Source organism: Parerythrobacter lutipelagi (genome assembly GCF_005434975.1).
Classification (GTDB): Bacteria; Pseudomonadota; Alphaproteobacteria; order Sphingomonadales; family Sphingomonadaceae; genus Parerythrobacter_A; species Parerythrobacter_A lutipelagi.
In genome coordinates this window covers 622967-679292 of sequence record NZ_SKCJ01000002.1, presented here as the reverse complement: position 1 = coordinate 679292, position 56326 = coordinate 622967, and the positions used below count along the sequence as shown (strand labels likewise).

The window sequence follows — 56326 nt, the reverse complement described above, 5'->3', positions numbered from 1 at the left end:
CTGCGCAAAATCGGCTGCGATGACCAGCTTCTCGGCATCCCATTGAGGAACGGCCTGCTCGCTCATCGGAACAAGGAAGCTCTTGCCGTCCGATTGCTCGATCTCGATGATGTCGCCAGCGCCAAAATTCAGCACATTGCCAACTGTGCCGACAGCGTCACCCGCGTCGGTAAAGACAGCAAGGCCGATCAGATCGGCATGGTAGTATTCGCCATCTTGCAGCGGCGGCAGATCATCGCGGGAGACCGACAGCGTTGTTCCGCGCAGCTTCTCTGCCGCACCGCGGTCGTTCACATCCGCAAAGCGCGCGATTGCGCCGCCTTTGTTGTCGCTGCGGATTTTCTTGAGCGTTAAAGTCCGGCCCCCGCCGCTATTGGCATCACCGACGATGAAGGACTTGTGCGATTTAAGCGCTTCCACGCCTTCACCGAACAATTTCAGGCGGACTTCGCCCGTCACGCCATGCGCACCGGAGATGGCAGCGAGCGTGACGGGCTTGTCTTGCATGGGAAAGGCTTACGCGCCCTTCTCTTCTTCCTTGCCGGCGGTGTCGTCCGCCTGCTCGTTCACCGGGCCGCCTTCGGCAACTTCTTCAGCGATCGCGGTCTTGTCTTCAGCGGTATCGCCATCAGTCGTCTCGACCGCGTCCGCGACAGCTTCTGCGGTCTCGTCCGATTTGACCGAACCGGTCGCGTCGTTCTCGGTTGCTTCGGCGGCGGTTGCTTCTGCAGCAGGTGCTTCGGCTGCGGCCTTGGCTTCTTCTTCGGCAGCCTTGGCAGCTTCTGCTGCTTCGGTTTCCTTGGCTGCTTTCTCTTCAGCGCGTTCCTTGGCCGCTTCGCCCGGCTCACCCTTCTTCGGGTTGTTGCGCGGCGCACGCTCGAGAATGCCAGCGGCATCGAGGAAACGCAGGACGCGGTCCGATGGCTTGGCACCGACGCTCAGCCAATGGCGTGCGCGGTCTTCGTTGAGCTTTACGCGCTCGCCGGAGTCTTTCGGGAGCATCGGGTTGTAGGTGCCGATCTGCTCGAGATATTTGCCGTCACGCGGGCTGCGCGAGTCCGACACGACGATGCGGTAGTAAGGACGCTTCTTTGCGCCACCGCGCGAAAGACGAATTGCAACTGACATGTGATATTACCTTTCCAAATCAAACTTCTGAATTCGAATTACTTTTTACCCGGGAGACCCGGCAGGCCCGGCGGCAGTCCGCCGCCTCCCATTCCGCCCGGACCGCCCAGCCCGGGCATGGCAGCATTCATACCGCCCTGCCCGAACAGGGCGCCAAGGCCCTTGAGCCCGCCCATCTTCTTGATCTGTTTCATCGCGCGGCCCATTTCCTGGTGCATCTTGAGCACCTTGTTGACTTCCTGAACCGAAGTGCCGGAGCCGGCCGCAACGCGTTTCTTGCGCTTGGCATTCATCAGGTCGGGGCGGGCGCGCTCTTTTTCCGTCATCGAGCCGATGATCGCATCCATGTGAACCAGCACCTTGTCGTCCATGTTGGACGCAGCCATAGCCGCCTTGGCTTTCTTCATGCCGGGCAGCATCCCCGCGAGCATGCCGAGACCGCCCATGTTCTGCATCTGCTTGAGCTGAGTGCGCAAATCGTTGAGGTCGAACAGACCCTTGGCCATGCGCTTGGCCATGGCCTCGGCCTCTTCCTCCTTAATCGTTTCAGCGGCCCTTTCGACCAGTGAGACGACATCGCCCATGCCGAGGATGCGGTCAGCAACCCGGCGGGGATGGAAAGCTTCGATGGCGTCGAGCTTCTCGCCCGTACCGGCAAACTTGATCGGCTTGCCGGTGACATGCCGCATCGACAGCGCCGCACCGCCGCGCGCGTCGCCGTCCATCCGGGTCAGGACGACACCGGTCAGCGGGACTTCTTCGGTAAAGCTCTTGGCGACGTTGACCGCGTCCTGACCGGTCAGGCTGTCGACCACCAGCAGCACTTCGGTCGGCGCGGAAACGCCCGCGACCGCCTTCATTTCGGCCATCAGCGCTTCGTCGACATGCAGGCGGCCCGCGGTGTCGAGCAGCAGCACGTCGGCGGCCTGCAGTTTGGCGCTTTCCATTGCACGCCGGGCAATGTCGACCGGCTGCTGGCCTTCGATGATCGGCAGAGTCGCGACATCGACCTGGGTGCCGAGAACAGCCAGCTGTTCCTGCGCCGCGGGGCGATTGACGTCGAGCGACGCCATCACCGACTTCTTGCCGTATTTTTCCTTCAGCAGCTTGCCGAGCTTGGCCGTCGTGGTCGTCTTGCCCGAGCCCTGCAGGCCGACCATCATGATCACGACCGGCGGCTTTGCCTCGAGCGTCAGCCCTTCGGTTTCCTCGCCGCCGAGCATTTCCACCAGTTCGTCGGAGACGATCTTGATGACTTGCTGGCCCGGCGTGACCGACTTCAGGACATCGGCGCCGATCGCTTTTTCAGTGACCGCATCGATGAAGCGGCGCACCACCGGCAGCGCGACATCGGCTTCGAGCAGCGCGATCCGCACTTCGCGCATCGCATCGCGCACGTCCTGTTCGGACAGCGCGCCGCGACCGCGCAGCTTGTCGAAGACGCCACCAAGGCGATCTGACAGGCTGTCGAACATACGCGTCTACTCCTCTGTTGCCCTTCCCGGTTCGGGCCCCCGATATGGGTCCCGAGACGGGCCAGGCAACGCCAAATGCCAAAAACGCCGGCGGACGAAAACTCGTCGGCCAGCGCGCGATCCATTGGACCGGCTTTGTAATTCAATTGCCATCTTGCCGGGTCTTGCAGCCTGCTCTGGCCGGAAGACGGAAAAATGGTGGAGCCTAGCGGGATCGAACCGCTGACCTCAACACTGCCAGTGTTGCGCTCTCCCAGCTGAGCTAAGGCCCCGAAACCGTATTTTGATCTCGCCCGAAAGCGAGAGGTGCGCCTTTATGACCCGCCGAACTGCTTTGCAAGAGTGTTTCTGGGTTTCGGTTTGTTTGTATATTTGTTTTGCCTCAGGCGCCGGCGTTCGCATCCGCTCACTTGGCGTTCCTCGCTCTCGCGACCTGACGGCCGCTTCGCTGCGGACGCGCGGTCGCGCGGTCGCGCTTGCACTCGCCTGCGGCTCGCGGAACAGCGCTGATCCGGTTCACTGGCCGTGAACCGCAAGGGCAACCGCCCGTCCGAGCTTATGCGAGGAAGCCAAGCGAGCCGGACGGCTCGCGCCCGGCGCTTGAGGCTCCAAACAGATGCTACTTCAGCTCTCGGCCTTGTCGTCGTCGTCGCCCTTGCCGCTGGTTTCGACGCCAAGATCGCTGTCATCACCGAGGTCGACATCGGCGTCAGGCCGGTTTTCTTCCTCATCGACATCGCTCAGATCATCATCATCGTCAGCGAGATCGGAATCGGCCTTGCCGTCCTTCTTCTTCTCTTCGTCTTCAAACGGGATCGGCTGCTTCGCCTTGAGCACGGGCTCCGGCGTCCATTCCTCGCCGCATTCGATGCAGGCAACCGGATCTTCCTTGCCCAGGTCGTAGAAGCGAGTGCCGCATTTCGGGCACGTACGCTTGGTGCCCCATTCTGGCTTGACCATTACTGTTCCTCAGATGCTGCCCACCAATTTGCTTGGTGGAGCGAAAATTTCTCTAGCTTGATGGGATCCGATCACTCGGGAATCAAGAGCGGCGCGCGCCTTGCCATAGGCCACCCCCGCTGTCAAAAGCCGCGACGAAAATCGCGCGCCTTTCTTGAAAGATAAAACTTGGCCGATCAGCCGCAACCCTGCCGCTTCATGCCCTCGGGCCCGCTTACCGGCCGCATTCGCGTGCCCGGAGACAAGTCGATCAGCCACCGCTCGCTGATGCTCGGCGCACTGGCCGTGGGCGAGACACGCGTGACCGGACTGCTCGAAGGCGAAGACGTGCTGGCGACCGCTGCAGCCATGCGGGCTATGGGCGCATCAATCGATCGTGAGGCAGATGGCGTCTGGTCGATCCACGGCGTGGGTGTGGGCGGGCTGCTCCAGCCGCAAGGCGCGCTCGACATGGGCAATAGCGGAACGTCGACCCGATTGCTGATGGGGTTGATCGCGAGCCACGGCATCAGCGCAGGCTTTACCGGTGATGCCAGCCTGTCGAAACGCCCGATGGGCCGGGTGATCGAACCGCTCTCGCAGATGGGCGCAAGCTTCGAAGCTTCGCCGGGCGGCACCCTGCCCTTGCTCATGCGCGGCTGCCTGCCCGCTGTACCGATCGAGTACCGCCTGCCGGTCGCAAGTGCGCAGGTCAAAAGCGCGGTGCTGCTCGCGGGGCTGAACACGCCCGGAGTGACCACAGTGATCGAGCCGGTGCCGACACGCGACCACTCCGAGCGCATGCTGCGCGGCTTCGGTGCGGAGCTTTCAGTCGAAGAACGCGGCGGCGAGCGGATCATCAAGATGCGCGGCGAGGCGGAGTTGCAGCCGCAGACGCTTGAAGTGCCCGGCGATCCCTCCTCCGCCGCATTCTTTATCGTCGCGGCAACACTGATCGAAGGCAGCGATCTGGTTATCGAGAACGTCGGCCTCAACCCGACCCGCGCCGGCCTGATTGAAGTGCTTCGCCAGATGGGCGCGAACATCGAAGAGCAGAACACCCGCGAAGTCGGCGGCGAACCGGTTGCAGACCTGCGCGTGCGCCACGCTCCGTTGGCCGGGATCGAAGTCGATCCGGCGATCGCGCCAAGCATGATCGACGAATTTCCCGTGCTGTTCGTTGCCGCGGCACTGGCGCAAGGAACGACGGTCACCACGGGCCTCGAGGAATTGCGCGTCAAGGAAAGCGACCGGATTTCCGCGATGGCCGCAGCGCTCGCTCTTGCCGGAGCAAGCGTCGAGGAAACCGAAGACGGGCTGATCATCCACGGAACGGGTGGCGAGCCACTGACAGGCACCGCCCATGATACAAAGGTCGTCACCCACCTCGATCACCGCATCGCTATGAGCATGGCGATTGCGGGGCTGGCAAGCCGCGCCGGAGTTGCCGTGGACAGCACCGCACCGATTGCGACCAGCTTTCCAACGTTCTCGGCATTGCTTGAAACCGCTCGCCGCGACTAGAAGGCCGGCAAGCTTCCAAATCACGAGGGCCTTCGATGATCTTCCGCAATTTACTCGCTCCGGCCTTCCTGGCCCTCGCCGCCTGCACCAGCGCCGTCCAGGCCGCGACCTACACCATGTTTCGCGATCCCAATTGCGGTTGCTGCGAGCATTGGGCCAAGCATGTCCGGACCGAACTGGAAACCGAAGTCACCCAGCAAGTGACGGCGGACATGGCCGCTGTCAAAACGGACCGCGGCGTGCCGCGCCAGCTGTGGAGTTGCCACACCATGGTCGTCGACGGTTACGTGATCGAGGGCCACGTCCCTGCCGCTGACGTGGCGAGACTGCTGGAAGAACGCCCCGCAGGGGTCAGGGGCCTCGCCGTGCCGGGAATGCCGGTCGGCTCGCCGGGCATGGAAATGGGCGACCGCAAGCAGCCCTACCAGGTGATCGCATTCGGCGATGCCGGCATGACCGTCTTCGCGTCCTACAACTGATCCGGCGAGAGATATGCCTGCCGAACTCGATATCTATTCCGTCATCGGTTTCGTCGGCACGGCCTGCATCATCGGGGCGTATTTCTATCTGACTGCGGTGGAGAAGCCGAACCCGCTGATCCTGCACGGCACCAATCTCACCGGCGCTGCACTGCTTACCGTTTCCCTGATCGTCCACACCAACTGGCCAAGCCTCGTACTGGAAGGGTTCTGGGCCGCTATCGCAATCTGGGGGCTGTGGAAGGCCTTCAAGGCAAGAGACGCGAGAACATGATTCGCCGAAGGGCCTTGGCATTTGTCATCCTGCTGATTGCTGCTGCGTCCTCTTCGCTTTTCTGGAACGCTGGAAAATTCGAGCCCGTTTCAATGCTGATCAATCTGACAATTGCTACCGCCGGAATGATATTGCTGCATTTCAAATGGCGGCGAGCAGAGCGCAAGTTGCTCGCTTCAAGACAGACGAAGGACGTCTTTTCATGATCATCGCCGTCGACGGCCCTACCGCTTCAGGCAAGGGCACCATTTCCAAGGCGCTGGCCGCGCATTTCGGCTTGCCGCACCTCGACACCGGGCTGCTCTATCGCGCGGTGGGGCGGCAGGTTGCGCTGAATGGTGGCGATCCCGACGATACCGTGGATGCGCTGGCGGCGACTGCTTTCCCCGACGAGAGATTGGCTGACCAAGAACTGCGAACAGAACAAACCGGCGGCTTTGCCAGTCGCGTTTCCGTCCACCCGGCGGTGCGGCACGCGCTGTTCGAGCGCCAGCGCGCCTTTGCCGAGCAGCCCGGCGGCGCGGTTCTTGACGGGCGCGATATCGGCACTGTGATCGCGCCCGAGGCCGATGTGAAGCTGTTCGTCACCGCCAGCGTCCAGTCGCGCGCAATGCGCCGCTGGCTCGAAATGCAGGACCGTGAGCTCGACCTCGAATTGCGCGAGATCGAAGCCGACATCGCCGCCCGCGACAAGCGCGATATCGAACGCAAGGACGCGCCGCTAAGAGCCGCGCCCGATGCCTTCGTCCTCGACACCAGCGATCTCGGCAAGGAAGCCGCGATCGCGGCAGCCATAGAAGCGGTCGAACAGGCGAAGGGCCGCTGAACCGCAAAAGCGCTGTCCTACACGTCCGCTATCTGCATCACGGCAGGGATGAACAAATCCGGGCTGATCGATGCCAGCGCAACACCGCGCCGCCGAAAGGTCACACCGCGTTTCCATCATACCGGGCCGAAGCCGCAGGAATCCTTGCCTGAGCCGAAAGGTCACGGGTTCGCAAACGCGCATCCGTGTTCCACTTCAGGGGAGCAACGCCCCACCCCATTTTCCTTGCTTTCACCACCGCTTTGGCCTAGGCGCGCGCCCGTTCACGCAATCTTCCGGATTGAAGAACTCCTGCGGCGGCATACGGCCTCGCGGGAAATTCGGCCTCTTGCCCCGTTGGGCCGAGCAATAGTGCTCGGAGACGGAGAAAGACCCCGGGAAAACCGGCGGCCGGTAGCAAAACGAATGGGAAACCAACACTGATGGCATCTACAGCCAATCCTACGCGCGACGAATTCGAAGCGCTTCTCAACGAACAACTCGGCGGTGCGGAAGACGGCGGCTTTGAAGGCCGCGTCGTCAAAGGCACTGTCACCGCAATCGAAAACGGCAAGGCCGTTGTCGATGTAGGCCTCAAGAGCGAAGGCCGCATCGACCTCAAGGAATTCATGCGCGGCGAAGACGACCACGATCTCTCTGTCGGCAGCGAAGTCGAAGTCTATGTCGACCGCGTCGAAAACGCAGACGGCGAAGCCATGCTCAGCCGTGACCGCGCTCGCCGCGAAGCTGCGTGGGACAAGCTGGAAAGCGAATTTGGCGAGAGCGCCCGCGTCGAAGGCCGTATCTTCGGCCGCGTCAAAGGCGGCTTCACAGTCGACCTCGACGGAGCTGTGGCCTTCCTGCCCGGTTCGCAGGTCGATATCCGCCCCGTGCGCGACATCACCCCGCTGATGGACGTTCCGCAGCCGTTCCAGATCCTCAAGATGGACCGTCGCCGTGGCAACATCGTTGTCTCGCGTCGTTCGATCCTCGAAGAAACGCGCGCTGAACAGCGCAGCGAACTGATCGACGGCCTGGCTGAAGGTCAGGTAACCGAAGGCGTGGTCAAGAACATCACCGATTACGGTGCATTCGTCGACCTCGGCGGGATCGACGGTCTGCTGCATGTCACCGACATGAGCTACAAGCGCGTCAACCACCCGAGCGAAGTGATCGAAATCGGGCAGACCGTGACCGTCCAGATCATCCGCATCAATGCTGAAACACAGCGCATCAGCCTTGGCATGAAGCAGCTGGAAAGCGATCCGTGGGATGGCGTCGGCGCGAAATACCCGATCGGTGCGAAGCTGACCGGCACTGTCACCAACATCACCGAATACGGCGCGTTCGTTGAACTGGAAGCGGGCATCGAAGGCCTGGTTCACGTCTCCGAAATGAGCTGGACGAAGAAGAACGTCCACCCGGGCAAGATCGTTTCGACTTCGCAGGAAGTCGAAGTGATGGTGCTCGAAGTCGACAGCGAAAAGCGCCGCATTTCGCTTGGCCTCAAGCAGGCTCAGCGCAATCCGTGGGAAGAGTTCGCCGAGAAGCATCCGGTCGGCTCGCAGGTCCAGGGCGAAGTCAAGAACGCCACCGAATTCGGCCTGTTCATCGGTCTCGACGGCGACGTCGACGGGATGGTCCACATGTCGGATATCGCGTGGGGCCTGTCGGGCGAAGACGCGCTCGCCCTGCACCGCAAGGGTGAAGAAGTTTCGGCTATCGTGCTCGATGTCGACACCGACAAGGAGCGCATCAGCCTCGGCATGAAGCAGCTCGAAAAGGGTGCTCCATCGGCAGAAGGCGCGGCCGGCAGCGGCCTCAAGCGCGGCGATGTCGTGACCGTGACTGTTCTCGAAGTCCGCGATGGCGGCCTCGAAGTGCAGGTTGGCGACGATGGTGCGACCGGCTTCATCAAGCGTTCGGACCTCGGCCGCGACCGCGACGAACAGCGTCCCGACCGCTTCCAGGCCGGCGCCAAGGTCGATGCGATGGTCACCGGTTTCGACCGCTCGAAAAAGCCCAACTTCTCGATCAAGGCGCGTCAGATCGCTGAAGAGAAGGAAGCTGTGCAGCAGTTCGGTTCGTCCGACAGCGGCGCATCGCTCGGCGACATTCTCGGCGAAGCGCTCAAGAAGGGCGAATAAGCCCGCCGCTTCTTTGCGAAGCTATCAGGAAGGCCCGCTCTCCACCACGGAGAGCGGGCCTTTCCTACTTGTAGGGGACACTGTAGTGTCGCCCCATGCTCGAAGTTCATCAGTTCCCCTGCCTGTCCGACAATTACGGATTCCTCCTCCACGATAGCGAGAGCGGCGAGACAGCCGTGATCGATACGCCCGAGGCGGCGAAGATCCTCGCCGAAGCGAGGGCCAAGGGCTGGAACATCAGCCATATCTGGAACACACACTGGCATCCGGATCATGCGGGCGGAAACAGCGAGATCAGGCAAGCGACAGGATGCAAAGTCATCGCACCGGCCGAAGTCGAGAAGCTCGACAAGCCCGACCGGGTGGTTGCGCACGGCGATACGGTCGCGATCGGAAAACACACGGCGCAGGTGATCGACGTATCCGGCCACACCAATGGGCATATCGCCTATTATCTGCCCGAAGCAGGCATAGCCTTTGTCGGAGACAGCGTGTTTGCGCTCGGGTGTGGCAGGATGTTCGAAGGCGAGCCCGAGCAGTTCTGGAACAGTCTCCAGCGGATCAAGGCGCTCCCCGCCGATACGACGCTCTACTGCGCGCATGAATACACCCAGGCAAACGCAAAGTTCGCTCTCCACGCCGACCCGGATAACACAGCGCTTCAGGCCTATTGCGCTGAGATCGACACCAAACGTGCCCGCGGTGAGCCGACCGTACCGACCGAGCTTGGCCGCGAGCTTGCAACCAATCCCTTCCTCCGCGCCGACGATGCCGCCTTGCAGGCAAAATGGGGCGGCGATGCCCCGCATGAGACCTTTGCCGCCCTGCGCGCCGGCAAGGACAATTTCTGACCACAATGAAAGCGCTGCGTGTCGAGCAATTATCGGACGATCTTTCGGGCGTTGCCCTGGTCGATCTGCCTGACCCTGAACGGCAAGCAGGCGAAGTTCTGGTCCGGGTTCATGCGGCCTCGCTCAACTATCCCGATCTGTTGATGACGCAGGGCAAATACCAGTTCAAGCCGGAGGTGCCTTTCACGCTGGGGCTGGAGCTTGCCGGTGAAGTGCTGGAGGCTGATCCCGCCAGCGAATTGAAGGCGGGCGACCGGGTCATGGGCGGTGCGAAGACCGGCGGGATGGCGGGTCTGGCTGTATTGCCGGCAAAGCACCTGCGTCCGATCCCGCCCGGCCTCGACTATGCACAGGCCGCGGCGATGGGAGCGGCTTACAGCACGGCATACACCGCGCTGGTCGAAATCGGCAGGTTGCAGGCCGGTCAATGGGTGCTGGTGCATGGTGCCAGCGGCGGTGTCGGGCTGGCCGCGTGCGATCTTGCCAAGGCGTTGGGCGCGCATGTCATCGCTGCATCGCACAGAGAGGACAAGCTGGCACGGATTGCCGAAGCGTGTGATCCGCATGCGCTGATCGTCAATCAGGGGCGGTTTCGAGAACAGGTCAGCGCCATTACCGATGGCCATCTGTGCGATATCGTGTTCGACCCTGTGGGCGGCGATGTGTTCGACGAAAGCACCCGCTGTGTGACCTTCGGCGGGCAGTTGCAGGTGATCGGTTTTGTCTCGGGCCGCATCCCCGAGATCGCCGTCAATATTCCCCTCATCAAAGGGTTCTCCGTTGTCGGTATTCGCGCGGGTGAATATGCGCGCCGCTTCCCGGAACGCGGCAGGGCCATTTCAGCTTCTATCGATGCCTTGGTTAGCGAGCGGCGGCTCAAACCGACCATCGACCGCAGGCTGCCGCTCTCCTGCTGGCGCGAGGCATTCGAAGCGATGCAGCGCGGCGAGATTGTCGGGAAGCTCGTGCTTGAACCGTAAGCCGGAATCGAAAAGGGCGACCCTCGGGCCGCCCTTCGATAACCAGCTCATTCAAACTGTCAGATGTTCGCGATCACTTCGTCGGCGAGCTTGTGATCGGCAGAAGCATCGTGCTTCTCGGCAATCAGCTTGCGCGAAGCCAATGCGGCGGCATCAGCGGCGCGGGCACGCACCTGTTTCACTGCATCGCGCTCGGCGGAAGCGATCTTGCTCTCGGCCATCACCTTGCGGCGTTCGACCATTGCAGCGCTGTCGGCTTCAGCCTTCTCGACGATGGCATCGGCTTCGCGCCGAGCGTTTTCCATCATCGCTTCAGCGTCTTTCTCGGCACCGGCAATCTTTTGCTGGTATTCGTTCCGCAGCGCTTCGGCATCGGCGCGCAGCGCCTTGGCCTCGTCAAGCTGCGCACGGATCGCCGCAATCCTGGAATCGAGCCCACCGGCGAGCATGCCGGGGACTTTCTTCCAAATCATGATGGCGATCAGCACCAGCATGGCGACCGAAACGACCTGATAGGGCGCAAGGCCGAACAGTTCCGGTTCGATATGCTTGCCGGCGCCGCTATCGACCTCGACGACGGCTTCCGCCGCGTCCGTGGTGAAGACTTCGGGTGCTCCGTTAGCCATTGGCCATTGCCTCTTTCACAGCAGACTTCGCAACCGGTTTGGTCACTGTCACACCGGCGAGCCGCTGGACGATATCCTGCGCGGCATCGACAGCCACATCCTCGACCTCGGCCAGCGCCGATTTGAACGCTTCCTCGATCTCGGCCTCGGCCTTGGCAAGCTTGGTATCGAGACGCTTCTGCGCGGCGGAGATCTTTTTCTCCGACTTGGCAGCGGCCTCGGTCTTGGCTTGCGCGATCAACGCCTGTGCGTTCGCCCGGTTTTCGTTTTCACGCACCCGCCAGGCTTCCTCTTCTTCGTCCGCCTTGGCACGCGCGGCTTCGGCGGCAGCCAGATCGTCAGCGATCTGCTTGTCCCGCTGGGCAACGGTGTCCATGACTTTGGGAACCATCCCGCGGCCGACAACGAAAAAGGTCAGGCCGAAGAACACCAGCAACCAGAATATCTGGCTCTGATAGGTTTCCAGCAACTGGGCTATCTGGGGCATTGCATTACGTCCCGGGGTAAATGCGCAAAATCAGCGGGCCGACCGATCAGGGCCGGCCCGTAGATCGAATGTTCGATCAGGCGACGAAGATCAGGATCATCGCGACGACGAACGCCAGCAGGCCGAGAAGTTCGGCAGCGGCGAAGCCGATGAACAGGCGGCCCTGCTGGCCGTCTGCTGCGCCTGGATTGCGCAGAGCGGATTCGAGGAACGATCCGAAAACGTTGCCCACGCCGATGGCGGCCATGCCGGCACCGATGGCAGCGAGACCCGCACCGACGAGCTTTGCAGCTTCTACTTCCATTTGAAACTCCTTTGGGTTGATTACTTAAATTCGGTTGATTGGTAACTCAGTGAAGGTGTTCAGCGTCGTTGATATAGAGCGAAGTCAACAGCGCGAAAACGTAAGCCTGAATGCCCGCGACGAGGATTTCCAGCGCGCAGATGCCGATCATCAGCAGGAAGCTGGGAAGACCGACAACACCGCCCCAGAGCGGGCCTGCGTTGGTCCCGTCGATCACAAAGCTCGACAGCACTTCCAGCAGCACGTGACCGGCCATCATGGCGACGAACAGTCGCAGCGCCAGGCTGAACGGGCGGATCATGAAGCTGATGAATTCGATCAGCGCGATCGGGACGATCATCGCCACTGGTGTGCCATGCGGCACGAACAGCGTGAAAAACTTGAAACCGTGCTTCCAGAAACCGACGACCAGAACGATCGAAAAGCTCAGCAAGGCAAGCACGCCGGTCACGGTAAAGTGACTGGTGAAAGTAAACGGGTGAATGCCGACAACGCCGAGCGGCAACAGGCCCAGCAGGTTGGCGAACAGAATGAACATGAACAGCGAGAACACGTAGGGGACGTATTTGCGCCCTTCCTTGCCGATGTTCGCTTCGAGCATGTCGTCAATGAAGCCGGTAAAGCTCTCGACCGCCATCTGCCAGCGCCCGGGCACCAGTTCCCGCTTCATCCCGCCGAGGACAAACAGGAACAGCACGATCGTGGTGATCATCATCCACGCCGCGCTATTGGTGAAGGAAATGTCGATTCCAGCCATCTCCCACTCAGCCAAAGGCTTAATGGTGAACTGGTACATCGGATCGACTTTCGCCGGTTCGGCTGCCACGTCGGCTGACACGTCGGTTACGTCCCTAAACTCTCGAACTGCCTGCCGCCTCAACCCTCTTCAGGTGGGTCTTCGGGGCGGGTGTTCGCCGTACGAAAAATGTTCCTGAAGGCTACGACTATTCCGAGGAACAGACCAACCAACAGACCCCAGGGCAATGTGCCGGCGAAGTGGTCAACCACCCAGCCAATCAACACACCACCGAGAATCCCGCCGAGCAAATCCGCCAGAACCCGGTTGCCGCTGCGATAATTCGCATCGGAACCGGAAACCTGCGGCCGGTTGCGCTGATCTTCACGCTCGCGTGCGGCTTTTAACCGCGCTTCGAGCGCGTCGATACGCGCATCCTCGGCAATGGGTTCCCGTGCGGGCTTCTCGTCGCTCATGCCAACCTCCGATAAAGGAAAAACGGCACAGGCTCAAAGGTGCCCGCCGAGGGCGCCGACCCCTTAGGCGGGGGGCATTTGCGAGTCAACCGCAGCGGGGTGTTGAAGGGTTGCTTTTATTGCACTGCATCATGCGCCATGCCCAAGGGATCACCCGCATGTGCAGTGCCGCACAGCGCCTTGCCCTTACGGACAGCGCGGATCGCGATCGGGCGGAGCGCTCGTGCGGGTCTTCCACGCACCGTCCGGGGCCTGATATTTTTCACCCGGCACGGTCTTGGCGATCGCCTGACAGCCCGCTGTAAAAGCATATTCCTCGATCGTGGAATTCGTCGCCTGAGCACGATCGGCGTAAACTGCCCGGCGTTTGATGTTGATGTCGGTAACCAGCCGCTGCAAACTTGGGTTGGCAGCTCCGACAACGCCGAGATACCCGTCCATTTTCTCACCCACCTGGCCAGCAGCGCGGGCAGCGGCATAGGCCGGGTCCCGCTGGGCAAAAGCGGCGGTGGAGAGCCCCCCGATAGCCAGCGCGGCAGCCGTAAAGGCCAAGGTGGTCTTTCTTGCAATCGCGTTCCGCATCACGGTCTCCTCATACAGGCGGACATCAGAAAATATCCGCGTTATCTTCAATCGTATTGCCCGCATCTTCCGCGAGCCGGTAAATCACTTCCTGGCGGATGTTGATATTCAGCTCGATAACGATCGGCTCGGTCGGGGCGTTGACATTGATGCACCCGGCGAGCGCGAGCGGGCCCAAAGCCCCAACCGCCCATTTTCCGCTGCTCGTCATGCTCAGAATGCCCCTTCCAAATCGTCCGGTTCTTCTCGCAGCATGGTGCACAGCGGTCAATTTCTCACTCTTTATCACATGATCTCGCTTTCCCGGCGCTGAATGGCCGGTTCTTCTGGTGGCAAGCCGAGGATTTCAGGCACGGTCTCAGCCTCTTCCTCCTGCTCGCGCTTTTCCACGTCTTCCTGAGTGGTTGTTTCTCGCAGCCGCACTCCATCGTCGCTCAGGAGTCCCAACTCGCGGGGATCCTTGACGAAGGCCGGGTCGTACATCGCTCTGAGCGTGCCGATCAGCTTGTAGAACGGCGCATTGATGTTGATGTTGAACTGGATCGGCACGTCTTCCAGTTGCCGGGTGAAGAAGTTGCGATCCGCTTCGGCCCCCTGCTTCACCCCGTCGAGGCGAATTTTGGACAGGATGTCACCAGTCAATGGCCCATCGATCTCGATATCCATTTGCCTGTAATCGAGGCTGCGCAGCATCTGGAAAGCGTAGTCCGCCATCGGCGACAAATCTTCATAAGTCAGCTCTCCGATATACGAGAGATTTCCCCCTGGGGGACGCGAGGTGAGAGTCCCGCCTTCTATTCTGCCATTACCCAATTCATCGAACACCAGCGGCAAGGACCCGTCGAAAATGCCCGTTGCCGCAATGTTACCCAGTTCGAGCGTCTGAACGAAGATGGCCGAGTCGAGGCCTTCGACCTCCAGCACGTAGCGCCGCACCTCCGAAGCACCAAGGTTCAGGTCCACCGGTCGCAGGGAAAGCGTGCCGCCCATAAACGGCCAGCTTCCGCCAGTAACGCCGAGAAACTGACCGTCCCGCAAAGAAAAGCTGATCGTCCCGTCATTGACTTCGATGCCAGGATTGATCGAATCCACGGCGAGCGTCTGATTAGGCGCAGTTGTCAGGCTGAGCAGATCGCTGAATTCGATTGTGCCACGAGCGCCGCGCACCGGTCCGAAAACTGCAGCAAGGTCAAGACCATCGGAAGAAAACCGGCCTGAGCTGGTGACTTCATTCGCGTTCCAGTCGATCTGCCCTGTGCCGGTCACCACTCCCTCGACATTGGCGACGACACCCAACGCGAGATCGGTCAGTTGATCGGGCTGGAGCGTATCGTCGAACCGCAGGCCATCGACCGTCAGTCGCGCGCCGCCGGTCGCGCTCGACAGATTGTGCCGTATTTGCGTGGCGGTCACGATGCGATCGCTGCCGGGGTGGCGCAATTCCGCATTGGCGGTGATGACGTTGTCAGCCAGCTGAAGCGTAGCACTGCGGGTGGTGAGCGGGCTGAACCGTGCAGGCTGCTGACGGTCAAGCAGACGGAAGCTACCGTCCGAAATTGCCAGAACGCCTGCGCGGTAGGTCCATTGCCCGGAGGTTTCGGCCAGATCGAGCGGGATTGCCGCCAACTCGATCCGCGTATCCTCGAATGAACCAGACACCGATCCGTCGGTATCGAACCGCGCTTCCACCCCTGACAGTTTGAACCGGCTTGCACTTCCGGTCGGCCCCAGTGCGACATCGATATCGCGCGCCACTGCAACCCCGGGATAGGCAAAGCCGACCGGACCGCTGCTCAGCCGGATCGGCGTGCCCGCCAGCATGCCGCTCAGGTCCAGTTCCGGCACGCCCGCAGCAATCGAGACGCCACCTGCATTCTGGCTGACAATCGATTTGCCGCGAGGGGGGCAGACCCGCAGATCGCGATCGGACAGAACGAGATTGGCATATTCCAGCCGGTCGAACGCCACAGTGGTGCAGCTATCCCACAGAGCAAAGCCGCCGCCCGAGCTCCATCTCCCCTGGACCGGTATTGTCATGTCGCGCACCGAGCCGCCCGGCAGCGCCCCGCCCGCCTCGACCAGTCCGTCAAAAGACAGCGTGCCGTTGGCTGCCTGGAAAAGATTCATTACCGGGATGGCGAGCCGGTTCGCCCCGGCGGCATAGGGCTGCATACGCAAGCGGAATACGGTTCTGCCGCTGTCGTCCCGCTCCATCCGTCCGGCGATCTCAGGTAGCCCCGCACCGCCGCTGCGGATGTTGCCTGAAAGCCGCGGCAGACCGGATAGCCCGGTGGAATACTGCAGGCGTGACGCCGTCAGGACCGACGCCCCGCCAGCACCGCGCAGCTGCAATGCAGGGATTACCAGGCTGAAGGATTTGTCCGTCGACCGCGCCGTGAAATCAGCGACAAAAGAGGTCGCTCGCAGCTGCTGTGCTGATGCTCCGCGGATGCGGGCAAGCAATGGTGCCAGCAGCGACCCTTCCCCCATTTTCTCTGCGCTGCGCAGAGGAGCCGCGACGTAGCTGTGCAAATCGACACCAGACCCGCCTAGCGAGCCGTCCGCTTCGATCCGCCTGTACCCGTCCCGCATTCGAAGCGCACCGTCCAGCGCAGCGCGGCGGAGCGGCAAACCGCTCACGCTTACCTGTGTCGCATCGAGATCTGCGGTCGCGTCAATCTCACCTTCGCGCCAGTTCACACGGAGCGGCCCGGCCAGCGATGCAAGCGCATTGTCGCCATACGCCAGCTGATCTGTCTCCAGCGACGCCGAGACATTGGCCGATTGGAAATCTGTTGGGATCGACGCTTCGACCTGCATAGTCGCGTTGGCCACCCGTACCCGCATTGTCGGGCAATTCGCAGCGCGCAACCGGACTGGACCGGCAAAGCCAAGCCCATCGCCTGAAGTCGTCAGTTCGCCATAAGCGGTCGCCGCTGTGAGTTCGCAATCGTCAACCTTCAGAACGGGAGCATTTACCGCCAGAATGGCCGCGAAACCGCCCGCAAGATTGCCCCCACCCTGCACCTTCGCACCGACCGGCCCATACAGCGTCTCGACCAGCGCCCGCCCATCGTCGATCTGGACATCGAGATCGGGCAAGCCTTCGCTTTCGCTATCCGGCGCGAACAAAACCCGGTCCAGGCTGCCAAAGCTCAGCCCGTCCTGATCGTATCGTCCGTACAGGCGCGGTTTCAAGAGCGTAACATGGCCGATCTCAGGCAGCCCCAACCCGTAATCCAGCGTCACGATCACACGCTCGATCGTCAGGTCGGGCTGCTTCGGGTCGCCGATCACCAGATTGGTCAGCACTTGCCTGCCCGGTTCGATGCTTTCGATGTCGTAGGTTGCCGGCAGGTCGAGGGTAGCAAGCTGGTCGTCGATCACGTCGCCCGCCAGCCGATTGCGCATCAACCAGACACCAAGAATGGCCGCTGCGATAATGAAACTGACGATCCAGCGCCACCGCGGTACGCGGCCGCGCGGCGCTAGGCGAACCGCCTTATCTGCATCGTCCGGGGGATTGTCGACCATTGCCAGCTACTTGCGCCCCTCACCTGATAAAGGCAATGCATTGCATCCGATGTAGCGCTTCAGAAGGGACAGGGTTCCGCGTGACCGAAACGGGCCAACGAAAAGGCGCCCATGATGGCGCGGGCCACCGTGCCCGGCTGCGCAAACGGCTGCTCGAAGGCGGGGCGGAAGCCTTGGCGGATTACGAGGTGCTTGAATATCTGCTGTTTGCAGCGATCAAACAGGGTGACACCAAGCCGGTCGCCAAGGCATTGCTGGACCGGTTCGGCACACTGGCCCATGTCCTCAATGCCGAATCCAAAGCATTGCAGTCCGTCAAAGGTGTAGGCGAGACGAGCGCCGCTGCGCTCAAGAGCGTCGCCCTTGCAGCCCGGCGGCTGGCGCGCAGCGAAGTGCAGGACAAGCCCGTGCTGGGCAGTTGGCAGGCGCTGCTCGATTACCTGACCATCGACATGGCACATCTGACGGTCGAGCGGGTACGGGTACTTTACCTCAACAGCCAGAATCGCCTGATTCAGGACCATCACGTGGGCGACGGCTCGATCGACGAAGCGGCGATCCATCCGCGTGAAGTCATTCGCCGCGGGCTCGATGTCGGGGCGACCGCGCTCATTCTGGTCCACAACCACCCAAGCGGAAATCCCGAACCCAGCCGGGCTGACATCCAGATCACCAATCGCATTGCCGAAGCCGGGCGGCTGCTCGGCATAACCGTGCATGACCATGTGATCGTCGGACGCAGCGGTCATGTCTCGCTGCGTTCCAAGGGTCTGATCTGACTCAGGACGTCAGAGGTCGGGCGAGATACCGAACAGCGCGTAATAATCCTTCAGCTCAGGCGTCTGGCGCAGCGCAGCTTCGACATCCTTGCGGCCTTCCTTGCGGCCCTGTTCGAGCAGGATGATGCCCTTCAGGTAAAGCGAGTTCGAGAGGCCCGGTTGCAGCTTCAGCGCAGCGTCGAGATCGGCCAGCGCATCATCGAATGCCCCCCTGCGGTAATGCACCATCGCGCGGCTATCGAGCACGCCGGCCGGGTATTGCGCGCGCTCGACCGCTCTCGTGCAGCGCGCAACCGCGCTGTCGAGCTCGATCTTGTGCAGCCCGCTATACCAGCAATCGGCATTCAGCAGTGTCGAATTGTCATCCTTTTCCGCCAGCCGCTCTGCCAGAAGCGCCCGACCGGTTTCGACGTCACCGGTGATCCCCAGGACCATCGCCCTGGTATCGGTGAAACTGTCGAGATCATCGTCATTGATCGGCAGAAAATCGAGCAGTTCGATCGCTTCATCACCGCGATCGGCCCGGGCCAGCACCTGCGCCTGCCAGAATGCCGTGCTGTTGTCTGGCGAGAGATCGTAAGCGGACTGAATATCGCGCACCGCTTCGTCCAGCCGTCCCAGCGAGACCAGCGCTTCGGCCCGCGTCAGGAACAGGTCTGTCGTCGGCTCATTTTCGATCACCTTCGTGTAATCGGCGACTGCCGCTTCGAAGTCGTAAGTCGCGTAGAGAAAGTTTGCCCGCGAAATAAGCGGTCCGAAATCGTCGTCATCCGCTTCGTCGACCACCTTCGTGTACGCCGCGAGCGCAGGTGCAGTCAGTGCGCGCAGCTCATCGCGATCGCGTTCCCAGCTTCGCGTTGTCTCGGCGGGCGCGGTAAGCCGCAAATCCGCCTTGGATATGCGCAGAGCGTTGCGGCGCGCTTCGGGAATATCGGCGACAGACACTTCGCCAAGCAGTGAGACAGATTCTTCAACCACCTTTACCAGGCTGCCTTCGATCGAGGCCGTGCGGGTGACGCGCGAATTCGCAAAACTGTCGTTCAGTGTCGGCGTGCCATCGAGATCAAAACCCTTGCCGTCTCCCGGCAATTTGACTTCGATCTCCAAGCGATTGCGTGCCGGACCGCGGGTCGCCACCGGAATATCGCGCCAGATCGGCCGCGCCCGGTTGGGGGCAAATTTTATGCTCGACGTGATCATCGCCAGATCATTGACGATCTTTCCCTCGTCGAAAGCGAATGTCGAGGCCGCCACACCCTTTACCCGCATCGTGCCGATGGCCTTCGCGTCGTCATAGGTGATATCGATATCCGTAACGCGGCCATCTTCGAATTCACCGCCAGCAAAGCCGTTCATGATCTGCTTGCGGGTTTCGGGGTCGTTTTCGTCCACGATCTTCTCGAACTGCGCGCTCGCCGCGCCTCCGAACGTCATTTCCATGGTGAACATCATCGGCAGGTCGATGCCCGCGGTCTGATCGATCGTCATCAGCATGGTCATGTCGAAATGATCCTGCTGGCGGTCGGTCATCGGCACCAGATCCGACCCGGCTTCGGTCAGCGGCAGCGCATAGAAGAACGGCGGCACCTCGGCCATGTTGCCGACACGCGTGGCGGTGCTTGTCCCGTCGAGCCAGTAATGTGTTCCGTCGATTGTCGCCTGAACGATCATATGGTCGAAATTGCCCGGCACAGGGAGCAGTTCCGGCAGCGCATCGCCGCCGCCGGTGGTCACCAGCACGACATTCGAATCAATCCCCATGTGGCGTAGCAGGGACAGCAGCAGGACCGACTTGGCCTTGCAGTCGCCATAGCGCTTGTCCCACGTGTCTTCCGCCGCCTGCGGCAGGTAATTGCCCCCGTCCAGTCCGTCCAGCAGGTAGCTCACTTCGTCTTGCACTGCCTGCGTCGCCAGCGCAGCGCGTTCCTTCGGATCGGTGGTTTGCGCCATGATCATTTCAGCAAGCGTCTCAACCTCACCGCCCGCCTCGATTTGCGCCGCTTTCGTGAAATGCGGCTCCATCACGCGAGACAGGTCTTGCCAGCTGTCGAAACTGCCAACCCGCAGCAATGGCGGCGCACGAAAACGTGTGGGTGCGTCGTTCGGCATGTCTTCGCGCTTGGCGATAGGAATGCCGATTTCGAGGATCTTGTACCCGTCGCGCTGCTGCACCTCCGGCAGGTCGACAAATGGCCCCGCTTTCCAGCCGATATCTTCGCTTGCAGGCCAGCTGACGATGGCACGGCCCACACCGACTCGCCAGGGCGCGGGCGGCAGATACTGCACAACCTGCACTTCTTCGCCGAGCGCCTGATCGTCGACGGTGATCGAATGCGCGACCCGCAGCAAATCACCTTCTTTCAGGCCAGGAACCGCAACGGTCGCAGTCAACCGCCCGTCGAGCAGACGGCGTTCGAGATTTTCCTCGCGGCGGATGACGTCGAATTCGACGCCCTGTTCGATCAGGTCGATCGTTTCAGTGCCCCGCACGATCTCCAGCCGGTGGATGAACAGATCGCCCTTGTCCGGCGACCAGTCGAATTTCAGCGTTCCTTCGGATGTCAGCGCCTCCGGATTGTCGATCCGTACAATCCGGTCGTTGTAGGATTGCACCATCCCGTTTTCGAGCCGGTGCTGCCAATCGAAAAGCTGTTCGCTCGGCCCGTCCTCGATAGTCGCATCATCGAGCAGTATCGGCTCGACCCAATCGGGCGCGGCTTCGTAAAGAACCGCTTCTCCGGCATTGGCCGGCGCGGTGACAGCAAAAATGGCAACGGCTGAGCAGCCAATCAATCGATACATCGAGGACCCCTGTCGAGCGACAGAACTGCTGCCGCGTCATGGTGTTACCCTACAGTTTGGACCTTGCTATGCAATGCTATTCCTGTGGCAGGCGTGCCTGCGACCGGTGGACGAACCCGGCGCTCTCTTGCCAACCGCTGCCAGCCGCCCTAGCCGCCCCAAAATTCTTAACTGCAACTGCATGCGCAATTGCACGACGCTCACCTTCGCACGGAGTCGAACATGGTCCCCCGCTACGCCCGCCCCGACATGACCGCCATTTGGGAGCCCGAAGCCCGCTATCGCATCTGGTTCGAGATCGAAGCGCACGCGACCGAGAAGCTTGGCGAACTGAGCGTAGTGCCGGACAGCGCGGCCAAGGCATTGTGGGACTGGTGGGCGACCGATCCCAAGATCGACGTGGAAGCGATCGACGCAATCGAAGCGGTGACGAAACATGACGTGATTGCCTTTCTCACCTGGGTTGCGGAGAATGTCGGCGACGAAGCGCGCTTCATGCATCAGGGGATGACCAGCTCCGACGTGCTCGACACGACACTGGCTGTGCAACTTGCGCGCTCGGCGGACATTTTGCTGGAAGATCTCGACCTGCTGCTGGCCGCGATCAAACGCCGCGCGGAAGAGCACAAATACACCCCGACCATCGGCCGCAGCCACGGAATCCATGCCGAACCTGTGACCTTCGGACTGAAGCTGGCGCAAGCCTATGCGGAATTCGCCCGCTGCCGCAAACGGCTGGTAGCCGCGCGTGAGGAAATCGCTACCTGCGCCATTTCCGGCGCCGTGGGCACTTTCGCCAACATCGATCCGGCGGTCGAACAGCACGTGGCGGAGCGGCTCGGCCTGAGCATCGAGCCTGTCTCGACCCAGGTCATCCCGCGCGACCGGCACGCGATGTTCTTCGCCACACTGGCTGTGATCGCCGGATCGATCGAACGTGTCGCAGTGGAAGTCCGCCATTTGCAGCGCACCGAAGTGCTCGAGGCGGAAGAGTATTTCTCGCCCGGCCAGAAGGGTTCGAGCGCCATGCCGCACAAACGCAATCCGATCCTGACCGAGAACCTGACGGGACAGGCGCGGATGATCCGCGCCTATGCCCTGCCGGCGCTGGAGAACGTCGCACTGTGGCATGAGCGCGATATTTCGCATTCCTCGGTCGAGCGCTTCATCGGCCCCGACGCCTGCATCACGCTCGACTTCTCGCTCGCGCGTCTGACCGGGGTGATCGACAAGCTGCTCGTGTACCCTGAGCGGATGCAGAAGAACATGGACCGGATGGGCGGGCTGATCCATTCGCAGCGTGTCCTTCTGGCGCTGACTCAAGCCGGGGTCAGCCGCGAGGATGCCTATCGCCTCGTCCAGCGCAATGCGATGAAGGTGTGGGAATCGGATGGCGCGATGATGTTGCTCGACTTGCTCAAGCAGGACCCCGAAGTAACCGCGGCGCTGTCAATCGAGGAGCTGGAGGACAAGTTCGACCTCGAATACCACTTCAAGCATGTCGACACGATCTTCGACCGCGTGTTCGCGCTCTAGACCTTACGCGGCAACCGCCCTAGCATCCTGGGCAAAGGGAGAATGACCCAATGCAGATCGTCCGTACATTGCTCTGGGTGCTGCTGCTGGTAGCACTGCTGGGCTTTTCGTTCTTCAACTGGGAACCGGTGGAGGTGACGATATGGGATAATCTGGTGCTGGAAACGAAGGTTCCCGCGCTGGTGATTGTCTCCTTCTTGCTCGGGATCGTCCCGATGTGGCTGCTGCATCGCGGCACCAAATGGCGGCTGGAGCGGCGGATCAAGACGCTCGAGAACGCGATGCAAGCCAACACGCTGTCGCAAAGGACTGCGAGCGAAGAGGCTGGCACCCCGCTCGGCTCATCCCCCCCTTCCCCAGCAGCGCCTTCCCCAGCAGCGCCTCCCCCAGCAGCGCCTCCCCCAGCAGCGCCGCCAACCCAGCCAACCTCGAAAGAGGACAAATCGGACCTCTCCTCACTGTGAGCAACCCGGTCTTTCTTGCCCTCGATTTGCCGACCCTCGATTCCGCGAAAGCGCTGGCGACCATAGTCAAATCGCATGTCGGCGGGCTCAAACTGGGTCTGGAATTCTTCTGCGCCCACGGCAGCCACGGCGTCCACGAAATTGCGCAGGTTGGCTTGCCGATCTTTCTCGATCTGAAGTTCCATGACATCCCCAACACCGTTGCCGGCGCCATGCAGGCGATCCATGTTCTCGAACCCAAGATCGTGACCGTCCATGCAAGCGGCGGACGCGCGATGATGGAAGATGCAAAAGCTGCAGCGGCGGAAGGCACCAAGGTCGTTGCCGTGACCATGCTGACCAGCCTGGACGAGCGCGATCTTTCTCGCACCGGTGTCGCGGGCAGCGCGCACGATCAGGTGATGCGCCTTGCCGAACTCGCTGAAGCGTCGGGCTTGGACGGCATCGTCTGTTCCGGCCAGGAAGTCGGTGCGGTCCACAAGCAGTGGAAGAAGGGCTTTTTCGTCGTCCCTGGCTTGCGCCCGGCGGGTGCTTCGACCGGAGACCAGAAACGCGTTGTCACCCCGCGTCAGGCGCGCGATGACGGGGCCAGCGTGCTGGTGATAGGCCGCCCGATCAGCCGTGCAGACGATCCCCTGCAAGCCGCGCGCGATATCGAGGCCACTTTGTAACATTCCAGCATGACCAATTTGGGAGAGGTCGCACTCATGAAAAATCTGTTTCTAGCCGCAGCAGCAGGTCTTGCTATCCTGTCAGTGCCAGCAAGCGCGCAAAGCGTTCAGGGTCTCGGAATCCTCGCGCTCGACCCGGTCGACGAGGGGAACACCGTGCTTACGCTCAATGGCGAAGGCGAGGTCCGCCGCGCGCCGGATCTGGCGACTTTCAGCGCCGGGGTTACCACCGTCGGTGCCAGTGCCGAGGAGGCATTGCGGCAGAATGCGCGCACGATGCAGTCACTCATCGCAGCAGTGAAACGGCGCGGGATCGCGGATAAGGACATCCAGACGAGCGATATCTCGATCCGGCCGATCATGAGCAATGATCGCGGTGAGGAATATCTGGCGATCGAAAGCTACAATGCGGTCGAAGCTGCCGTGATGGAAGTCGAAGCGGCCGCGATGGAGATGCCTGTGGGGCCGCGCAAGAAGGAACCGCCCAAAATCGTCGGCTATCGCGTCACCAACGCGCTGACTCTTCGCCAGCGCAAGCTGGGCGATTTCGGCGAGACGATCGATGCCTTGGTCGGAGCCGGTGCAAACACCGTCGATGGCCCCAATTTCATGATCGAAAATTCACGCGATGCCGAGAATGAAGCGCGCACCAAGGCCATCGCTGATGCGCGCAGCCGGGCAGAGCTGTATGCCGCTGCAGCTGGAATGCGCGTGGTGCGGATTATCATGATCGACGAAGGCCGTACTTCGGGCCTGACCTCGCGCGCACCGAGGAACCAGTTCGGCTTCTATCAAGCAATGGCCGAAGACTATGATTCGCCGACCTCCGTTTCTCCGGGCGAGCTCAACATCAGCAGCCGTGTTGGCCTGATGTTCGAACTCGCTCCGGAATAGCAGCTACTCTGCGGCTTCAGCCGCGCCACTGGCGCCCCAATTGATGTTGTAGTTCCACAGCTGCAACCGCTCACCATTGCGGACAAATTCAAACGTTTCGGTCGCGCTACCCCTCTGGAATTCGGTCTTCTGCGTCACCTTCACTGTTGTCACGCCGTTGTTGGAGTTGATGTTGAAGGACTGACGACTGGTCGATTTTACCGCGCCCATCCGCTCATGCACTCCGGCAAGGAAAGCCAGCGCGCTGTCTCTTGCGCCCGAGGCCTTGAAATCCTTGTGGCTGTCATTCCAGATCGCTTCGAAGTCGCTTGCATTCAACCGCTGGTGAAATTCGGCAACGGCACCTTCTCCATCGGCCAGTTGCTCCATCGGATTGCACGCCGCCAAGATGGCGGCCAGCAGTATGAGCGCGTAATTCCTGATCACAGTGGGCATGACTTTCCCCTCCCCGAGAATCGACCCGCTGACCTTAATAGTAGCGCAGGCGAAATCGTGGATAGGACAGGCGCGACATTCTGGCGCTTCCCGCCTGACTGGCGTTCAGCCGAGCAAGCCCGCGCCGAAACGCAAGAATCCGATCTGGAGAACTAGCGGGCGCTCTTCTGCCATTCGGCCTTCTGTTGGCGCATTTCGTGATCCATTTCTATCGCTTTGCCCACTGCGTTTGCGTAGCCGCCTTCCACGCCGTCGCCAGGCCAGCGATACGCCGTCTGGCCAGCACGCTCGCGATCGAACGGTCGCCCGGTCAGGGCAGCGTCAAGACGCTCGATCACAGTGTTGCGGTGCATGTTGTGCGCTATCCCGGAGGCAGCACCATCAGAAGCCGAGCCCCCGTTGCAGGTAACCGTCACATGGGTGCTGTCAGCAGCTTCTGGCGCCGGCTGAAGAGACAACTCGCATTCAACCCGAACATGGCTGCCCCGAGTGGTCCAGAAAACCTTGTCTTTGCCGTTCCCGCGAGCGCTGTACTGGATCTTCGCTGCCTTCTGCCCGTCGGTCAGTTCCCCGAAATCGACATTGGCGAGCTGCGTATAGGCAGTCCCGACCGGCATGTTGTAGACATCGGGCGCGCTGGGCTGCGCAAAAACATACAGCAATCCACCCGCTACTGCGACAAGCCCGGTTCCGGCAAAGATATTCATGTGACCCCCTTCGTTTGTAAAATCCCGGCTTCAATCACATGAAATTTATAAGGAATTATTACCGCTGGCGGAAAATGGACATGCGCGTTTGGCGGATGCGGCAATCCGCGCTAGGAGTGCTCCGTGACCCATACAGAGATCAAGATTTGCGGGCTATCAACGCCTGAAACCGTTGAGGCTGCGATTGCAGCGGGCGCGACTCACATCGGGCTGGTGCATTTCGAGCCAAGTCCGCGCCACATCGATCTGGCAGCAGCCGGCCGGTTGCGTGCTCTGGCACGGGGCCGCGTCAAGGTCGTGCTGCTGACCGTTAATGCGGAGATCGAATTGATGTCCGCCGCGCTCGACGCGGTCAAACCCGACATCATCCAGCTGCACGGTTCCGAGACACCGGAATGGGCGGCATTGCTGCGCGACAAGATGGGTGTCGAAGTCTGGAAAGCGCTGGGCGTCAAGGATGCGGCAACCCTGGAAAAATCGCGCCGCTTCGCAGGGTCGGTCGACCGGCTGCTGTTCGATGCCCCGGCCAAGGCACTTCCGGGCGGCAATGGCGAAGCCTTCGACTGGCAGTTGCTCGCGCAGTTCGACCACACGATCCCGTGGGGCCTCGCCGGCGGGCTGGACGCGGGCAATGTCGGAGAGGCAATCCGCGCTACCAGTGCCGCGATGGTCGACACGTCCTCGGGCGTCGAAAGCGCGCCGGGGCTCAAGGATCCCGCCAAAATCGCGGCATTTTGCGAGGCCGCGCGCACCGCCTGAGCGGCGCATGGAAGAAGGGCGGCCCCGCAGGACCGCCCTTCTCTAGTAATCGGTGGCCTGAACGAATCAGAACTTGAAGCCGACGCCGACAGCGGCGGTGTTCACGTCCACGAAGTCGCTGAAGAAGTGACGGTATTCGGCCTTGAGGTAGACACCGCCATCGGTGATCTTGTGCTCGTAGCCCGCGCCCAGATAGGGCACGTCTTCGCCTTCACCGAAGGCATAGCCGCCCGCTGCGAACAGCTTGCCACGCTCGCCCACATTGGCACCGACGCGGCCGCCGACACCCCAGACGAAATCGGCACCATCGGCCAGCAGGTGATCAGCCGACGCTTCGACACCTACGAATGCTGCTTCGCCAAGGTTGAAGTCGTAACCCGCTGCAACACCGGCAACGGCTTCCTCTTCACCATTGGCCCAGGCGATACCGCCACGGGCTTCGACACGGCCTTCGCCGTTTGCGTCCTGTGCGAAAGCCGGGGCGGAAAATGCCGCGGCGGCCGCTACAACTGCGATTGCAATCTTGCGCATAAATATTCCTTTCAAACTTCACCGTCCGGTAAGGGGGATGGACGGCAGATGTGTTACATCGGATCACAATGCTGAACTTCAACTGACAGTTTCGCCAAACTTCCGACTTTTCGAATCTGTCGCATTCTTGCAACATTGTGTTAATCCGCGAGCAAGGTTTTGCAACCGCCTCTACCCGCTGGACAGCGCCGTGCAGCTCTGCCAATCGCATTGGCGCTATGAACTCTCCCAATTCCTTCCGCACACAACCAGACGAGCGCGGCCATTTCGGCGATTACGGCGGGCGCTATGTGGCCGAAACGCTGATGCCGCTGGTGCTCGATCTGGAGCGTGAATACCGCGCAGCGCAGGCCGATCCGGCGTTCAAGGCGCAGTTCGACGATCTGCTCGAACACTATGTCGGCCGCCCCAGCCCGCTCTATTTCGCCGAGCGACTGACGGAAGCGCTGGGCGGCGCGCAAGTCTGGTTCAAGCGCGACGAGCTCAACCACACCGGCGCGCACAAGATCAACAATTGCATCGGGCAGATCCTGCTCGCCATGCGCATGGGCAAGACCCGCATCATCGCGGAAACCGGCGCGGGCCAGCACGGGGTTGCCACGGCCACTGTCTGCGCACGCTTCGGCCTGCCTTGCGTCATCTACATGGGCGCAGAGGACATCCGCCGTCAGCAACCCAATGTCTTCCGCATGAAGCTGCTCGGCGCGGAAATCGTGCCGGTCACCAGCGGGCGCGGCACGCTGAAAGACGCGATGAACGAAGGGCTGCGTGACTGGGTCGCGAATGTCCACGACACTTTCTACATCATCGGCACGGCTGCGGGCCCCCATCCCTATCCGGAGATGGTCCGCGATTTTCAAAGCGTGATCGGCATCGAAGCCCGCGCGCAAATGCTGAGCCGCACTGGCCGCCTGCCGGACCTGGCAGTGGCCTGCATCGGCGGCGGCTCCAACGCGCTTGGCCTGTTCCACCCTTTCCTCGACGACCCCGAGGTAAAGCTGCTCGGCGTGGAAGCGGCGGGGCATGGGCTGGATGGAGACGAACACGCCGCCAGCCTGCTCGGTGGTTTCCCCGGCGTGCTCCATGGCAACAAGACCTATCTGCTGCAGGACGATGACGGCCAGATTACCGAAGGCCACTCGATCAGCGCAGGGCTGGACTACCCCGGCATCGGCCCCGAGCACGCCTGGCTCAAGGACATGGAACGCGTCGAATACACCGCGGTAACCGATGACGAGGCACTGGACGCATTCCAGCTACTGTGCCGGACCGAAGGCATCATCCCCGCGCTCGAACCAAGCCACGCCATCGCGGCGGTGACCAAACGGGCGAAGGAAATGCCCGACGATGCGATCATCCTCGCCAACCTGTGCGGCCGCGGCGACAAGGATATTTTCACCGTGGCTGAGAAGCTCGGGGTGGAGATTTGATGTCTCCTTCCTCACGAGCCGTATGCGCTTTCGACGCATTTTTTGGGCTTTGGCTTCAGTGGCGGGAAAGATGAACCGTCTATCTTCTCTCCCAACCCTCTCCCCTTCAGGGGAGAGGGTTGGGAGAGGGGGATGCGTGACATTGAGCTGAGAAATCGCGCGAGAAAAATGCGCAGCGAGATGACAGAGCCGGAAACGCGCCTCTGGCTTGAACTTCGGGCGAAGCGCTTCAAGGGCATCAAATTTCGTCGCCAGAAAGTCATCCAGGACGACAATCATCGCTATATCGTCGATTTCTCCGCCAACGAACCCAAGGTCGTGATTGAACTTGATGGGGATGCACATTCTTCACAGCAACAGTATGACGCTCAGCGCACACACTTTCTTGAAAGCAAAGGCTACACGGTGATCCGGTTCGCAAATCATGACGTTTTGACGAATTTGGATGGAGTGTTGGATCAACTGGGTAAGGTTATTGACACTTTGCAATCCTGCGCCCCTCTCCCAACCCTCTCCCCTGAAGGGGAGAGGGCTCTGTGACCTGCCTCGCCTCCGCCTTCGCTAACCCCCACCCCGCGCTCGAACCCAGCCACGCGATCGCCGCCATTACGAAACGATCGAAAGTAATGCGCCAGGACCAGATCTTCGTCGCCAATTTGTGCGGCCGCGGCGACAGGATGACAACAACCTGCCCGGCCCATGACCTGCGCGGCTGAGGGCCACGATCCGCGCGCGGAAGCGCGGGACAGCGCGCTGTCCGCACTACCAACCATGGCGCGCTGGCTAGTGACGGAAGCACTTGGCAAACATCCGGAGCTCTCACGCGCGTGACCAGCGAATATCGCCACAAGCTGCTCCGCTGGCTGACCAGCATGGGCGTCTTGATCGGTCTGACGATTGCGGCCTATGTCGCCAGTTACACCCAAAGTCGGTTTTGCGTTCTGGCAGAGGATCGCACGCTTTGCCTGCTTTCTCTTGCGAGTTCTCTTGAGGTGTTTCTCCTCGGCTGCATGTTTGTCGCTATGCCATGGCACATTGGCGATCTGCTCGAAGAGCGGCGGCCCGCGCGAAAACTTTGGCGAGCAATCCTATCCTATCGTGCTTTCTTTGTGCTTGGCTCTTTAACTGCAACGCTGATGGTTCTGACGGCATTCCGCCAATTTGAAGAGTTCATACCTTACCCATCCTACTTCGGACCGCATGGTAGTTACGGACCGCATTGGCTGATCCGCTACCCGCTGAACATCCTAAGCTTGACTATGATCGTCATCTGCTGTTGCAAGCTCGCCCACGCGGCCCACTCCCGTTTTTCGAAAGTCTAGATGACCCGCCTCTCTTCCGCCTTCAGCAAACCCCACCCTGCTCTCGTCTGCTTCGTCACTGCTGGCGACGGAGACACGGCGGCCAATCTCGACGCGCTGGTCGAAGGCGGCGCGGATGTGATCGAGCTGGGGATGCCCTTCACCGATCCGATGGCCGATGGCCCTGCGATCCAGGCAGCGAATATTCGTTCGCTGGGTGCGGGCACCACCACCGCGGATGTCTTGCGCATTGCGCGCAAGTTTCGCGATCGCCATCCCGATGTACCGCTGGTGCTGATGGGCTATGCCAATCCGATGATCCGGCGCGGGCCGGAGTGGTTTGCCTCCGCCGCCAGTGATGCGGGTGTCGACGGGGTGATCTGCGTCGATATTCCGCCCGAGGAGGATGATGCGCTCGGCCCGCAATTGCGCGCTGCCGGGATCGCACCGATCCGGCTTGCCACGCCAACCACCGATGCGGCGCGGTTGCCGCAAGTGATCGAAGGCAGCGAAGGCTTCCTCTACTACGTCGCAGTCGCCGGGATCACCGGCATGCAGCAGGCGGCGATTGGATCGATCGAAGCCAATGTCAGCCGCATCAAACAGTCGACCGATATTCCTGTCGCAGTGGGATTTGGTGTGAGGACACCTGAGCAAGCGGCTGAAATCGCGCAGGTTGCCGATGGCGTGGTCGTCGGTTCGGCTTTGGTTGAACTGGTCGGCGAACACGGCGCGGATGCCCCGTCAAAACTGCGCGAGCTTACCGCAAGCCTTGCCAAGGCGGTGCATTCGGCGGCAAAGGCTTAAGCCATGAACTGGATAACCCGAGTCCGCAATTCGCTCCCCTTCGGCAACAAGCGCGAGACGCCCGACAATCTGTGGGTCAAGTGCAGGTCCTGTCAGGAAATGGTCTTCGCGAAGGAGATCGAGGAGAACCAGCAGGTCTGCCCGCGCTGTGACCACCACGAACGCATCGGTGCGGACGAGCGGCTGCGGCAGCTGCTCGATCTGGGCTACGACGTGCTCGAACAGCCCGAGGTTGTCGAGGACCCGCTGAAATTCAGGGACACAAAGAAATACACCGACCGGCTCAAGGAAGCCCGCGCCAAGAACCCGCATAGAGACGCATTCAGCGTCGGATCGGGCACGATCGAAGGCCATCCGGCCGTCGTTGGGGTGCAGGATTTCGGGTTTATGGGCGGATCGATGGGCATGGCCGTGGGCACCGCGTTCTGCCAAGGTGCGGAGCGCGCGCTGAACCGCAAATGCGCTTACATCGTCGTGACCGCGGCAGGCGGCGCGCGGATGCAAGAGGGTATTCTCAGCCTGATGCAGATGCCCAAGGCGACCGTGATGACGCGCCGCCTGAAAGAGGCCGGCCTGCCGTATATCGTCGTACTGACCGACCCGACCACCGGCGGCGTCACTGCCAGCTATGCCATGCTGGGTGATGTCCATATTGCAGAGCCCGGCGCATTGATCGGATTTGCCGGACAGCGGGTAATCCAGGACACGATTCGCGAGAAGCTGCCTGAAGGGTTTCAGCGCGCGGAATATCTGCACAAGCACGGCATGGTCGACATGGTCGTCCACCGCCATGACCTGCGCGAGACGTTGGCCAGCCTGCTGGGCTATTTGCAACCGGCTGCGGCTGCCTGACCCTATGCGCGATTTCGGGCGCTCGGATGACCCGCGCGTCCAGGCGCAGCTTGACCGGCTCGCAGCACTGAGCCTGCCGCAGGGGCGGCTCGGGCTCGATACGGCGCGCGAATTGCTCGCGCGGCTGGGCAATCCGCACAAGCGCCTGCCGCCGGTATTCCATGTCGCCGGGACCAACGGCAAGGGTTCGGTCTGCGCCTTCCTGCGCGCCATGCTGGAGGCCGACGGCAAGCGGGTGCATGTCACCACCAGCCCGCATCTCGTGCGCTACAACGAACGCATCCGGCTCGCGGGCAGACTGATCGAGGACGGTCCGTTGGCCGAATTGCTGGAGGAAGTTCTCGATGCGGCCGAGGGGCTGAATCCGAGCTTCTTCGAGACCACCATCGCCGCAGCCTTCCTCGCTTTCAGCCGCACACCTGCTGACGCCTGCGTGGTCGAAGTTGGCCTGGGCGGACGGTTCGATGCGACCAATGTGCTGGAGCCGGATGTGCTCGCCGCCTGCGGTATCGCCGCGCTGGGCATCGATCACGAACGCTTCCTGCTCGCGCCGGAAGACGGCGTGCCAAAAGATCCGATCGCGCGAATCGCGTTCGAAAAAGCCGGAATCATCAAGCCGGGTGTGCCGTTCGTGTGCCTGAAGCAGGACCCAAAGGCAGAACGGGCTATCGAGAGGCAGGTACGGGAAGTTGAACCAGCAGTCTGGTACACCGACTGGTACATGCAAAAGAAACAAGGTGCGCTTCACTACCGCTCCAAATTCGGATCGGTCCTCGATCTGCCGCGTCCGGGTTTATCCGGCGCGCATCAGGTAGAGAACGCCGGCCTGGCGATTGCGATGCTCCAGGTTTCCGGTCTGGGGATTTCGGAAGACGCGATCCGTAAGGGCTTGCAGAACGCGCACTGGCCGGCGCGATTGCAGCAATTGGGTGAAGGGCCGCTGACGCGCGGTGTTGGAGTACCCGTTCTCCTCGACGGAGCGCACAATGCCCAGTCCGCTGCGGTGCTGGCGCAATCCACCGGCGATGGTCCGCTGGTGATGATATCCGGCATCCTCAAGAACCGCGATCCTGCGTGCATTTTTGCCCCGTTCAAAGGCCGGGTTACACGATTCTGTGCGGTCCCGGTGCCCGGTCACGAACACCACGATCCCAAAGACCTGTGCCGCCTCGCCAACGATATCTTCGCGCTTTCCGGATCCTACCCCTGTGACGGAGTGACGCAGGCATTCGACTGGCTGCGCAACGATCCCCCTCGAGCGAACGAGCGCGTCCTTATCGCCGGATCGCTTTACCTCGCGGGTGAGGTTCTGCGCCTCAACGCGGAGCTTCCCGAGTAGCGGCGACCGGTTCACCGGCAATCGCCTCCGGTTCCGTAGAGACAAGTTCAGCCGCATCCGGTGTCACCACGCCCGATCGCGCGCCGAAACGCTTCACCCGGATCCATTCGGCGATGCACAGCGCAACCGCCAGGAAGCCGATCAGTGTGGTGAACACAAAAACATCGAAATAACCGCGGTCCTCGATCATTTTGCCCAACGCACCGCGTCCGAGCGTGCCCACCAGCAGGGTGAGTGAAGAGAGCAGCGCATATTGCACCGCGCTGTATTTCTTCGACACGATGGAGCTGAGCCAGGCCACGAACGCAGCGCCCGCTATGCCGATTGCGAGGTTCTCCCACATGATCGTGAAGGTCAGGCGCGCCAGCCCCTCGGATCCGAACGGTGCCAGGAACTCGATCAGCCGGGTGAAACCGATGGCATCGCTCGCCGCCTGCATACGCTGCCCGCCAACGGCCATATCGGCGTAAAGCAGGTTGGTGAGCGCGGCGAGCAAGGCACCGATGGTCAAAGTTGCCATTCGCCCGATCACGGTCAGCATGTAACCGCCGAGCGCAAGCCCCAGAATGATCGCGAACACGCCAAAGAATTTCGATGCAAAGGCGACTTCGTCATTCGTATAGGCGAGTTCTCCGAGGTAGAACGGGTAAGCGAACGTCCCCCAGATTGCGTCGCAGATGCGGTAAGTCAGCACGAGCGACAGGATCAGCACCAGCGACCAGCCCATCCGGCCGACGAATTCGACCAACGGCATCACCAGCGCGCGGTAAAGATGATCCATCGCAAACGCCCGGCCGCCCACCGCCGGCGCGTCTTCGGCCAGCACATTTTCACCGCGCTCCTTTTGCGAGGCGAGCCAGCCCGCGATCAGCGCAGGAATGACAACAGTGGCAACAATGATCCACGGCCCCCAGCCGAGGGTGAAATCGGTCGGGTTGGGCCGATCCTCCGGCGCGAAGGCAAGCGACATATACATGAAAGTCAGGACCACACCGATGGCACCCGCCCACAGCAGGCCGACGACGGCCAGCGCTTTGGCGCGGATATCGGGCCGCAATTCGCCCTTCCTGCGCAGGCTCAGCATCAATTCGTCTTCCGCCAGCCCGTCTTCGACATCGCCGGTCTTGCGGTCGGGCGCGAACAGGCCCGCGATACCGATCAGCAAGAGGACCGCCCCCATCCACAGATAGGTCTGCGGCCACCCGATCCGGGCGGCGATAATCAGGCCCCCTGCCCCGCCGACCAGAGCGGCGAAGCGGTACCCCATCTGGTAGATGGTCGAGAGCATATCGAGGGTGGCAACCTCGTCCGCGACGTCGATCCGCCAGGCGTTGATCGCGATATCCTGAGTCGCGCTGGCTAACGCGCCGATCCCGGCGAGCAGGCTGAACCAGCCCATATTGCTGTCGGTCGGATTGCTGAAGCTCAGCGCAACAAGGATGATGCCGAGCAGGATCTGCGCCGGAACCATCCATTGCTTGCGCTTGCCGAGTTTCGCGAAGCCGGGGATGTTGACCTTGTCGATCAGCGGCGACCACAGGAACTGGAACGCATAGGCGAGGCCGATGAGCGAGAAAACGCCCATCGTCTCCAGCTCCACCTCCGCTTCGGTCAGCCACGCGTAAAGCGTACCGAGGAACAGGGATAACGGCAGGCCGGAGGCGAAACCGAACAGCAGCATGTACAGCGCCTTGCGGTTGCCCAGTGCGCGGATGACCTCGCGAATGCCCGGTTTCTTCTTCTTCACTGCCGCAGCTTCGGCCATGCCCTAGCGTCCTTCCCGTGAGACCCGAATTCTGCGACACTACTCGCGGTCAATGGCAATAGGAAAGCTTCGATGAACCCCGTCGATACGCATGTCCCCAGATTACAGCCGACTGCCGGGCAGCTCGCGCTCGCCGAAGCGCTGGCGCGCGGTGAGACGAGCCGTGTTGAGGGGATCCGCACGGTCCCTGCTTCGGTTTACACCGACCCGCAGCACTGGCAGCGCGAGAAAGAAGCGCTGTTCGACCGGTTGCCGCAAGTGCTGTGCCCCTCTGCCTTGTTGCCCGAGCCGGGTATGGCCGTGCCGCACGACGGGACCGGACGCCCGCTGCTGATCACCCGCGACGGTGACGGAGCGGCGCATGTGTTCCTCAACGTATGCCGCCACCGCGGCACGCGGCTGGTCGAAGGCCAAGAGGTGTGCAAGGCGAAACGGCTGGTCTGTCCCTACCACGCATGGACCTATTCGGTTGACGGGCGCCTGCTTGCCCTGCCCCGCCCCGAGACCTTTCCGGGTATGGACAAGGCCGATATGCCGCTGATTGAATTACCCAGCTGCGAAGCCGGTGGTCTGATCTGGTTTGCGCCGGTCGAAGGGGCCGACTTCAGTGATGCCCGATCGCTGGGGGAGGATTTCGCAGCGTTCGGAACCGGCGACCATGTGCTGTTCCGCCGCAAGACGCATGAGGTCGCAGGAAACTGGAAACTGATCATGGATGCTTTCCTTGAAAGCTATCATGTCACCCGGCTGCACGCGAAGACCATCGGCCCGTTTTTCAAGGATGGGTGCTCGTGCAGCGACACGGTGGGGCCGCACCACCGTTCTGCCGTCGGGCGGCTGGAAGAGATGGAAAGCGTCGACCTTACCGATATGGCCGCGCTGCGCCGCGTGGTGACATTCGCCTATCAGCTGCTTCCTGCGACGATTATCATACCGAGCCCGGATTATCTCAACGTGCTGGTGCTGATGCCGCAGGATGAGGGCCATACGCTGGTGGAAGATTTCATGCTGATCCCGGAAGCGCCCGCAAGCGACAAGGCACGGCACCACTGGGAACGCAGCTGGGCGCTGCTCGACGGCGGGGTCTTCGCCAGCGAAGATTTCCGCGCGGCGGAACTGGGTCAGCAAGGCCTATCGACCGGGGCGATCCCTGAAATCACTCTAGGCACTCTCGAAGGCGGCGTTCACAAATTCCATCTCACGGTAGAGGAAGCTTTGCGCGCGGTGAACTGATGTGCAGAGGCCCGCCCGGTTCGTACCGGACGGGCCTCTGGATTTGCGGTCATGAACGAGTGTCAGTCGAATTGAGCAGCGAGACGATCGCTCATCCGCTCACCTTCGCACACTTGGGAATAGCACTGCTGCACGATCTGACGCGACTGCGGCTCCAGTTCATTGTCTTCCAGCGCGGTCTCGAACTTGGCCTTGATGTAATCTTCGCCTTCTTCAACCCGTTCCATCGTGCTTTCGTTCTTGTCACCGAATGCGGTGGTGATGTCCGTCCATACGCGGTGCACACTTCCGGAAAACGTACCGTCTTCACGTGTGTCGCCGCCGAGACGGGAAATCTCGTTGTTCAAGTTATTCACCACTTCGCGGCGTTCCGTCGCGCACTGGCGGAGCGTTTGGGAAAGCCCCGCACTTGTCGCGCTTTCAGCAGCTTTTTCGTAGCCGATGACGCTATCGATCGCGGTGTCGGTCAGGGTCTGAAGTGTTGCAATTCCGTTTGCCATGGTAGGCTCCTGTCAAATGTGAGTATTGCCTAACCAACGGACTTTTCTGGATTTATTTCCCTGCATGTTGAGCCATGAGCCCTTTATGCGGTCAAGCGGCTTGCCCGTGCGACCGACTGCCACCCGGCAGCTTACTGCGTGGGCCAACTTGATTTTTCTCTCTCCGTCGCTTCCGCTTTCGCTACGGCTGTGATCGGTGTAGAGCGCGCGCCATGCCCAAATATGATCCCCTTGCCGGCGACCGGCCCGAAGGCGAACGCATCGCCAAGCTGCTCGCACGTGCTGGAGTGGCCAGCCGCCGCGAGGTCGAGCGGATGATCGCCGACGGGCGCGTGGCTATCGATGGCAAAGTCCTTGAGACACCCGCCACCATCATCCCCACGCTGCGCGGGGTAACGGTCGACGGAAACCCCGTCGGCAAGGCTGACCGGACCCGGCTGTTCGCATTCAACAAGCCGACCGGGTTGATCACGGCCGAGCGCGATCCCGCCGGGCGACCGACAATCTACGATGCCTTGCGCAACACCTTGCCCAAGGATGCCGGCCGGGTGATGCCGATCGGCCGGCTCGACTACAACACCGAGGGCTTGCTGCTGCTGACCAATGACGGCGGACTGAAGCGCCAGATGGAACTGCCCGCCAGCGGAATTCCGCGAACCTATCGCGCGCGTGCATTTGGCGATGTGACGCAGGAACAGCTTGAGAGCCTGATCGAAGGGATCGAGATCGACGGCATGCGGTATGGCCGGATCGACGCCAATATGGAGCGCCGAACGGGCCGCAACCAGTGGATCGAAATGACCATCACGGAAGGCAAGAACCGCGAAGTGCGCCGGGTACTTGAACATTTCGGGCTCGAAGTCAGCCGCCTGATGCGCACCGCTTACGGCCCGTTCGAACTGTCCGATCTGCCGCGCGGTCAGGCGGTCGAAATCCGCAAGGGTGATCTCGACCGCTTCCGGTCGAGCCTGAAGCAGAAATGAGGGTTATTGCGGGTCAATGGCGCGGGCGAAAGATTGTCGCGCCCAAGGGCGAAACGACCCGGCCGACCGCCGACCGTACCCGCGAGACGCTGTTCTCCATGCTCGCCAGCCGGTTGGGTTCGTTCGACGAATTGCGCGTGGCAGACCTGTTCGCCGGCTCGGGCGCGCTCGGGCTTGAAGCCCTGTCACGCGGCGCCGGTCACTGCCTGTTCGTCGAACAGGAAGACGACGCGCTGAAATCGATCCGGGCGAATCTCGCCGCGTTCGATGCCCGCAGCCGAAGCGATGTCCGCGCTGGTTCGGTCATGGCGCTCGGTCCGGCGAAAGAGCCGCTGGACCTGATCCTGCTCGACCCGCCCTATGGCACAGGCGCCGGACAGGTCGCGCTCGACCGGTTGCTGCGGCTCGGCTGGATCGGCGATGCAACCTGGATCGCGTTAGAAACTTCGCGCGACGAGATCGTTACAGTGAAGGGTCTGGACATCGAAAAGGGACGCCCGGTGGGCAAGGCGAAGCTGACGCTTCTGACCCGCACATGAAACGGGCGGCCGTTCCATGGAACGACCGCCCTCCTGTCCACATCCTGCGGCATGATCGGTGGCCTGCAGGCGTGACAAAACTGTGATGAATTACATTTCGCTGGCGGGCTTGCCGGGCCAGTAGCTGAGTGGGCGGTTACCCCACTTGAGACCGGCTTCGCGCGGATTGATGCAGGCGTCCTGCTTGTCCGACATGCATACGGCATAGGTCTTGCCCTCGATCTCCACTTTGGTCGCTTGGCCGCGTGCGTTGGTTTCAACCACCGTGGGTTTCATCGTGTCACCCGCATGGTGATTGGCCATGGCGAAACTTCCTGCGCTGAAAGTGAGGCCGGTGGCGACAACTGCGGCAAAAAACTTTTTCATCGGTGTATCTCCAATTCCGTACCCATCCTTTCACAATCAATGACTTGGTCCGCCAAGGGTTCCGAGAATGCCTGCGTCCACCCAGGCTAACCCGCCTTGCACCCCGAGACGATGTTCCCTAGCTGTTCACTTGCCTTATGACTGACCTGCCCACCCCATCGACCGCCCCTGACGAGCGCGTTCCCGCCTATGCCGCGCGGCTTAATCCGCCGCAGCAGCAGGCTGTGCTAACCACGGAAGGACCGGTCTTGATGCTGGCGGGCGCTGGCACCGGCAAGACCGCCGCGCTGACTGCACGGCTGGCCCATCTGGTCGCCATGCGGCTCGCCTGGCCGAGCGAGATTCTGTGCGTAACCTTCACCAACAAGGCCGCGCGCGAAATGCGTCACCGGGTCGGCCAGCATATCGGGGACGCGGTCGAAGGAATGCCGTGGCTTGGCACATTCCATTCGATCTGCGCGAAGATGCTGCGCCGCCATGCCGAACTGGTCGGGCTGGAGAGCAATTACACCATTATCGACACCGACGATCAGCTGCGCCTGCTCAAACAGCTGATCAGGGATAATGACCTCGACGAAAAGCGCTGGCCTCCGCGCCAGCTCGCCGGACTCATCGACGGGTGGAAGAACCGCGGGCTCAATCCGGGCGATCTCGATGCGGTCGACAATGAAAGCTACGCCAACGGCCAAGGCCAGAAGTTTTACCAGCTGTATCAGGACCGGATGAAAGCGCTCAACGCCTGCGATTTCGGCGATCTGATGCTGCATATGCTCAACATCTTCCGCAAGAACCGCGAGATTCTGGCGCAGTACCAGAAACGCTTCAAATATGTCTTGGTGGACGAATATCAGGACACCAACGCCGTTCAGTACCTGTGGCTGCGGCTGCTGGCGCAGGACCGCAAGAACATCTGCGTGGTGGGGGATGACGATCAATCGATCTATTCGTGGCGCGGGGCGGAAGTGGCCAACATCCTGCGGTTCGAAAAGGACTTTCCCGGCGCGGTGGTGGTCAAGCTGGAGCAGAATTACCGCTCCACCCCGCATATTCTTGGCGCAGCCAGCGGCCTGATCCGCGAGAACACCACACGCCACGACAAGACGCTGTGGACCGAGGCGGACGGCGGCGACAAGGTCAAGATCATCGGGGTGTGGGACGGGCCCGAAGAAGCACGCCGGGTCGGCGAAGCGATCGAGCGGCTGGAAGGACAGGGCGCGGACCTCAACCAGGTCGCCATCCTCGTGCGCGCGCAATACCAGACGCGCGAATTCGAAGACCGGTTCATTCAGATCGGGATCAATTACCGCATCATCGGCGGCTTCCGTTTCTACGAGCGTGCCGAAGTGCGCGATGCCCTCGCCTATCTGCGGGTCATCGCCCAGCCGCAGGACGACCTCGCTTTCGAGCGGATTTACAACCAGCCCAAGCGCGGTCTCGGCGCGAAAACGCTGGAGAAGATGCACCAGCATGCGCGCCGCGTCGGCCTGCCGCTTGCCGCTGCATCCCTGCAACTCGCGGATAGCGACGAGTTGCCGGCGCGTGCATCCAACACGATTGCCGCGTTGATGCGCAATTTCCTCAACTGGCGCGAAATGGCAAATGGCGTGACGCCCGCTGAACTGCTGCGCACCGTGCTGGACGAGACCGGCTACAACGCCATGCTCGAAGCGGAGAAAAGCGCGGAAGCCAAGGGCCGAGCCGAAAACCTTGGCGAACTTGCCCGCGCGATGGAAGAATACGAGACGCTCGGCGATTTCCTCGAACATGTCGCGCTGGTGATGGACAACGACGCCTCGCCCGATGACGAGAAGGTCACCATCATGACCATGCACGCGGCGAAAGGGCTGGAATTCGACAATGTCTTCCTGCCGGGCTGGGAAGAGGGCGTGTTCCCCAGCCAGCGCTCGCTCGACGAAGGCGGATTGGCCAGCCTGGAGGAAGAACGCCGCCTGGCCTATGTCGCGATCACCCGCGCGAAGCGCCATTGCACCATCCTGCACGCCGCCAACCGCCGCATTTACGGCCAGTGGACCAGCAGCATCCCGAGCCGCTTCATCGCCGAGCTTCCGGACGAACATGTCGACAGCGAAACCACCCTGACCGGCGGCAAGTCGCTGTGGCAAGCGAATTGGAGCGAGAGCGACGATCCCTTCGCCCACGTCGCCCGCGACCGCCCCGGCCGCAGCGACGCGCGCGGCCCCGGCTGGCAACGCGCGCTCAGCTCAGGCTATGAAACCAAGCAGGCTGTGGTGAAGGAAAGCCGCCGCAGCGCCGCCAGCTTCGCCGCCAAACCCCGCGCCGACATCGCCGTGGGCGCGCGCGTATTTCACGACAAATTCGGCTATGGCACAGTGACCGATCAGGAGGGCAACAAGCTGACCATCGAATTCGAGCAGGCGGGCGAGAAGCGGGTGATCGACAGCTTTGTGACGGTAGCTGGGTGAGTGAGGCTACGCTGACGGCCCAAAGGTCGACCTTGGGAGAAGATCGAAAACCCGTCGATTTCGGGCGCAATGAACGAATGCTGTTCAACGAACCAAGCTGAATGTCTCTGCAAGTAAATTGACGGTCATACCATGCTGGCTTAGCCTCCGGACTTCAACTCCAACCGGAGCCTGATTTGGGGCCTAAGAAATCACCGAAATTTTCCTTTCCTACAACCGCGAAGATGCAGCCATTGCGCAGACCTATGCCGATGCATTTGAGCGTGAGGGATTTGATGTTTGGTGGGATGCTACGCTCAAATCAGGCGAAGCCTATGATGAGGTGACCGAGGCCGCTTTGCGCAGTGCAAAGGCTGTCGTTGTGCTTTGGTCGCCGCGCTCGGTGGTCTCACGTTGGGTCCGCGCTGAAGCAACAGTTGCCTATCGCAACAAGACTCTGATGCCGGTAATGATCGAACCCTGCGAACGACCCGTCATGTTTGAACTCACCCAAACCGCTGAACTTGGGCATTGGCAAGGCGCAGCGGATGATCCGACGTGGCGAAGCTTTGTGCAAGACGTGCAATCACTTGTCGGCAAAAGCAATAAGGCTCAGGATACTCCGGCACCAGACATGCCACCTTCGAAACCTGCTGCTGACAGGTCTGAGATGGCCGAGATTGCGTTGCTGCCCTTTGCTGATCTTAGCACCGACAAGGATCAGCAATCATTTATTGACGGGCTCAACGAGGAAATCCGTGACGGAATGACTACCGTTGCCAGAACCGCGCAAGTCGACGGCAAAGGCATTAGCGCACCGTACCGGCTCGAAGGCAGCGTACGTGGTTCAGCCGAGCGGTTGCGGGTAACGGTCAAGCTGGTCCAATCGAGCGACGGCAAGCAATTATGGTCCAAAAGCTTCGATGGAGCCCGGCAGGACGAGCTCGCGTTTCAAGAGCAAATCGCCTCAACGATCGAAGCCCAAATTCGATCGCACATTTTTAAAGCAGAAGTCGTTCGGTTGCAGAACATTCCTGATGGTCATCACTCGGCATTGGATTATGTCTTGAAGTCGATCGCACTTATTACGAATCTTGACACAAAATCGATCAAACTCGCTCTCGAATATGCTGGCAAAGCCATCGCGCTCAACCCTCACAATGCTGTCGCGCACGCGGTTGCGGCACGGCACTATTCAATGCTTTATCTGGAGACGGGGGACTGGAACCCAGACGAGGTCTATCGCTCTGCCCTCGATCATGCGAGCAAGGCTATGCACGGCGCGGAACAGGATTCCAACACGCTCCAATTTCTGTTCATGGCTATGGCGTCTTTGGGTGGAGACCTTGACCCATTGGAGGCAATGGCCGAACGTTTGCTGACGAAAACACCCAACAATTCCTCACTGCTAGTGACAATGGGCGCTATCAAGGCCTTGCAAGGGAAGAAGACCGCAGAATCCCGAATGTGTCTCGATACCGCAATCCGCCTCAATCCAAACTGGGAGGGGGATATCTATGTTCTGGCGATGCAGATGGCGTGTCATTTTGAGCTAGGTGAGTTTGCACTGGCGGCCGAGCGGGCAAACGAGATCATTTTTCGCAGGGAAAACTTCACCATCGCGCAAATGGTTGCTGCTGCGAGTTACGCGCATCTGGAAGAAATGGACGCGGCTCGAAAGGCGCTGGCGCAGATAAGGCCCGAGATGAAGCTCAACAAGCTTCTAGTCTGGTTCCGGGATACTGACACTCGCGAAATGCTTCGTTCGGGACTAAAACTCGCCGGTGCAAATATTTGAAAATTGGTTGTCGCAATTCCGTCATTGCATTGTCTATTTTCCGCTTACCACCCCAGCTTCCGACTTTCCATTGTCCTACACGCCCCGCGCTCGCTAAGCTGCGCGCGTTCTTTGACCGTATTGAATTTCTGCTTGCTGACATACGTAAAGCGCAAGCGCAATTTTCCCGCACAGCGTGTAACCCTGTAAGAAATACTAAATCCGCGCGAAATCAACCCGGTGGAAAATCCAACAGGGTGACACGTGTCGCCTTATTCCTACAAATCTTGCGCGAATCGGGTCAGTCGAATCCGACGCCGAGAAAGTCCGGCTTGGGGCCGTTCCATTCGCCTGCGGGGACCGGCTCTTCATCATCGTTGCGGCGCTTGCGGCCGCGTGATGCCTTTTCGGCCGCTGCCTTGGACGGCATATCCGATTTAGTCGTCTTCTCGTCGCGGCGGGGCGCCTTCGGCTTTTCCTCGCGCGGTGCGGCGTCGGATTTCTTTGCCCGGGCGCGTTTAGGCTTTTCTTCGCGCGGTTCATCCGCATCGGCCTTCTTCGCGCGTGGCTTCTTGCGCTTCTCCGCACTGTCGGCTTGGTCGGCCTTGTCGGCTTTCCCGGCACTGTTGCTAGTCGACGGGTCTTTCAGCGCGACACGGACATCGCCCTTGCCGAACACGTTAATCTTGGCGCCGGTCAGCTTCTCGACATTGTCGATCGCTTCGGCATCTTCTTTCGCAACGAAGGTGAAGGCGCGGCCCTTGGCCCCTGCCCGGCCCGTGCGGCCGATGCGGTGAACGTAGTCGTCCGGGTGCCACGGCGTGTCATAGTTGAACACGTGGCTCACGCCCTTGATGTCCAGCCCGCGCGCGGCGACATCCGAAGCGACGAGGATATTCACGTCACCCGATTTGAAGCGATCGAGTTCCTGAATGCGGCTGCCCTGATCCATGTCGCCATGGATCTCGCTGCTGCGGAAGCCACGCTTCTGCAAATGCTTGTTCAGGTCGCGAACCGTGGTCTTCTTGTTGGCAAAGATCATCGCCGTTTCGACCAGATCGTTGTTGAGCAGCCATTCGAGCGTTTCGCGTTTCTGGCGGCTTTCCACCGGCACCTTGAAAGCGGTGATGTCCTGATTGGTCGAGGCTGCGCGGCTGACTTCGATCCGCTTGGGATTGTTGAGAAATTTCTTCGCCAGCTTTTCAATCGGCGGCGGCATTGTGGCGCTGAACAGCATCGTCTGACGCGTTTCAGGCAACTTGGAACAGATGAATTCGATATCGGGGATGAAGCCCATGTCGAGCATGCGGTCGGCTTCGTCGATGACCAGCAGTTCGCAGCCGTTGAGCAGGATCTTGCCGCGTTCAAACAGATCCATCAGTCGGCCCGGCGTGGCGATGAGAACGTCGACGCCCTCGTTCAACGCCTTGACCTGATCGCCCATCTGCACGCCGCCGATCAGCAGGGCCATTTTCAGATCGTGGTTCTGGCCGTATTTCTCGAAGTTTTCCGCCACCTGCGCCGCGAGTTCTCGGGTCGGCTCGAGGATGAGAGAGCGCGGCATCAGCGCTCGGCGGCGACCGGCGGCCATGATGTCGATCATCGGCAGGACGAAGCCCGCTGTCTTGCCGGTCCCCGTCTGTGCGATACCGATGATGTCTTTCATCATCAGCACCGCCGGAATAGCTTCCGCCTGGATGTCGGTCGGCGTGGTGTAGCCGGCGTCTGCGACGGCTTTCAGCAAGGGTTCGGAGAGGCCGAGGTCGGCAAAGTTCATAGGTTTCGAATGTGCCCGGATATACAGGGGCCCGAAAGCCCGATTGTGCAATGCGGCAAAATCCGCACGCCAGTGGCCGCGCCTTTGCGCTCCACAGGGGGAAATGTCAAGAAATCGCCGCTTGGGCGTAACAGGTCCGGATCAGGTGTCGACCCGGATCAATTGGCGGATCCGGCTAAGCTCGCACTTGGCGCCGGTGCGCGATTGCAGCTTGTCACGATCGACGCAGATATTCCCGTCGCGGCTCGGCTCGACATAGAAGCCGGAGTAATAGTCCCTGGCGGAGCAGGCCTTCTCCAGATTTGCCGCGATGATCCGCTGGTCCCGCATGAACAGCATTAGCCGGTTGTCCTGCGTCGGCATGACCCCGGCGATCCCGTTGACCGGCAAGCATTTGCCGATCTTGCGCTCGACCATGTTCTTGGGAATTTCCCCGCGCGGCAAAGTCGCTGTCAGGTCGGTTCGGGCTGGCCGCCGCGGAGATACACGAATGATGACACGGCGCTCGACACGGACCTGATGCTGGATCGGGAATGATGTCTGCGCGTCAAACAGGATCCACCCCTGTGCCGGTTGCGGCTGGCTGGGCTGCGCATCGGGCGTCAGGCCCCACAGCTCTTCATTAACCGATGGCCTCGGCTGTTCAGGAGCGTGCGGCACGTCATCCGCAGGCTGCGGCAAGAGCAGCGCCAAAGGCAGGATAAGGGAAGAAAAATTCGGCATTGCGATTGTGTTTGCAAACTCCCTCGACCGTGCGCGGCACCAATAAAGCGTCGTCACGATCAGGCGGAAATAGCGGGCGCGGTTGAATGTCGGCTTAATTGCCCGCCACATATTTGCAAGTTCGTGCCGGGACTGTGGCGTAATCGGCACGGTCTGTGCCATAGCGGCGACAATGACCGACCGACGCGAATTTCTCATGCGCGCTGAAGCGCTGCTGGGTGAAAAAGGCCTGACCTCACAGCCGGACGAGATGGCACCGTGGCTGACCGACTGGCGCGGGCGATACCGTGGTGCCGCGCTCGCCCTTGCCTCGCCCGCCACCACCGAACAGGTGGCCGGCCTGGTCGCACTGTGCGCTGAATACCGCATCGCCATCGTTCCGCAGGGCGGCAATAGCGGGATGTCGGGCGGAGCGACGCCTGACGAAAGCGGCAATTCCATCGTGCTTTCGCTGCGCCGCATGGACCGAATCCGCTCGCTCGACGCCGATGCGCGGATGGTCACTTGCGACGCCGGCCTGATCTTGCAGAACCTGCACGATGCGGCCGCGAAGGAAAGGCTCCGCTTTCCCCTCACCCTGGGCGGCAAAGGGTCAGCCACGATTGGTGGACTGATCTCGACCAACGCCGGGGGAACGCAGGTTTTGCGTCATGGCGCAATGCGCGCGCAGGTCCTCGGCATCGAAGCGGTGCTGGCGGACGGGCAGATCTTCGATGCACTGGTGCCGCTGAAGAAGGACAATCGCGGGTTCGATCTCAAGCAGATGCTGATCGGATCCGAAGGGACGCTGGGTGTGGTGACCGGGGCAACCCTGCGGCTATTGCCCGAAATCGGCGGGCGCACCGTCATCTGGGCGGGGCTCGGGTCGATCACCGATGCACGCAAGCTGCTGCTTCATTGTGAGCGTGTTGCCGGAGATCACCTCGAAGGGTTCGAGGTTCTGCCTGCGCACAGCCTCGCCGCTGTGCTCGATCATCTGCCCGATGCACGGTCTCCACTGAATGACATATATGCGTGGAATGCGCTGATCGAACTCGTGGCCGAAGAGGGGCAGACTGACGATCTGCCCGAACTGGCAGAGCGGATGCTGGAGGCACCGTTCGAAAACGGCGTGATCGGTGATGCGGTGATAGCGGCCAACGAAACCCAGGCAGAGCAATTCTGGCTGCTGCGCGATTCGATTTCGCCGGCAGAACGCGCGATCGGGCCTGCCATGCAGCACGACATTTCCGTACCGATCGAACGGATGGCTCGCTTTGTCGAAGCCGCCGTACCGCAGGTGGAGGCGCGCTTTGCGGACACGACGGCCATCGCATTCGGCCACCTCGGCGATGGCAATGTACATTTCCATGTGTTGGCCCCCGGCAATGCCGTCGCAGGCGAGTGGGAAGTCAGTGAAGGCAAGGAAATCAGCGCTTTCGTGCATGATCTTGTTACCGAATGGGGCGGCTCAATCAGCGCCGAGCACGGAATCGGGCAGATGAAAGTGGGCGAATTGGGCCGCTTGGGCGATCCGGTCGCGCTGCACATGATGCGCAGCGTGAAGCGCGCCCTCGATCCGCAGGGAATTCTCAATCCCGGCAAGCTGGTACCGCTTGCGCCGGAAGGCTCCAGCCCCTAAAGCGCGCGCTTCACGCGCCGGGGGGCGCTCGCCTCCTGCCGTTCAGACATTCAATTGTGATCCGGAGACATCCCCATGGCCAGCGCGCCGCAGCCCAGCCTTCCCCTGTTCTACAAGGACCTTATGCCGCTCAACAGCCGCGACCATAAGGATTACAAAGCCAAGTCAATGGACTCCGCCGATTGGCTCAAGTCGCAGCACGCGATTCCGCTGACGGTCGACGAATTCGTTCAGGCACAGCGTAACTTCCCGATCGTGTTCTCGTCCGGCGATAATCCGCTGCCGCTGGCACTGATGGGCCTGAATGAAGGCGTGAATGCTTTTGTCGACGACAATGGCAAGGTGAACGATCCGATCTACCTGCCGGCCTATATTCGCCGCTACCCCTTCATGCTGGCCAAGCTGACACAGGAAACCGAGGAGCTGTCTCTCTGCTTCGACCCGACCGCTGATCTGGTCGGCGAATTCGACGAAGGTCAGCCGCTGTTCGACGGCGACGGTGCGAGCGAACAGACCAAGGCCATTCTGAAATTCTGCGAAGATTTCGAACAGGCCGGTCAGCGCACCAAGGCGTTCATTGACGAGCTTAAAGCACATGACCTCCTGATGGACGGTGAAATCGCTATTTCGACCGAGCAGAATGCAGACAAGCCCTACGTCTATCGCGGGTTCATGATGGTCAATCAGGAAAAGCTGCGCGAAATGCGCGGTGACCAACTGCGCAAGTGGAATGAGAACGGACTTCTCATGCTGATCCATGCGCATATCTTCTCGCTCGATCTGATGCGCAATATTTTCGCGCGCCAGCAGGCTCAGGGCAAAGGTCCGGCCCTCGCACCGGCTAGCTAACGCCGGCCGGCCAGACACGGCCGATTGCTGAAAAATGTTGGGGTCGCAGCAGGGTTGAAACGCCCCGCTGCGACCCCATATTTGTTGTATCCGGACAGCTTCCCCCCTCACGCTGTCCGGTACGGTGCATTTCGGTGCACCATCCCTGAACCTTGGCCACCTCGTGCACCCCCTGCGCGAGGTGGTTTTTTCGTTTCAGGGCCCGGTTATTCCGCCGCCAATTGCTGCTCGCGGCCCCTGCCAAGGCTCGCAACCTCTTCGGCAAGGGCGCGAACCAGCCGTGAGAGATGCGCTGCGACATGCTCGACACCGTCGGTCGTGTCGGCAAAGTCAGCATCGAGATAAAGCGAGCGGCAGATTTCTATCTGGATCGCGTGCCGGTTGTTCCGCACGTTCGCGTGCCTGTCCAGCACATATCCCCCTGCATAGGGGCGGTTGTGCGCCACCGGCACGCCCTCGGCAGACAGGTGCCGCAAGGAACAGGCGACCAGGCGGTCGGCTGCGGACGCTCCGAAACGGTCGCCAATCACATATTTGGCGGATTGATCATGCGGGTGCGCGCGCTTCAACGGCGGCATCGAATGCAGGTCGACCAGCAAGGCTGCCCCCCACCGCTGTGCGCAGTGCGCGAGCACCGATTCGAGTGCCCGATGGTAAGGCGTGTGGACTTGCCCGAGCCGGGCATCGAGATCGGAGCCTGACAGCGGTCTGGTCCAGATTTCTCCAAGGCCCGGCAGCCTGCGCGGCACCAAGCCGAGTCCGCTTCGTGCCCGCTGGTTGCCCGCCGGATTGGTGCGACCGGACGGGCCGCCTTCCGTCACCATGGTCCAGTCCACATCATCGCACGCACGGTTCAGATCGATCAACGCGCGCGGGGCGTGTGCGACCAGCAGACCGGCACCGGTCTGGCGCGCCACCTCCGCGGCAATTCGGTCGACATAGCGGTCTTCCAGCCTCAGCGCCGACCATTCAGGGCGCCGCATCCGCTGCCATAACGTCTCGGGATACGTGCGTCCTGCATGCGGTACCGCGAGAATGACCGGGGTTGGCAGGTCTTCCATAACCGAAAGCGTGTACGCCGGGCTGCGCGTTCCGGGGATCATCCCGCCTCTGTGCGACAGCGATTCCCATCGATTTGGCGGTGTCTCGGTCATTCGCACCCTTGCTGCCCGTTTGCCAATGCTGTGTCAAAGCAGGGCGCATGTTACATCGCGAAAGATTTCTTAAGCAGAATCGACTACCAAGCCGGAATGACGGAACCACAGAAACTACGAATCCTCCTCGCCGAAGACGAAGAGGCCATGCGCATTTACCTGGCGCGTGCGCTGGAAAACGCCGGCTATGAAGTTGTTTCCGTCGATCGGGGCACTGAAGCTGTACCCAAGCTGGAGGCCGAGCGATTCGATCTGCTCTTGTCGGATATCGTGATGCCCGAAATGGATGGGATCGAGCTCGCTCAGCGCTGCAACGAAATCAGCCCCCAGACGAAGGTGATGTTCATCACCGGATTCGCCGCGGTCACCTTGAAGGCGAGCCGCGAGCAGCCGCAGGCGAAAGTACTTTCGAAGCCGTTTCACCTGCGCGATCTCGTGCTGGAAGTTGAGCGCGTCTTCGCCGGCGAAGCTGCTGCATCGCTTTAAACCGCATTCAGCCCTTGCGTGGCCGGTAGCCCCTCGCTAAAGGGCGCGCCTGCCGCGATTGCGGCGCACTCGATGACGTGGGCGTATAGCTCAGTGGTAGAGCACTGTATTGACATTGCAGGGGTCGGAAGTTCAACTCTTCCTACGCCCACCATCGAGACGACAGGCCCGCCCTCACCGGCGGGCTTTTTCGTACCTGCCTTTCCGTTCCCGCCCCTCCCTTGCGCCTCCGCCCTCCTCTGCTAAAGCGCGCGCAACGATTTTCCCCGAAAGAGGCAACAGGCAATCATGCAGAAAATTCAGGTCAAGAACCCGGTCGTCGAACTCGATGGCGACGAAATGACGAAGATCATCTGGCAGTGGATCCGCGAACGGCTGATCCTGCCCTATCTCGATGTCGACCTGAAGTATTACGACCTCTCGATCGAAGGCCGCGATGCATCCGATGACCAGATCACCATCGATGCGGCCAATGCGATCAAGGAACACGGCGTGGGCGTCAAATGCGCCACAATCACTCCGGATGAAGCCCGGGTTGAGGAATTCGGTCTCAAGCAGATGTGGCGCAGCCCCAATGGTACGATCCGCAACATTCTGGGCGGGGTGGTTTTCCGCGAGCCGATCGTGATCGACAATGTTCCGCGCCTTGTGCCGGGATGGACCGATCCGATCGTGGTTGGCCGCCATGCCTTTGGTGACCAGTATCGCGCCACCGACACGCTGATTCCCGGTGCCGGCAAGCTGCGCCTGGTATTTGAGGGCGCTGACGGCAAGAACATCGATCTGGACGTGTTCGAATTCGAAGCCCCGGGCGTTGCCATGGCGATGTACAACCTCGACCAGTCGATTCGTGACTTCGCTCGCGCCAGCATGAATTACGGCCTCGATCGCGGCTGGCCGGTTTACCTGTCGACCAAGAACACCATCCTCAAGAAATACGATGGCCGTTTCAAAGACCTGTTCGAAGAAATCTACGAAGCGGAATTCAAGGACAAGTTCGAGAAAGCCGGAATCCACTACGAACACCGCCTGATTGACGACATGGTCGCCGCGGCGATGAAGTGGAACGGCAAATTCGTCTGGGCCTGCAAGAACTACGACGGTGACGTGCAGTCGGACACGATCGCGCAGGGCTTCGGCTCGCTCGGCCTGATGACGTCTGTCCTGATGACACCCGATGGCAAGACAGTCGAGGCGGAAGCTGCGCACGGCACAGTCACCCGCCACTTCCGCCAGCACGAGCAGGGCAAGGCAACCTCGACCAACCCGATCGCCAGCATCTTCGCCTGGACTCGCGGCCTGATGTATCGCGGCAAATTCGACGACACGCCCGACGTGGTGAAATTTGCTGAGACGCTCGAACGGGTCTGCATCGAAACGGTCGAGAGCGGTCAGATGACCAAGGATCTCGCCTTGCTCATCGGTCCGAAGCAGAACTGGCTCACCACCGAACAGTTCTTCGAAGCGATTGTGAACAATCTCGAAAAGGAAATGGCCAGCTGGGCCTGATCCGCAAGCTTTCAGGGGGCCGCATCGGGTTTTTGCTCGGTGCGGCCCTTATGATTCTAGCCTCGCCAGTGATGGCGCCGCAATTGCTGGCGTTTCCGCATTCGGTGGAAACCGAGATCGGAACCGTTCATTCGGAGAAACCGCTCGACGCAGCCATGCTGCAGAAGAGCGTAAGAACGGTGCAGGAGAGGATGGCGACAACGCTCCTTGCCTCTCAAGCTGAAGCTCGCCCGATTTTCATCACCGACGGGGGATGGCGTTGGCAATGGCTAGCGATCAGCTCCTCGCGTTCGCTTGCTATCACCCGGCCCCTCAATTCTGCGGTTGTGGTCAACAAGGCCGATCCTGAAACCGGAACCATCCAATCCATCGGTGGGGAACGCACGCTGGGGGCCGTGCTTGCTCATGAATTCACCCACGGCTTGATCCGCCGCCGGTTCGGCATCTTGAGCTCGATCGGTTTTCCGCAGTGGAAGGTCGAAGGCTACTGCGACTACGTAGCTGGCGAAAGCGCGCTTTCGGAAAAACAGGCAGCCGACCTCAAGCGTAGCGGAACCGATCATCCGGCGCTCATTTATTACCACGGACGCATCCGCGTCGCCGAAATCCTCGCCGACAATGGCGAATCGGTCGACGATCTATTTATGCAGGAGCATTAATGACCCGACAGGGACAGAAACCGGCCAAGCGGCCGGCACGCCGCAAGCCGGCCGCCGAGAAATTCGGCGCCCGGCGGCTGGAAATCAGAAACGCCATGATGAAGGACGTGCGCGGAATTTCCGCGTTGGTCCGCCGTGCCTACACCGAATTGCCGCCCTACACTCAGGGCGAGATTCGCGGTCAGATCAACAATTTTCCCGAAGGATGCTTCGTCGCGCTGCTCGATGAGGATGTCGTCGGTTATTGTGCATCGATGCAATTGCCCGAACCGGTGGTTTTCGCAGACCACGATTGGGACGAAATTTCAGGCAATGGTTATGGCAGCCGCCACGATCCGACGGGCGACTGGCTGTATGGCTATGAGATGTGCGTCGACCCCAAGGTTCGCGGTGTCCGCATTGGCCGCCGCTTGTACGAAGAACGCCGCGCACTGGCAGAAGATCGCGAACTGACCGGGATCGTGTTTGGCGGCCGGATGCCGAATTACAAACGGCGCAAGCGCAAGGTCGAAAGTCCGCAGGATTATCTGGACCAGGTGCTGGCCGGCAAGATTCACGATCCGGTCCTGCGCTTTCAACTTGCCAATGGTTTCGAGCCCGAGCGCATCCTCGAGAACTACCTGCCGGAAGACAAGGCGTCCGAAGGCAATGCGGTGATGATGGTCTGGCGCAACCCCTATGTCGAGCGCGACCAGCCGGTCAAAAAGCGCCTGCCGCGCGGGGTGGAAGCGGTGCGTGTGGCCACCTGCCAGCTTCAGGCGCGCGCAGTCACCGACTATGACGATTTCATGGGGAACATCCGGTATTTCGTCGATGTTGCAAGTGATTACGAGGCTGACTTCATAGTCTTTCCGGAACTCTTCACGCTTCAGCTGTTGAGCTTCGAAGAGAAGGAATTGTCTCCGGTCGAGGCAATCGAGCGCCTGTCCGAATACACACCTAGGTTGAAGGCCGACATCAGCGATATGGCGATGCGCTTCAACATCAACATCATCGCCGGATCGCATCCGACGCGGATGGATGATGGCGACATTCACAATATCGCCTATGTCTGCCTGCGCGACGGATCGGTCCACGAACAGGAGAAGATCCACCCCACTCCGAACGAGCGTTACTGGTGGAATATCAAGGGCGGCGACACGATCGATGTGATCCAGACCGATTGCGGTCCGATCGGGGTCCAGATTTGCTACGACAGCGAATTTCCGGAGCTTTCCCGCCGCCTGGCAGACGAAGGCGCACGGATCATTTTTGTGCCTTTCTGCACCGACAGTCGGCAGGGATACCTTCGCGTGCGCTATTGCGCGCAGGCACGGGCGATCGAAAACCAGTGTTTCGTGGTCATGTCCGGCAATGTCGGTAATTTGCCCAACGTCGGCAATATGGACATTCAATACGCGCAAAGCTGCATCCTTACACCGTGCGATTTCCCGTTTGCCCGAGACGGGATCGCCGCCGAGGCGAGCGAGAATGTCGAGACGCTGACGATCAGCGATATCAACCTCGCCGATTTGCAGTGGGCGCGCGCCGAAGGGACAGTGCGCAACCTCGCTGACCGGCGCTTCGATCTGTACCGTATCGAATGGGATGAAGCCGGTGAGCATCCTGGCAAGACCAGACCCCGCCGCGCCCCGCTCGGCGGCCCGGGCAGTGGAGGCGGATAAGCCATCATAGCCGCGTGACATAAGCGGCGCGGCGCGATAGGCGGAAGATTATGGCGGGCGAGCTCGACACTTCCTCGATGGGCGATGCATTGGTGATCCTCGGCGCTGCCGGGCTGGTCATCCCTGTCTTTACGCGCGTCAAGATCACCCCGATCATCGGCTTCATCCTGATCGGTGTCGCTGTTGGCCCGTTTGGACTGGGGAAGCTCGTATACGAGTATCCCTGGCTGTCGCATGTGACGATCACCGACCCAGAAGCTCTCGCCCCCTATGCCGAGTTCGGGATAATCCTGCTGCTGTTTACAATCGGGCTGGAACTGTCGTTCAAGCGATTGTGGCAATTGCGGAAACTCGTCTTCGGGCTGGGCGCGCTCGAATTGCTGATCATCGGCTCCATTGCGGCGACAGTCCTGTCGATGATGGGGCAATACTGGACCGGCGCAATAGCGCTTGGCTTTGCTCTGGCATTTTCCTCGACAGCCATCGTGCTGCCGATTGCCGGGACGCAATCCCCAGTCGGTCGCGCAGCCCTGTCGATGCTGTTGTTCGAAGACATCATGATCGTTCCGATCATCTTCGTCCTCGGCGCGATGGCACCCAATGCCGCAGGCGGCTGGGAAGGCCTCGTCGAAACGCTGTGGCAAGGCGGGCTGGTTGTGCTTGCGATGATGGTAATCGGGCGCATCGCCCTGCCCCGCCTGTTCGCCCAGGCCGCGCGGACCAAGAGCCCCGAACTGTTTCTCGCCGCCAGTCTGCTGGTGGTCATCGCGTCCAGCCTTGCTACTGCCGTGGTCGGGTTGTCGCCGATTGTCGGCGCGCTGATCGCGGGTCTGCTGATCGCAGAAACCGAATACCACTCCGAAGTCGAAGGCATCATCGAGCCGTTCAAGGGGCTTGCCCTCGGTATCTTCCTGATCACCGTCGGCATGAGCATCGACCTGCTGACCATCTGGGAGAATGTCTGGTCGATCATGACCGCGGTGGTTCTGGTCCTCGTATTCAAGGCCTTCGTGACCGGCTTCCTGCTTCGCATGATGGGTGCGCGGCGCAGTACGGCGGCGGAAACCGGCATTCTCATGGCGAGCCCTTCGGAAACGACGCTGATCGTGATGGCAGCAGCGAGCGCGGCCTTGCTGATCCAGCCCGGGACCGCGCAGTTCTGGCAGATCGTCACCGCAATCGGATTGACCGTCACCCCCGTGCTGGCCAGACTGGGGCGCATAATCGCGCGGCGCGTCGAACCCGCGCCAGTGGTCGAAACCCCTGATGACAGCGAGCAACCCGTCATCATCATCGGCGCGGGCCGTGTGGGCCGGCTGATTGCTCAGATGCTCGATGCGCATGACAAGCCCTACATCGCCATCGACAGCGATGCAGACCTGATCGAATCCGCCAAGCGGAAAGGTTACCGCGCCACCTTCGGCGATGCTGCGCGAGGCGACGCGATGAACCGCCTCGGCATCGAACGATCACCTGCGGTGGTCCTGACCATGGACGAACCGATCCTGGCTGAACGTCTCACGCGGAAATTGCGCAAGGACCATCCTGATCTGCTGATTGTGGCGCGCGCCCGTGACACGCAGCACGCTGCAGAGCTATACCGCGCCGGCGCGAGCCATGCCGTTCCCGAGACGCTGGAAAGCTCGCTCCAGCTGTCCGAAGCCGTGTTGGTCGATATCGGCGTTGCCATGGGGCCGGTAATCGCCTCGATCCACGAAAAGCGCGACGAATTCCGCGCCCAGATCGAGAAGGACGGCGCTCTCGATTATCGGCCCAAGCTGCGCACGAGTAACGCAGACAGCTGATTTCTCGGACCTTTCCTGGTTGTCACCCGTTGAGACAGCAAGGAGATGACATGAGCAACCCAGACCCCACCAAGCCGACCTCGAATGACGAGAAATTCAAGCCGCAGAATGTAAAGGGACCGCTGAAAGACCAGGCCCCGACCGACAAGCGCGGCGCGCCTGCCGATACCGAAGGGTATGACGTGGGATCGGGATCGAGCGGCGTGACCAAATCAACGCCCAACGCCTGACCCGGAATATCGCGAAGGTTCAGGCTCAGGCCAGAGCGGATTTTACGGCTGCAATCGCGTCGTCAGCTTTCGACCCGTCCGGCCCGCCGCCTTGCGCCATGTCAGCACGGCCACCGCCGCCCTTGCCGCCCAGGACTTCCACCCCGATACGCACAAGCTCAACGGCGCTGAAACGATCTGTCAGATCATCCGTGACCGCGACTGCAAAGGCCGCCTTGCCGTCATTAACAGCGACTGCTGCAGCTATGCCGCTGCCCAGCTTGGCCTTGGCGTCATCAAGCAGGGGTCGCAGTTCTTTCGGGTTCAGTCCGTCAAGCACCTGACCGGAAAACTTCACACCGCCGATCTCCTCTTCGACAGCTGCGGAAGAGCCGCTACCGCCTCCGCCGAGGGCGAATTGCTTGCGCGCCTCTGCGAGCTCTTTCTCAAGCGCCTTGCGCTCTTCCATGAGCGCGGAAAGCCGTGTCGGCACATCGTCAGGTGAAGTCTTGAGAACACTCGCCGCCGCCTTGAGAGCATCTTCGCGAGCAACGAGCCACTGCCGGGCGCTTTCGCCCGTCAACGCTTCGATCCGCCGCACACCAGATGAAACCGCGCTTTCCGAAATTATGCGGAACACCCCGATATCACCCGTGGCGCGTACATGGGTCCCGCCGCATAATTCGACCGAATAGTTGCGCCCCGCCCCGGCTGTGCGGCCCATCGATAACACCCTGACCTCGTCACCGTATTTCTCGCCGAACAGCGCCACCGCGCCCGCTTCAACCGCCTCATCCGGGCTCATCAGACGCGTGCTGACCGTTTCATTGGCGCGAATTTCCGCATTCACTTCGGCTTCGATCGCCGCAATGTCCTCGTCACTCAAGGGCTTGGGGTGCGAGAAATCGAACCGCAAGCGGTCTGCTGCAACAAGTGAGCCTTTTTGCGTGACATGCTCGCCAAGCCGGTTGCGCAGCGCGGCATGAACCAGATGCGTTGCCGAATGGTTTGCGCGGATCTTGTCCCGGCGGGCGACATCGACATCGAGATGTACGATGTCCCCGGTGCGGATCGTTCCGGCTTCGACCTTGGCCTTGTGGGCGTGGAGCCGGCCCAAAGGCTTCGCCGTGTCTGTCACCGTGACCTTCAGGCCTTCCGGCGTAGCGATAGTGCCGACATCGCCGGACTGGCCGCCGCTTTCGCCATAAAACGGTGTCTGGTTGGTCAGCACGATGACTTCCTGGCCCTCGTCGGCGCTGGTTACTTCTGCACTATCCCGGACCAGTGCGACCACCCGGCCTTCGCCGCTGGTGGCGGTATAGCCGGTAAACTCCGAGCTGCCTTCACGCTCCGCAAGGTCGAACCAGACTTCGTCCGACGCAGCTTCGCCCGATCCCTTCCATGCAGCGCGCGCTGCGGCTTTCTGACGCGCCATCGCCTCATCGAAGCCGGCCCGGTCGACGCCGATATTGCGCGCCCGCAAGGCGTCTTCGGTCAGGTCGTACGGGAAGCCAAACGTATCGTAGAGTTTGAAGGCGGTTTCGCCGTCGAGCTCGGCCCCGTCGCCCATGTCCGAAGTGGCCTCGTCAAGCAGACGCAAGCCTTTGTCGAGCGTACGCCGGAATTGCGT

Annotated in this window: 56 protein-coding genes, 2 tRNA genes and 1 pseudogene (2 of these 59 cut by a window edge); 35 read left to right on the top strand and 24 right to left on the bottom strand. The window is 61.1% G+C overall.

Going from position 1 to position 56326, the window contains the following annotated elements:
• From rimM to E0502_RS11620, 5 genes are all read right to left on the bottom strand, one after another.
• Positions 1 to 507, bottom strand: the 5' portion of a protein-coding gene (rimM, locus tag E0502_RS11640; protein ID WP_137678167.1) for a ribosome maturation factor RimM. It extends 3 nt beyond the left edge of the window; the window shows 507 of its 510 coding nt (coding positions 1-507); the start codon lies at positions 505 to 507; its stop codon lies off the left edge, out of view.
• 9 nt (positions 508 to 516) lie between these two features.
• Complete coding sequence (gene rpsP, locus E0502_RS15415) at positions 517 to 1128, bottom strand: 30S ribosomal protein S16 (RefSeq protein ID WP_137678166.1); 612 nt, start codon at positions 1126 to 1128, stop codon at positions 517 to 519.
• A 38-nt stretch (positions 1129 to 1166) separates the two neighbouring features.
• Positions 1167 to 2603 (bottom strand): signal recognition particle protein, encoded by a 1437-nt coding sequence (gene ffh, locus E0502_RS11630; RefSeq protein ID WP_137678165.1) that lies wholly within the window; start codon positions 2601 to 2603, stop codon positions 1167 to 1169.
• A gap of 196 nt (positions 2604 to 2799) precedes the next feature.
• Positions 2800 to 2875, bottom strand: a tRNA-Ala gene (locus E0502_RS11625).
• Between the two features lie 352 nt (positions 2876 to 3227).
• A complete protein-coding gene (locus E0502_RS11620) occupies positions 3228 to 3563 on the bottom strand; it encodes a TIGR02300 family protein (protein WP_137678164.1) in 336 nt (111 codons plus the stop codon).
• Positions 3564 to 3761: 198 nt separating this feature from the next.
• Between E0502_RS11620 and aroA the strand changes: the two genes are divergently transcribed.
• The 8 genes from aroA to E0502_RS11580 all read left to right on the top strand — a co-directional run bounded on the left by aroA (position 3762) and on the right by E0502_RS11580 (position 10602).
• Positions 3762 to 5066, top strand: a complete 1305-nt coding sequence (aroA, locus tag E0502_RS11615) for a 3-phosphoshikimate 1-carboxyvinyltransferase (protein ID WP_137678163.1) — start codon at positions 3762 to 3764, stop codon at positions 5064 to 5066.
• A 35-nt stretch (positions 5067 to 5101) separates the two neighbouring features.
• Positions 5102 to 5545: a DUF411 domain-containing protein gene (locus tag E0502_RS11610; RefSeq protein WP_137678162.1), complete on the top strand. Its 444-nt coding sequence runs from the start codon at positions 5102 to 5104 to the stop codon at positions 5543 to 5545.
• 13 nt (positions 5546 to 5558) lie between these two features.
• Complete coding sequence (locus E0502_RS11605; protein ID WP_137678161.1) at positions 5559 to 5819, top strand: CBU_0592 family membrane protein; 261 nt, start codon at positions 5559 to 5561, stop codon at positions 5817 to 5819.
• A 14-nt stretch (positions 5820 to 5833) separates the two neighbouring features.
• Positions 5834 to 6025, top strand: a complete 192-nt coding sequence (locus E0502_RS11600; RefSeq protein ID WP_137678160.1) for a hypothetical protein — start codon at positions 5834 to 5836, stop codon at positions 6023 to 6025.
• A complete protein-coding gene (gene cmk / locus E0502_RS11595; protein ID WP_137678159.1) occupies positions 6022 to 6645 on the top strand; it encodes a (d)CMP kinase in 624 nt (207 codons plus the stop codon). Before E0502_RS11600 ends, cmk begins: the two co-directional genes overlap by 4 nt.
• 422 nt (positions 6646 to 7067) lie before the next feature.
• Positions 7068 to 8771: a 30S ribosomal protein S1 gene (gene rpsA / locus E0502_RS11590; protein WP_137678158.1), complete on the top strand. Its 1704-nt coding sequence runs from the start codon at positions 7068 to 7070 to the stop codon at positions 8769 to 8771.
• Between the two features lie 95 nt (positions 8772 to 8866).
• On the top strand, positions 8867 to 9622 hold the full coding sequence (gene gloB / locus E0502_RS11585) for a hydroxyacylglutathione hydrolase (protein WP_137678157.1): 756 nt from the start codon (positions 8867 to 8869) through the stop codon (positions 9620 to 9622).
• 5 nt (positions 9623 to 9627) lie between these two features.
• Positions 9628 to 10602: an NADPH:quinone oxidoreductase family protein gene (locus tag E0502_RS11580; protein ID WP_137678156.1), complete on the top strand. Its 975-nt coding sequence runs from the start codon at positions 9628 to 9630 to the stop codon at positions 10600 to 10602.
• 59 nt (positions 10603 to 10661) lie between these two features.
• Here E0502_RS11580 and E0502_RS11575 read toward each other — a convergent pair whose 3' ends face one another.
• The 8 genes from E0502_RS11575 to E0502_RS11540 all read right to left on the bottom strand — a co-directional run bounded on the left by E0502_RS11575 (position 10662) and on the right by E0502_RS11540 (position 17347).
• Positions 10662 to 11228 (bottom strand): F0F1 ATP synthase subunit B family protein, encoded by a 567-nt coding sequence (locus tag E0502_RS11575; protein ID WP_137678155.1) that lies wholly within the window; start codon positions 11226 to 11228, stop codon positions 10662 to 10664.
• Positions 11221 to 11715: a F0F1 ATP synthase subunit B family protein gene (locus tag E0502_RS11570; RefSeq protein WP_137678154.1), complete on the bottom strand. Its 495-nt coding sequence runs from the start codon at positions 11713 to 11715 to the stop codon at positions 11221 to 11223. Before E0502_RS11570 ends, E0502_RS11575 begins: the two co-directional genes overlap by 8 nt.
• Positions 11716 to 11791: 76 nt before the next feature.
• A complete protein-coding gene (locus tag E0502_RS11565; RefSeq protein WP_040964046.1) occupies positions 11792 to 12019 on the bottom strand; it encodes a F0F1 ATP synthase subunit C in 228 nt (75 codons plus the stop codon).
• 46 nt (positions 12020 to 12065) lie between these two features.
• A complete protein-coding gene (locus E0502_RS11560; RefSeq protein ID WP_137678792.1) occupies positions 12066 to 12845 on the bottom strand; it encodes a F0F1 ATP synthase subunit A in 780 nt (259 codons plus the stop codon).
• 50 nt (positions 12846 to 12895) lie between these two features.
• The gene (locus E0502_RS11555) at positions 12896 to 13231 is read right to left on the bottom strand and encodes an AtpZ/AtpI family protein (protein ID WP_137678153.1); all 336 of its coding nucleotides are present in this window, start codon (positions 13229 to 13231) and stop codon (positions 12896 to 12898) included.
• Positions 13232 to 13417: 186 nt separating this feature from the next.
• Positions 13418 to 13813: a YdbL family probable chaperone protein gene (locus E0502_RS11550; protein ID WP_137678152.1), complete on the bottom strand. Its 396-nt coding sequence runs from the start codon at positions 13811 to 13813 to the stop codon at positions 13418 to 13420.
• 25 nt (positions 13814 to 13838) lie between these two features.
• Positions 13839 to 14024 (bottom strand): YnbE family lipoprotein, encoded by a 186-nt coding sequence (locus E0502_RS11545; protein ID WP_137678151.1) that lies wholly within the window; start codon positions 14022 to 14024, stop codon positions 13839 to 13841.
• Positions 14025 to 14098: 74 nt separating this feature from the next.
• Positions 14099 to 17347 (bottom strand): intermembrane phospholipid transport YdbH family protein, encoded by a 3249-nt coding sequence (locus E0502_RS11540; protein WP_137678150.1) that lies wholly within the window; start codon positions 17345 to 17347, stop codon positions 14099 to 14101.
• Between the two features lie 80 nt (positions 17348 to 17427).
• Here E0502_RS11540 and radC point away from each other — a divergent pair, with 80 nt between their 5' ends.
• The gene (radC, locus tag E0502_RS11535) at positions 17428 to 18126 is read left to right on the top strand and encodes a RadC family protein (RefSeq protein ID WP_240049030.1); all 699 of its coding nucleotides are present in this window, start codon (positions 17428 to 17430) and stop codon (positions 18124 to 18126) included.
• A 9-nt stretch (positions 18127 to 18135) separates the two neighbouring features.
• On the opposite strand, the gene E0502_RS11530 is transcribed toward radC, so the two are convergent.
• A complete protein-coding gene (locus E0502_RS11530; protein WP_137678148.1) occupies positions 18136 to 20928 on the bottom strand; it encodes a DUF3857 domain-containing protein in 2793 nt (930 codons plus the stop codon).
• A 222-nt stretch (positions 20929 to 21150) separates the two neighbouring features.
• Between E0502_RS11530 and purB the strand changes: the two genes are divergently transcribed.
• From purB to E0502_RS11510, 4 genes are read left to right on the top strand one after another with little or no spacing between them, the layout of a single operon-like run.
• Positions 21151 to 22464 (top strand): adenylosuccinate lyase, encoded by a 1314-nt coding sequence (gene purB / locus E0502_RS11525; protein ID WP_137678147.1) that lies wholly within the window; start codon positions 21151 to 21153, stop codon positions 22462 to 22464.
• Between the two features lie 50 nt (positions 22465 to 22514).
• On the top strand, positions 22515 to 22928 hold the full coding sequence (locus E0502_RS11520) for a DUF1049 domain-containing protein (protein ID WP_137678146.1): 414 nt from the start codon (positions 22515 to 22517) through the stop codon (positions 22926 to 22928).
• Positions 22925 to 23599: an orotidine-5'-phosphate decarboxylase gene (pyrF, locus tag E0502_RS11515; RefSeq protein WP_137678145.1), complete on the top strand. Its 675-nt coding sequence runs from the start codon at positions 22925 to 22927 to the stop codon at positions 23597 to 23599. The genes E0502_RS11520 and pyrF overlap by 4 nt, the downstream gene beginning before the upstream one ends.
• Before the next feature lie 36 nt (positions 23600 to 23635).
• Positions 23636 to 24493, top strand: a complete 858-nt coding sequence (locus E0502_RS11510; protein WP_161593774.1) for an SIMPL domain-containing protein — start codon at positions 23636 to 23638, stop codon at positions 24491 to 24493.
• Positions 24494 to 24496: 3 nt separating this feature from the next.
• Here E0502_RS11510 and E0502_RS11505 read toward each other — a convergent pair whose 3' ends face one another.
• Both E0502_RS11505 and E0502_RS11500 read right to left on the bottom strand, forming a co-directional pair.
• A complete protein-coding gene (locus E0502_RS11505; RefSeq protein ID WP_137678143.1) occupies positions 24497 to 24928 on the bottom strand; it encodes a hypothetical protein in 432 nt (143 codons plus the stop codon).
• A 152-nt stretch (positions 24929 to 25080) separates the two neighbouring features.
• A complete protein-coding gene (locus E0502_RS11500; protein ID WP_137678142.1) occupies positions 25081 to 25635 on the bottom strand; it encodes a helix-turn-helix domain-containing protein in 555 nt (184 codons plus the stop codon).
• 123 nt (positions 25636 to 25758) lie between these two features.
• On the opposite strand from E0502_RS11500, the gene E0502_RS11495 reads away from it, so the two are divergent.
• Positions 25759 to 26394 (top strand): phosphoribosylanthranilate isomerase, encoded by a 636-nt coding sequence (locus E0502_RS11495; protein WP_137678141.1) that lies wholly within the window; start codon positions 25759 to 25761, stop codon positions 26392 to 26394.
• A 66-nt stretch (positions 26395 to 26460) separates the two neighbouring features.
• Here E0502_RS11495 and E0502_RS11490 read toward each other — a convergent pair whose 3' ends face one another.
• Positions 26461 to 26925: an outer membrane protein gene (locus E0502_RS11490; protein WP_137678140.1), complete on the bottom strand. Its 465-nt coding sequence runs from the start codon at positions 26923 to 26925 to the stop codon at positions 26461 to 26463.
• 218 nt (positions 26926 to 27143) lie between these two features.
• Here E0502_RS11490 and trpB point away from each other — a divergent pair, with 218 nt between their 5' ends.
• The 7 genes and pseudogenes from trpB (at position 27144) to E0502_RS11455 (ending at position 32654) form a co-directional block, all read left to right on the top strand.
• Positions 27144 to 28355, top strand: coding sequence for a tryptophan synthase subunit beta (trpB, locus tag E0502_RS11485; RefSeq protein WP_192895955.1), 1212 nt, complete (start codon positions 27144 to 27146; stop codon positions 28353 to 28355).
• A 132-nt stretch (positions 28356 to 28487) separates the two neighbouring features.
• Positions 28488 to 28895, top strand: a complete 408-nt coding sequence (locus E0502_RS11480) for an endonuclease domain-containing protein (RefSeq protein WP_137678139.1) — start codon at positions 28488 to 28490, stop codon at positions 28893 to 28895.
• Between the two features lie 32 nt (positions 28896 to 28927).
• Positions 28928 to 29071 (top strand): annotated as a pseudogene (locus tag E0502_RS15475) (tryptophan synthase subunit beta); the annotation flags it as partial.
• A gap of 111 nt (positions 29072 to 29182) precedes the next feature.
• Positions 29183 to 29677 carry a hypothetical protein gene (locus tag E0502_RS11470; protein ID WP_137678137.1) on the top strand — a complete coding sequence of 165 codons (495 nt, stop codon included), beginning with the start codon at positions 29183 to 29185 and terminating at the stop codon, positions 29675 to 29677.
• Complete coding sequence (gene trpA / locus E0502_RS11465) at positions 29678 to 30463, top strand: tryptophan synthase subunit alpha (RefSeq protein ID WP_137678136.1); 786 nt, start codon at positions 29678 to 29680, stop codon at positions 30461 to 30463.
• 3 nt (positions 30464 to 30466) lie between these two features.
• Positions 30467 to 31315, top strand: coding sequence for an acetyl-CoA carboxylase, carboxyltransferase subunit beta (gene accD, locus E0502_RS11460; protein ID WP_137678135.1), 849 nt, complete (start codon positions 30467 to 30469; stop codon positions 31313 to 31315).
• Between the two features lie 4 nt (positions 31316 to 31319).
• The gene (locus E0502_RS11455; protein ID WP_137678134.1) at positions 31320 to 32654 is read left to right on the top strand and encodes a bifunctional folylpolyglutamate synthase/dihydrofolate synthase; all 1335 of its coding nucleotides are present in this window, start codon (positions 31320 to 31322) and stop codon (positions 32652 to 32654) included.
• Here the strand turns inward: E0502_RS11455 and E0502_RS11450 are convergent.
• Positions 32632 to 34419: an AmpG family muropeptide MFS transporter gene (locus tag E0502_RS11450; protein ID WP_137678133.1), complete on the bottom strand. Its 1788-nt coding sequence runs from the start codon at positions 34417 to 34419 to the stop codon at positions 32632 to 32634. The genes E0502_RS11455 and E0502_RS11450 overlap by 23 nt on opposite strands.
• A gap of 72 nt (positions 34420 to 34491) precedes the next feature.
• Between E0502_RS11450 and E0502_RS11445 the strand changes: the two genes are divergently transcribed.
• A complete protein-coding gene (locus tag E0502_RS11445) occupies positions 34492 to 35652 on the top strand; it encodes an aromatic ring-hydroxylating oxygenase subunit alpha (RefSeq protein ID WP_137678132.1) in 1161 nt (386 codons plus the stop codon).
• Between the two features lie 62 nt (positions 35653 to 35714).
• Here E0502_RS11445 and E0502_RS11440 read toward each other — a convergent pair whose 3' ends face one another.
• The gene (locus E0502_RS11440) at positions 35715 to 36152 is read right to left on the bottom strand and encodes a ferritin-like domain-containing protein (protein ID WP_137678131.1); all 438 of its coding nucleotides are present in this window, start codon (positions 36150 to 36152) and stop codon (positions 35715 to 35717) included.
• A 212-nt stretch (positions 36153 to 36364) separates the two neighbouring features.
• Between E0502_RS11440 and E0502_RS11435 the strand changes: the two genes are divergently transcribed.
• Positions 36365 to 37135 carry a pseudouridine synthase gene (locus tag E0502_RS11435; protein ID WP_137678130.1) on the top strand — a complete coding sequence of 257 codons (771 nt, stop codon included), beginning with the start codon at positions 36365 to 36367 and terminating at the stop codon, positions 37133 to 37135.
• On the top strand, positions 37132 to 37674 hold the full coding sequence (gene rsmD, locus E0502_RS11430) for a 16S rRNA (guanine(966)-N(2))-methyltransferase RsmD (protein WP_137678129.1): 543 nt from the start codon (positions 37132 to 37134) through the stop codon (positions 37672 to 37674). Before E0502_RS11435 ends, rsmD begins: the two co-directional genes overlap by 4 nt.
• Before the next feature lie 90 nt (positions 37675 to 37764).
• On the opposite strand, the gene E0502_RS11425 is transcribed toward rsmD, so the two are convergent.
• Complete coding sequence (locus tag E0502_RS11425; protein WP_137678128.1) at positions 37765 to 38040, bottom strand: hypothetical protein; 276 nt, start codon at positions 38038 to 38040, stop codon at positions 37765 to 37767.
• A 137-nt stretch (positions 38041 to 38177) separates the two neighbouring features.
• Between E0502_RS11425 and E0502_RS11420 the strand changes: the two genes are divergently transcribed.
• Positions 38178 to 40484: an ATP-dependent helicase gene (locus tag E0502_RS11420; protein ID WP_137678127.1), complete on the top strand. Its 2307-nt coding sequence runs from the start codon at positions 38178 to 38180 to the stop codon at positions 40482 to 40484.
• Positions 40485 to 40674: 190 nt separating this feature from the next.
• Entirely contained in the window at positions 40675 to 42261 is a 1587-nt protein-coding gene (locus tag E0502_RS11415; RefSeq protein WP_137678126.1) for a TIR domain-containing protein, read from the top strand.
• A 280-nt stretch (positions 42262 to 42541) separates the two neighbouring features.
• Here the strand turns inward: E0502_RS11415 and E0502_RS11410 are convergent, their stop codons facing one another.
• The gene (locus E0502_RS11410; protein ID WP_137678125.1) at positions 42542 to 44017 is read right to left on the bottom strand and encodes a DEAD/DEAH box helicase; all 1476 of its coding nucleotides are present in this window, start codon (positions 44015 to 44017) and stop codon (positions 42542 to 42544) included.
• Between the two features lie 141 nt (positions 44018 to 44158).
• A complete protein-coding gene (locus tag E0502_RS11405; RefSeq protein ID WP_137678124.1) occupies positions 44159 to 44740 on the bottom strand; it encodes a hypothetical protein in 582 nt (193 codons plus the stop codon).
• Between the two features lie 172 nt (positions 44741 to 44912).
• Between E0502_RS11405 and E0502_RS11400 the strand changes: the two genes are divergently transcribed.
• Both E0502_RS11400 and E0502_RS11395 read left to right on the top strand, forming a co-directional pair.
• Positions 44913 to 46361: an FAD-binding oxidoreductase gene (locus E0502_RS11400; RefSeq protein WP_137678123.1), complete on the top strand. Its 1449-nt coding sequence runs from the start codon at positions 44913 to 44915 to the stop codon at positions 46359 to 46361.
• Positions 46362 to 46436: 75 nt separating this feature from the next.
• Positions 46437 to 47210: a SapC family protein gene (locus E0502_RS11395; RefSeq protein WP_137678122.1), complete on the top strand. Its 774-nt coding sequence runs from the start codon at positions 46437 to 46439 to the stop codon at positions 47208 to 47210.
• Positions 47211 to 47416: 206 nt separating this feature from the next.
• Here the strand turns inward: E0502_RS11395 and E0502_RS11390 are convergent, their stop codons facing one another.
• Complete coding sequence (locus E0502_RS11390) at positions 47417 to 48364, bottom strand: N-formylglutamate amidohydrolase (protein ID WP_137678121.1); 948 nt, start codon at positions 48362 to 48364, stop codon at positions 47417 to 47419.
• A 96-nt stretch (positions 48365 to 48460) separates the two neighbouring features.
• Between E0502_RS11390 and cpdR the strand changes: the two genes are divergently transcribed.
• From cpdR to E0502_RS11355, 7 genes are all read left to right on the top strand, one after another.
• Positions 48461 to 48850, top strand: a complete 390-nt coding sequence (cpdR, locus tag E0502_RS11385; RefSeq protein ID WP_137678790.1) for a cell cycle two-component system response regulator CpdR — start codon at positions 48461 to 48463, stop codon at positions 48848 to 48850.
• Between the two features lie 79 nt (positions 48851 to 48929).
• Positions 48930 to 49004, top strand: a tRNA-Val gene (locus E0502_RS11380).
• A 134-nt stretch (positions 49005 to 49138) separates the two neighbouring features.
• Entirely contained in the window at positions 49139 to 50359 is a 1221-nt protein-coding gene (locus tag E0502_RS11375) for an NADP-dependent isocitrate dehydrogenase (RefSeq protein WP_137678120.1), read from the top strand.
• Between the two features lie 32 nt (positions 50360 to 50391).
• Positions 50392 to 51018, top strand: a complete 627-nt coding sequence (locus tag E0502_RS11370) for a hypothetical protein (protein WP_137678119.1) — start codon at positions 50392 to 50394, stop codon at positions 51016 to 51018.
• Between the two features lie 95 nt (positions 51019 to 51113).
• Positions 51114 to 52682: a carbon-nitrogen hydrolase family protein gene (locus E0502_RS11365; protein WP_240049158.1), complete on the top strand. Its 1569-nt coding sequence runs from the start codon at positions 51114 to 51116 to the stop codon at positions 52680 to 52682.
• Between the two features lie 50 nt (positions 52683 to 52732).
• Positions 52733 to 54487 (top strand): cation:proton antiporter domain-containing protein, encoded by a 1755-nt coding sequence (locus tag E0502_RS11360; RefSeq protein ID WP_137678117.1) that lies wholly within the window; start codon positions 52733 to 52735, stop codon positions 54485 to 54487.
• 50 nt (positions 54488 to 54537) lie between these two features.
• On the top strand, positions 54538 to 54717 hold the full coding sequence (locus tag E0502_RS11355; protein ID WP_137678116.1) for a hypothetical protein: 180 nt from the start codon (positions 54538 to 54540) through the stop codon (positions 54715 to 54717).
• A 25-nt stretch (positions 54718 to 54742) separates the two neighbouring features.
• On the opposite strand, the gene alaS is transcribed toward E0502_RS11355, so the two are convergent.
• On the bottom strand, positions 54743 to 56326 hold the 3' portion of the coding sequence (gene alaS, locus E0502_RS11350) for an alanine--tRNA ligase (protein ID WP_137678115.1). The gene runs 1068 nt beyond the window's last position; 1584 of the gene's 2652 nt are visible here — the last part of the coding sequence; its start codon lies off the right edge, out of view; it ends in the stop codon at positions 54743 to 54745.

What these genes read in the sequence shown, in the direction of transcription:
- E0502_RS11450 (WP_137678133.1), bottom strand. Translation starts at nt 34,419, where the DNA reads ATGGCCGAAGCTGCGGCAGTGAAGAAGAAGAAACCGGGCATTCGCGAG.
- E0502_RS11455 (WP_137678134.1), top strand. Translation starts at nt 31,320, where the DNA reads ATGCGCGATTTCGGGCGCTCGGATGACCCGCGCGTCCAGGCGCAGCTT.
- E0502_RS11540 (WP_137678150.1), bottom strand. Translation starts at nt 17,347, where the DNA reads ATGGTCGACAATCCCCCGGACGATGCAGATAAGGCGGTTCGCCTAGCG.
- cmk (WP_137678159.1), top strand. Translation starts at nt 6,022, where the DNA reads ATGATCATCGCCGTCGACGGCCCTACCGCTTCAGGCAAGGGCACCATT.
- accD (WP_137678135.1), top strand. Translation starts at nt 30,467, where the DNA reads ATGAACTGGATAACCCGAGTCCGCAATTCGCTCCCCTTCGGCAACAAG.
- E0502_RS11360 (WP_137678117.1), top strand. Translation starts at nt 52,733, where the DNA reads ATGGCGGGCGAGCTCGACACTTCCTCGATGGGCGATGCATTGGTGATC.
- E0502_RS11490 (WP_137678140.1), bottom strand. Translation starts at nt 26,925, where the DNA reads ATGCGCAAGATTGCAATCGCAGTTGTAGCGGCCGCCGCGGCATTTTCC.
- E0502_RS11570 (WP_137678154.1), bottom strand. Translation starts at nt 11,715, where the DNA reads ATGCCCCAGATAGCCCAGTTGCTGGAAACCTATCAGAGCCAGATATTC.
- E0502_RS11510 (WP_161593774.1), top strand. Translation starts at nt 23,636, where the DNA reads ATGAAAAATCTGTTTCTAGCCGCAGCAGCAGGTCTTGCTATCCTGTCA.
- E0502_RS11605 (WP_137678161.1), top strand. Translation starts at nt 5,559, where the DNA reads ATGCCTGCCGAACTCGATATCTATTCCGTCATCGGTTTCGTCGGCACG.
- E0502_RS11505 (WP_137678143.1), bottom strand. Translation starts at nt 24,928, where the DNA reads ATGCCCACTGTGATCAGGAATTACGCGCTCATACTGCTGGCCGCCATC.
- E0502_RS11620 (WP_137678164.1), bottom strand. Translation starts at nt 3,563, where the DNA reads ATGGTCAAGCCAGAATGGGGCACCAAGCGTACGTGCCCGAAATGCGGC.
- rpsP (WP_137678166.1), bottom strand. Translation starts at nt 1,128, where the DNA reads ATGTCAGTTGCAATTCGTCTTTCGCGCGGTGGCGCAAAGAAGCGTCCT.
- E0502_RS11395 (WP_137678122.1), top strand. Translation starts at nt 46,437, where the DNA reads ATGGCCAGCGCGCCGCAGCCCAGCCTTCCCCTGTTCTACAAGGACCTT.
- E0502_RS11530 (WP_137678148.1), bottom strand. Translation starts at nt 20,928, where the DNA reads ATGTATCGATTGATTGGCTGCTCAGCCGTTGCCATTTTTGCTGTCACC.
- trpB (WP_192895955.1), top strand. Translation starts at nt 27,144, where the DNA reads ATGAACTCTCCCAATTCCTTCCGCACACAACCAGACGAGCGCGGCCAT.
- E0502_RS11390 (WP_137678121.1), bottom strand. Translation starts at nt 48,364, where the DNA reads ATGACCGAGACACCGCCAAATCGATGGGAATCGCTGTCGCACAGAGGC.
- rsmD (WP_137678129.1), top strand. Translation starts at nt 37,132, where the DNA reads ATGAGGGTTATTGCGGGTCAATGGCGCGGGCGAAAGATTGTCGCGCCC.
- E0502_RS11480 (WP_137678139.1), top strand. Translation starts at nt 28,488, where the DNA reads ATGCGTGACATTGAGCTGAGAAATCGCGCGAGAAAAATGCGCAGCGAG.
- ffh (WP_137678165.1), bottom strand. Translation starts at nt 2,603, where the DNA reads ATGTTCGACAGCCTGTCAGATCGCCTTGGTGGCGTCTTCGACAAGCTG.
- E0502_RS11555 (WP_137678153.1), bottom strand. Translation starts at nt 13,231, where the DNA reads ATGAGCGACGAGAAGCCCGCACGGGAACCCATTGCCGAGGATGCGCGT.
- E0502_RS11445 (WP_137678132.1), top strand. Translation starts at nt 34,492, where the DNA reads ATGAACCCCGTCGATACGCATGTCCCCAGATTACAGCCGACTGCCGGG.
- E0502_RS11520 (WP_137678146.1), top strand. Translation starts at nt 22,515, where the DNA reads ATGCAGATCGTCCGTACATTGCTCTGGGTGCTGCTGCTGGTAGCACTG.
- E0502_RS11420 (WP_137678127.1), top strand. Translation starts at nt 38,178, where the DNA reads ATGACTGACCTGCCCACCCCATCGACCGCCCCTGACGAGCGCGTTCCC.
- E0502_RS11500 (WP_137678142.1), bottom strand. Translation starts at nt 25,635, where the DNA reads ATGAATATCTTTGCCGGAACCGGGCTTGTCGCAGTAGCGGGTGGATTG.
- E0502_RS11425 (WP_137678128.1), bottom strand. Translation starts at nt 38,040, where the DNA reads ATGAAAAAGTTTTTTGCCGCAGTTGTCGCCACCGGCCTCACTTTCAGC.
- E0502_RS11405 (WP_137678124.1), bottom strand. Translation starts at nt 44,740, where the DNA reads ATGCCGAATTTTTCTTCCCTTATCCTGCCTTTGGCGCTGCTCTTGCCG.
- E0502_RS11365 (WP_240049158.1), top strand. Translation starts at nt 51,114, where the DNA reads ATGATGAAGGACGTGCGCGGAATTTCCGCGTTGGTCCGCCGTGCCTAC.
- E0502_RS11440 (WP_137678131.1), bottom strand. Translation starts at nt 36,152, where the DNA reads ATGGCAAACGGAATTGCAACACTTCAGACCCTGACCGACACCGCGATC.
- E0502_RS11580 (WP_137678156.1), top strand. Translation starts at nt 9,628, where the DNA reads ATGAAAGCGCTGCGTGTCGAGCAATTATCGGACGATCTTTCGGGCGTT.
- cpdR (WP_137678790.1), top strand. Translation starts at nt 48,461, where the DNA reads ATGACGGAACCACAGAAACTACGAATCCTCCTCGCCGAAGACGAAGAG.
- E0502_RS11375 (WP_137678120.1), top strand. Translation starts at nt 49,139, where the DNA reads ATGCAGAAAATTCAGGTCAAGAACCCGGTCGTCGAACTCGATGGCGAC.
- E0502_RS11410 (WP_137678125.1), bottom strand. Translation starts at nt 44,017, where the DNA reads ATGAACTTTGCCGACCTCGGCCTCTCCGAACCCTTGCTGAAAGCCGTC.
- purB (WP_137678147.1), top strand. Translation starts at nt 21,151, where the DNA reads ATGGTCCCCCGCTACGCCCGCCCCGACATGACCGCCATTTGGGAGCCC.
- trpA (WP_137678136.1), top strand. Translation starts at nt 29,678, where the DNA reads ATGACCCGCCTCTCTTCCGCCTTCAGCAAACCCCACCCTGCTCTCGTC.
- E0502_RS11610 (WP_137678162.1), top strand. Translation starts at nt 5,102, where the DNA reads ATGATCTTCCGCAATTTACTCGCTCCGGCCTTCCTGGCCCTCGCCGCC.
- E0502_RS11355 (WP_137678116.1), top strand. Translation starts at nt 54,538, where the DNA reads ATGAGCAACCCAGACCCCACCAAGCCGACCTCGAATGACGAGAAATTC.
- rpsA (WP_137678158.1), top strand. Translation starts at nt 7,068, where the DNA reads ATGGCATCTACAGCCAATCCTACGCGCGACGAATTCGAAGCGCTTCTC.
- E0502_RS11435 (WP_137678130.1), top strand. Translation starts at nt 36,365, where the DNA reads ATGCCCAAATATGATCCCCTTGCCGGCGACCGGCCCGAAGGCGAACGC.
- E0502_RS11565 (WP_040964046.1), bottom strand. Translation starts at nt 12,019, where the DNA reads ATGGAAGTAGAAGCTGCAAAGCTCGTCGGTGCGGGTCTCGCTGCCATC.
- E0502_RS11575 (WP_137678155.1), bottom strand. Translation starts at nt 11,228, where the DNA reads ATGGCTAACGGAGCACCCGAAGTCTTCACCACGGACGCGGCGGAAGCC.
- aroA (WP_137678163.1), top strand. Translation starts at nt 3,762, where the DNA reads ATGCCCTCGGGCCCGCTTACCGGCCGCATTCGCGTGCCCGGAGACAAG.
- E0502_RS11550 (WP_137678152.1), bottom strand. Translation starts at nt 13,813, where the DNA reads ATGCGGAACGCGATTGCAAGAAAGACCACCTTGGCCTTTACGGCTGCC.
- gloB (WP_137678157.1), top strand. Translation starts at nt 8,867, where the DNA reads ATGCTCGAAGTTCATCAGTTCCCCTGCCTGTCCGACAATTACGGATTC.
- E0502_RS11545 (WP_137678151.1), bottom strand. Translation starts at nt 14,024, where the DNA reads ATGACGAGCAGCGGAAAATGGGCGGTTGGGGCTTTGGGCCCGCTCGCG.
- E0502_RS11400 (WP_137678123.1), top strand. Translation starts at nt 44,913, where the DNA reads ATGACCGACCGACGCGAATTTCTCATGCGCGCTGAAGCGCTGCTGGGT.